At 37.2% G+C, this 57,671-nt stretch carries 64 protein-coding genes and 2 pseudogenes (1 of these 66 running past the window's edge); 17 read left to right on the forward strand and 49 right to left on the reverse strand.

What is annotated here, in order from left to right:
- The 9 genes and pseudogenes from H280_RS25770 to H280_RS0112970 form a co-directional block, all read right to left on the reverse strand.
- Positions 1–163 (reverse strand): annotated as a pseudogene (locus tag H280_RS25770) (IS5/IS1182 family transposase); the annotation flags it as partial.
- 135 nt (positions 164–298) lie between these two features.
- Positions 299–1,603, reverse strand: coding sequence for a dihydrolipoamide acetyltransferase family protein (locus H280_RS0112935; protein ID WP_020061552.1), 1,305 nt, complete (start codon positions 1,601–1,603; stop codon positions 299–301).
- A gap of 15 nt (positions 1,604–1,618) precedes the next feature.
- Positions 1,619–2,602 (reverse strand): 3-methyl-2-oxobutanoate dehydrogenase subunit beta, encoded by a 984-nt coding sequence (gene bfmBAB, locus H280_RS0112940; protein ID WP_020061553.1) that lies wholly within the window; start codon positions 2,600–2,602, stop codon positions 1,619–1,621.
- A 13-nt stretch (positions 2,603–2,615) separates the two neighbouring features.
- Positions 2,616–3,617, reverse strand: coding sequence for a 3-methyl-2-oxobutanoate dehydrogenase subunit alpha (gene bfmBAA / locus H280_RS0112945; protein ID WP_020061554.1), 1,002 nt, complete (start codon positions 3,615–3,617; stop codon positions 2,616–2,618).
- An 81-nt stretch (positions 3,618–3,698) separates the two neighbouring features.
- Positions 3,699–5,120 carry a dihydrolipoyl dehydrogenase gene (gene lpdA / locus H280_RS0112950; protein WP_020061555.1) on the reverse strand — a complete coding sequence of 474 codons (1,422 nt, stop codon included), beginning with the start codon at positions 5,118–5,120 and terminating at the stop codon, positions 3,699–3,701.
- 5 nt (positions 5,121–5,125) lie between these two features.
- Entirely contained in the window at positions 5,126–6,229 is a 1,104-nt protein-coding gene (buk, locus tag H280_RS0112955; protein WP_020061556.1) for a butyrate kinase, read from the reverse strand.
- 87 nt (positions 6,230–6,316) lie between these two features.
- Positions 6,317–7,417, reverse strand: a complete 1,101-nt coding sequence (locus tag H280_RS0112960) for a leucine dehydrogenase (RefSeq protein WP_020061557.1) — start codon at positions 7,415–7,417, stop codon at positions 6,317–6,319.
- Between the two features lie 104 nt (positions 7,418–7,521).
- Positions 7,522–8,421 carry a phosphate butyryltransferase gene (gene yqiS / locus H280_RS0112965; RefSeq protein WP_020061558.1) on the reverse strand — a complete coding sequence of 300 codons (900 nt, stop codon included), beginning with the start codon at positions 8,419–8,421 and terminating at the stop codon, positions 7,522–7,524.
- A 197-nt stretch (positions 8,422–8,618) separates the two neighbouring features.
- Positions 8,619–10,691 carry a sigma-54 interaction domain-containing protein gene (locus H280_RS0112970; RefSeq protein ID WP_020061559.1) on the reverse strand — a complete coding sequence of 691 codons (2,073 nt, stop codon included), beginning with the start codon at positions 10,689–10,691 and terminating at the stop codon, positions 8,619–8,621.
- Positions 10,692–10,828: 137 nt separating this feature from the next.
- Here H280_RS0112970 and H280_RS0112975 point away from each other — a divergent pair, with 137 nt between their 5' ends.
- A complete protein-coding gene (locus H280_RS0112975) occupies positions 10,829–11,062 on the forward strand; it encodes a DUF2627 domain-containing protein (RefSeq protein ID WP_020061560.1) in 234 nt (77 codons plus the stop codon).
- 229 nt (positions 11,063–11,291) lie between these two features.
- On the opposite strand, the gene H280_RS0112980 is transcribed toward H280_RS0112975, so the two are convergent.
- The gene (locus H280_RS0112980; RefSeq protein ID WP_028411219.1) at positions 11,292–12,020 is read right to left on the reverse strand and encodes a glycerophosphodiester phosphodiesterase; all 729 of its coding nucleotides are present in this window, start codon (positions 12,018–12,020) and stop codon (positions 11,292–11,294) included.
- A 148-nt stretch (positions 12,021–12,168) separates the two neighbouring features.
- On the opposite strand from H280_RS0112980, the gene H280_RS25090 reads away from it, so the two are divergent.
- Positions 12,169–12,315: a YycC family protein gene (locus tag H280_RS25090; RefSeq protein WP_020061562.1), complete on the forward strand. Its 147-nt coding sequence runs from the start codon at positions 12,169–12,171 to the stop codon at positions 12,313–12,315.
- A gap of 201 nt (positions 12,316–12,516) precedes the next feature.
- Here the strand turns inward: H280_RS25090 and spo0A are convergent, their stop codons facing one another.
- The 14 genes from spo0A to accB form a co-directional block, all read right to left on the reverse strand.
- Positions 12,517–13,311 (reverse strand): sporulation transcription factor Spo0A, encoded by a 795-nt coding sequence (gene spo0A, locus H280_RS0112990; RefSeq protein ID WP_020061563.1) that lies wholly within the window; start codon positions 13,309–13,311, stop codon positions 12,517–12,519.
- Between the two features lie 346 nt (positions 13,312–13,657).
- Positions 13,658–14,959: a SpoIVB peptidase gene (gene spoIVB / locus H280_RS0112995; protein ID WP_028411220.1), complete on the reverse strand. Its 1,302-nt coding sequence runs from the start codon at positions 14,957–14,959 to the stop codon at positions 13,658–13,660.
- A 119-nt stretch (positions 14,960–15,078) separates the two neighbouring features.
- Entirely contained in the window at positions 15,079–16,818 is a 1,740-nt protein-coding gene (gene recN / locus H280_RS0113000) for a DNA repair protein RecN (RefSeq protein WP_020061565.1), read from the reverse strand.
- 278 nt (positions 16,819–17,096) lie between these two features.
- Entirely contained in the window at positions 17,097–17,546 is a 450-nt protein-coding gene (gene argR / locus H280_RS0113005) for an arginine repressor ArgR (protein WP_028411221.1), read from the reverse strand.
- A gap of 157 nt (positions 17,547–17,703) precedes the next feature.
- The gene (locus tag H280_RS0113010; protein ID WP_020061567.1) at positions 17,704–18,543 is read right to left on the reverse strand and encodes a TlyA family RNA methyltransferase; all 840 of its coding nucleotides are present in this window, start codon (positions 18,541–18,543) and stop codon (positions 17,704–17,706) included.
- A 3-nt stretch (positions 18,544–18,546) separates the two neighbouring features.
- On the reverse strand, positions 18,547–20,439 hold the full coding sequence (gene dxs / locus H280_RS0113015) for a 1-deoxy-D-xylulose-5-phosphate synthase (protein ID WP_020061568.1): 1,893 nt from the start codon (positions 20,437–20,439) through the stop codon (positions 18,547–18,549).
- A 356-nt stretch (positions 20,440–20,795) separates the two neighbouring features.
- Complete coding sequence (locus tag H280_RS0113020; protein ID WP_020061569.1) at positions 20,796–21,689, reverse strand: polyprenyl synthetase family protein; 894 nt, start codon at positions 21,687–21,689, stop codon at positions 20,796–20,798.
- Positions 21,686–21,919, reverse strand: coding sequence for an exodeoxyribonuclease VII small subunit (locus H280_RS0113025; RefSeq protein WP_020061570.1), 234 nt, complete (start codon positions 21,917–21,919; stop codon positions 21,686–21,688). The genes H280_RS0113020 and H280_RS0113025 overlap by 4 nt, the downstream gene beginning before the upstream one ends.
- Positions 21,909–23,267, reverse strand: a complete 1,359-nt coding sequence (xseA, locus tag H280_RS0113030) for an exodeoxyribonuclease VII large subunit (RefSeq protein WP_028411222.1) — start codon at positions 23,265–23,267, stop codon at positions 21,909–21,911. Before xseA ends, H280_RS0113025 begins: the two co-directional genes overlap by 11 nt.
- Before the next feature lie 26 nt (positions 23,268–23,293).
- A complete protein-coding gene (gene folD / locus H280_RS0113035) occupies positions 23,294–24,154 on the reverse strand; it encodes a bifunctional methylenetetrahydrofolate dehydrogenase/methenyltetrahydrofolate cyclohydrolase FolD (protein WP_020061572.1) in 861 nt (286 codons plus the stop codon).
- 179 nt (positions 24,155–24,333) lie between these two features.
- Entirely contained in the window at positions 24,334–24,717 is a 384-nt protein-coding gene (gene nusB, locus H280_RS0113040) for a transcription antitermination factor NusB (protein WP_020061573.1), read from the reverse strand.
- A gap of 369 nt (positions 24,718–25,086) precedes the next feature.
- Positions 25,087–25,479, reverse strand: coding sequence for an Asp23/Gls24 family envelope stress response protein (locus H280_RS0113045; protein WP_020061574.1), 393 nt, complete (start codon positions 25,477–25,479; stop codon positions 25,087–25,089).
- A 23-nt stretch (positions 25,480–25,502) separates the two neighbouring features.
- On the reverse strand, positions 25,503–26,855 hold the full coding sequence (gene accC / locus H280_RS0113050; protein ID WP_020061575.1) for an acetyl-CoA carboxylase biotin carboxylase subunit: 1,353 nt from the start codon (positions 26,853–26,855) through the stop codon (positions 25,503–25,505).
- Positions 26,856–26,872: 17 nt separating this feature from the next.
- Entirely contained in the window at positions 26,873–27,355 is a 483-nt protein-coding gene (accB, locus tag H280_RS0113055; protein ID WP_020061576.1) for an acetyl-CoA carboxylase biotin carboxyl carrier protein, read from the reverse strand.
- 1,025 nt (positions 27,356–28,380) lie between these two features.
- On the opposite strand from accB, the gene H280_RS0113065 reads away from it, so the two are divergent.
- Positions 28,381–28,593 (forward strand): hypothetical protein, encoded by a 213-nt coding sequence (locus H280_RS0113065; protein ID WP_020061578.1) that lies wholly within the window; start codon positions 28,381–28,383, stop codon positions 28,591–28,593.
- 4 nt (positions 28,594–28,597) lie between these two features.
- Here the strand turns inward: H280_RS0113065 and H280_RS0113070 are convergent, their stop codons facing one another.
- From H280_RS0113070 to H280_RS0113110, 9 genes are read right to left on the reverse strand one after another with little or no spacing between them, the layout of a single operon-like run.
- The gene (locus H280_RS0113070; protein ID WP_020061579.1) at positions 28,598–29,152 is read right to left on the reverse strand and encodes a SpoIIIAH-like family protein; all 555 of its coding nucleotides are present in this window, start codon (positions 29,150–29,152) and stop codon (positions 28,598–28,600) included.
- Positions 29,153–29,164: 12 nt separating this feature from the next.
- A complete protein-coding gene (gene spoIIIAG / locus H280_RS0113075) occupies positions 29,165–29,803 on the reverse strand; it encodes a stage III sporulation protein AG (RefSeq protein ID WP_020061580.1) in 639 nt (212 codons plus the stop codon).
- The gene (gene spoIIIAF / locus H280_RS0113080) at positions 29,796–30,425 is read right to left on the reverse strand and encodes a stage III sporulation protein AF (protein WP_020061581.1); all 630 of its coding nucleotides are present in this window, start codon (positions 30,423–30,425) and stop codon (positions 29,796–29,798) included. Before spoIIIAF ends, spoIIIAG begins: the two co-directional genes overlap by 8 nt.
- Before the next feature lie 12 nt (positions 30,426–30,437).
- Positions 30,438–31,610, reverse strand: a complete 1,173-nt coding sequence (gene spoIIIAE, locus H280_RS0113085; protein WP_028411225.1) for a stage III sporulation protein AE — start codon at positions 31,608–31,610, stop codon at positions 30,438–30,440.
- A 10-nt stretch (positions 31,611–31,620) separates the two neighbouring features.
- Positions 31,621–32,007 carry a stage III sporulation protein AD gene (gene spoIIIAD / locus H280_RS0113090; RefSeq protein WP_081625659.1) on the reverse strand — a complete coding sequence of 129 codons (387 nt, stop codon included), beginning with the start codon at positions 32,005–32,007 and terminating at the stop codon, positions 31,621–31,623.
- A 20-nt stretch (positions 32,008–32,027) separates the two neighbouring features.
- Positions 32,028–32,231, reverse strand: a complete 204-nt coding sequence (gene spoIIIAC / locus H280_RS0113095) for a stage III sporulation protein AC (protein WP_020061584.1) — start codon at positions 32,229–32,231, stop codon at positions 32,028–32,030.
- A gap of 12 nt (positions 32,232–32,243) precedes the next feature.
- Positions 32,244–32,759 (reverse strand): stage III sporulation protein SpoIIIAB, encoded by a 516-nt coding sequence (gene spoIIIAB / locus H280_RS0113100; RefSeq protein WP_020061585.1) that lies wholly within the window; start codon positions 32,757–32,759, stop codon positions 32,244–32,246.
- Entirely contained in the window at positions 32,756–33,679 is a 924-nt protein-coding gene (gene spoIIIAA, locus H280_RS0113105; protein WP_020061586.1) for a stage III sporulation protein AA, read from the reverse strand. Before spoIIIAA ends, spoIIIAB begins: the two co-directional genes overlap by 4 nt.
- A gap of 21 nt (positions 33,680–33,700) precedes the next feature.
- Entirely contained in the window at positions 33,701–33,982 is a 282-nt protein-coding gene (locus H280_RS0113110) for a YqhV family protein (RefSeq protein ID WP_020061587.1), read from the reverse strand.
- A gap of 198 nt (positions 33,983–34,180) precedes the next feature.
- Between H280_RS0113110 and H280_RS0113115 the strand changes: the two genes are divergently transcribed.
- A complete protein-coding gene (locus tag H280_RS0113115; RefSeq protein ID WP_020061588.1) occupies positions 34,181–34,501 on the forward strand; it encodes a hypothetical protein in 321 nt (106 codons plus the stop codon).
- A 42-nt stretch (positions 34,502–34,543) separates the two neighbouring features.
- Here H280_RS0113115 and efp read toward each other — a convergent pair whose 3' ends face one another.
- The 4 genes from efp to H280_RS0113135 form a co-directional block, all read right to left on the reverse strand.
- The gene (gene efp, locus H280_RS0113120) at positions 34,544–35,101 is read right to left on the reverse strand and encodes an elongation factor P (protein WP_020061589.1); all 558 of its coding nucleotides are present in this window, start codon (positions 35,099–35,101) and stop codon (positions 34,544–34,546) included.
- A 20-nt stretch (positions 35,102–35,121) separates the two neighbouring features.
- Positions 35,122–36,183 carry a Xaa-Pro dipeptidase gene (gene pepQ / locus H280_RS0113125; protein ID WP_020061590.1) on the reverse strand — a complete coding sequence of 354 codons (1,062 nt, stop codon included), beginning with the start codon at positions 36,181–36,183 and terminating at the stop codon, positions 35,122–35,124.
- Between the two features lie 3 nt (positions 36,184–36,186).
- The gene (aroQ, locus tag H280_RS0113130) at positions 36,187–36,627 is read right to left on the reverse strand and encodes a type II 3-dehydroquinate dehydratase (protein ID WP_020061591.1); all 441 of its coding nucleotides are present in this window, start codon (positions 36,625–36,627) and stop codon (positions 36,187–36,189) included.
- 243 nt (positions 36,628–36,870) lie between these two features.
- The gene (locus H280_RS0113135) at positions 36,871–37,356 is read right to left on the reverse strand and encodes a YqhR family membrane protein (RefSeq protein ID WP_020061592.1); all 486 of its coding nucleotides are present in this window, start codon (positions 37,354–37,356) and stop codon (positions 36,871–36,873) included.
- Between the two features lie 240 nt (positions 37,357–37,596).
- Here H280_RS0113135 and H280_RS0113140 point away from each other — a divergent pair, with 240 nt between their 5' ends.
- The gene (locus H280_RS0113140) at positions 37,597–38,520 is read left to right on the forward strand and encodes a DUF1385 domain-containing protein (RefSeq protein WP_020061593.1); all 924 of its coding nucleotides are present in this window, start codon (positions 37,597–37,599) and stop codon (positions 38,518–38,520) included.
- A gap of 81 nt (positions 38,521–38,601) precedes the next feature.
- Positions 38,602–39,006: an SA1362 family protein gene (locus H280_RS0113145; protein WP_020061594.1), complete on the forward strand. Its 405-nt coding sequence runs from the start codon at positions 38,602–38,604 to the stop codon at positions 39,004–39,006.
- Positions 39,007–39,040: 34 nt separating this feature from the next.
- On the opposite strand, the gene mntR is transcribed toward H280_RS0113145, so the two are convergent.
- The gene (gene mntR, locus H280_RS0113150) at positions 39,041–39,469 is read right to left on the reverse strand and encodes a transcriptional regulator MntR (protein ID WP_020061595.1); all 429 of its coding nucleotides are present in this window, start codon (positions 39,467–39,469) and stop codon (positions 39,041–39,043) included.
- A gap of 653 nt (positions 39,470–40,122) precedes the next feature.
- Between mntR and H280_RS0113155 the strand changes: the two genes are divergently transcribed.
- From H280_RS0113155 to H280_RS0113165, 3 genes are all read left to right on the forward strand, one after another.
- Positions 40,123–40,440: a PadR family transcriptional regulator gene (locus H280_RS0113155; RefSeq protein WP_020061596.1), complete on the forward strand. Its 318-nt coding sequence runs from the start codon at positions 40,123–40,125 to the stop codon at positions 40,438–40,440.
- 5 nt (positions 40,441–40,445) lie between these two features.
- Positions 40,446–41,117 carry a hypothetical protein gene (locus H280_RS0113160; RefSeq protein ID WP_020061597.1) on the forward strand — a complete coding sequence of 224 codons (672 nt, stop codon included), beginning with the start codon at positions 40,446–40,448 and terminating at the stop codon, positions 41,115–41,117.
- A 201-nt stretch (positions 41,118–41,318) separates the two neighbouring features.
- A complete protein-coding gene (locus H280_RS0113165; RefSeq protein WP_020061598.1) occupies positions 41,319–42,167 on the forward strand; it encodes a hypothetical protein in 849 nt (282 codons plus the stop codon).
- 68 nt (positions 42,168–42,235) lie between these two features.
- Here the strand turns inward: H280_RS0113165 and H280_RS0113170 are convergent, their stop codons facing one another.
- Positions 42,236–43,072, reverse strand: coding sequence for a lipoate--protein ligase family protein (locus H280_RS0113170; RefSeq protein ID WP_020061599.1), 837 nt, complete (start codon positions 43,070–43,072; stop codon positions 42,236–42,238).
- Between the two features lie 167 nt (positions 43,073–43,239).
- Between H280_RS0113170 and H280_RS0113175 the strand changes: the two genes are divergently transcribed.
- Positions 43,240–43,629: a rhodanese-like domain-containing protein gene (locus H280_RS0113175; RefSeq protein ID WP_020061600.1), complete on the forward strand. Its 390-nt coding sequence runs from the start codon at positions 43,240–43,242 to the stop codon at positions 43,627–43,629.
- A 32-nt stretch (positions 43,630–43,661) separates the two neighbouring features.
- Here the strand turns inward: H280_RS0113175 and H280_RS0113180 are convergent, their stop codons facing one another.
- Positions 43,662–44,246 (reverse strand): hypothetical protein, encoded by a 585-nt coding sequence (locus H280_RS0113180; protein ID WP_020061601.1) that lies wholly within the window; start codon positions 44,244–44,246, stop codon positions 43,662–43,664.
- 248 nt (positions 44,247–44,494) lie between these two features.
- Here H280_RS0113180 and H280_RS0113185 point away from each other — a divergent pair, with 248 nt between their 5' ends.
- From H280_RS0113185 to H280_RS25100, 5 genes and pseudogenes are all read left to right on the forward strand, one after another.
- Positions 44,495–45,472: a LacI family DNA-binding transcriptional regulator gene (locus H280_RS0113185; protein ID WP_020061602.1), complete on the forward strand. Its 978-nt coding sequence runs from the start codon at positions 44,495–44,497 to the stop codon at positions 45,470–45,472.
- Positions 45,473–45,788: 316 nt separating this feature from the next.
- Positions 45,789–46,370: a TetR/AcrR family transcriptional regulator gene (locus H280_RS0113190; protein WP_028411228.1), complete on the forward strand. Its 582-nt coding sequence runs from the start codon at positions 45,789–45,791 to the stop codon at positions 46,368–46,370.
- A gap of 70 nt (positions 46,371–46,440) precedes the next feature.
- Positions 46,441–46,773: a DMT family transporter gene (locus H280_RS0113195; protein WP_020061604.1), complete on the forward strand. Its 333-nt coding sequence runs from the start codon at positions 46,441–46,443 to the stop codon at positions 46,771–46,773.
- Position 46,774: 1 nt separating this feature from the next.
- Positions 46,775–47,089 carry a DMT family transporter gene (locus tag H280_RS0113200; protein ID WP_020061605.1) on the forward strand — a complete coding sequence of 105 codons (315 nt, stop codon included), beginning with the start codon at positions 46,775–46,777 and terminating at the stop codon, positions 47,087–47,089.
- Positions 47,090–47,320: 231 nt separating this feature from the next.
- Positions 47,321–47,488: pseudogene (locus tag H280_RS25100) on the forward strand (DUF3975 family protein); the annotation flags it as partial.
- A 249-nt stretch (positions 47,489–47,737) separates the two neighbouring features.
- On the opposite strand, the gene H280_RS0113215 reads toward H280_RS25100, so the two are convergent.
- The 9 genes from H280_RS0113215 to gcvT all read right to left on the reverse strand — a co-directional run bounded on the left by H280_RS0113215 (position 47,738) and on the right by gcvT (position 55,218).
- A complete protein-coding gene (locus H280_RS0113215) occupies positions 47,738–48,364 on the reverse strand; it encodes an ABC-2 transporter permease (RefSeq protein WP_020061608.1) in 627 nt (208 codons plus the stop codon).
- A gap of 13 nt (positions 48,365–48,377) precedes the next feature.
- Positions 48,378–49,028, reverse strand: a complete 651-nt coding sequence (locus H280_RS0113220; RefSeq protein ID WP_020061609.1) for an ABC-2 transporter permease — start codon at positions 49,026–49,028, stop codon at positions 48,378–48,380.
- The gene (locus H280_RS0113225; RefSeq protein ID WP_020061610.1) at positions 49,009–49,881 is read right to left on the reverse strand and encodes an ABC transporter ATP-binding protein; all 873 of its coding nucleotides are present in this window, start codon (positions 49,879–49,881) and stop codon (positions 49,009–49,011) included. The genes H280_RS0113220 and H280_RS0113225 overlap by 20 nt, the downstream gene beginning before the upstream one ends.
- A 5-nt stretch (positions 49,882–49,886) precedes the next feature.
- Positions 49,887–50,261, reverse strand: a complete 375-nt coding sequence (locus H280_RS0113230; protein WP_020061611.1) for a GntR family transcriptional regulator — start codon at positions 50,259–50,261, stop codon at positions 49,887–49,889.
- 116 nt (positions 50,262–50,377) lie between these two features.
- Positions 50,378–50,569 carry a hypothetical protein gene (locus H280_RS0113235; protein WP_020061612.1) on the reverse strand — a complete coding sequence of 64 codons (192 nt, stop codon included), beginning with the start codon at positions 50,567–50,569 and terminating at the stop codon, positions 50,378–50,380.
- A 58-nt stretch (positions 50,570–50,627) separates the two neighbouring features.
- Positions 50,628–50,852, reverse strand: a complete 225-nt coding sequence (locus H280_RS0113240; protein WP_020061613.1) for a DUF3929 family protein — start codon at positions 50,850–50,852, stop codon at positions 50,628–50,630.
- 429 nt (positions 50,853–51,281) lie between these two features.
- Positions 51,282–52,757 (reverse strand): aminomethyl-transferring glycine dehydrogenase subunit 2, encoded by a 1,476-nt coding sequence (gene gcvPB, locus H280_RS0113245; protein WP_020061614.1) that lies wholly within the window; start codon positions 52,755–52,757, stop codon positions 51,282–51,284.
- Positions 52,754–54,097 (reverse strand): aminomethyl-transferring glycine dehydrogenase subunit 1, encoded by a 1,344-nt coding sequence (gene gcvPA, locus H280_RS0113250; RefSeq protein WP_020061615.1) that lies wholly within the window; start codon positions 54,095–54,097, stop codon positions 52,754–52,756. Before gcvPA ends, gcvPB begins: the two co-directional genes overlap by 4 nt.
- A gap of 20 nt (positions 54,098–54,117) precedes the next feature.
- A complete protein-coding gene (gene gcvT / locus H280_RS0113255; protein ID WP_020061616.1) occupies positions 54,118–55,218 on the reverse strand; it encodes a glycine cleavage system aminomethyltransferase GcvT in 1,101 nt (366 codons plus the stop codon).
- 260 nt (positions 55,219–55,478) lie between these two features.
- On the opposite strand from gcvT, the gene H280_RS0113260 reads away from it, so the two are divergent.
- Both H280_RS0113260 and H280_RS0113265 read left to right on the forward strand, forming a co-directional pair.
- Positions 55,479–57,161, forward strand: coding sequence for a DEAD/DEAH box helicase (locus tag H280_RS0113260; protein WP_020061617.1), 1,683 nt, complete (start codon positions 55,479–55,481; stop codon positions 57,159–57,161).
- Positions 57,148–57,671, forward strand: the 5' portion of a protein-coding gene (locus H280_RS0113265) for a YqhG family protein (RefSeq protein ID WP_020061618.1). Its footprint extends 271 nt past the window's final position; the window shows 524 of its 795 coding nt (coding positions 1–524); its start codon is at positions 57,148–57,150; its stop codon lies off the right edge, out of view. The genes H280_RS0113260 and H280_RS0113265 overlap by 14 nt, the downstream gene beginning before the upstream one ends.

Below are 57,671 nucleotides of genomic sequence, written 5' to 3' on the forward strand. Positions count from 1 at the left end.
CGTTGCGGCCATTATCGAGACAATATTTACTTTTCAGTTCCTCTAAAACAAAAGAAAAATCTACCATTTCATTAAATTGACGGAGCATATTATCTTTTGGTATGACGATATCGTAAATCGCCATGAATGGGCTAAGGTTAAGAGATTGTTGTTTTGAAATCATCCGAGACACCACCTAGAATTATTACAACTATTATACATGAAAAAAACGAAAGCTTCCTCGATTTCATCGAGGAAGCTTTCGTTTTTTCTATGAAGACTTTTTCAGTGGCCTCCCAATTAGCGAGCTTTCTTGTCATTAATATACAGAAGTATTATCTGCCGATGTATTTTCAAGAATTTCTTTTACGCGTCCTAAGAACTTACCGCAAATGAAACCATCTAATACGCGGTGGTCAAGAGATAGGCATAAGTTAACCATATCACGTGCGCCGAACATACCATTATTCATAATTACTGGACGTTTCACGATAGATTCCACTTGTAAAATCGCCGCTTGTGGATAGTTAATAATACCCATAGATTGAACAGAACCAAATGACCCTGTGTTATTAATCGTAAATGTTCCACCTTGCATTTCGTCAGCTTTTAATGATTTCGTACGTACTTTTGTTGCAAGTTCAGTAATTTCACGAGCGATACCTTTAATTGTTTTCTCATCAGCATGCTTAATAACTGGAACGAATAATTCATCGTCAGTTGCAACTGCGATAGAAAGGTTAATATCTTTCTTCTGAACAATTTTATCGCCAGCCCACATAGAATTAATTTGTGGGTATTCTTTTAAAGCTTGTGCAACAGCTTTTACGAAGAATGCAAAGAATGTTAAATTAAAGCCTTCACGCTTTTTAAATTCACCTTTAATTGAATTACGGTATGAAACAAGATCTGTTACATCCACTTCAATCATCATCCAAGCGTGTGGTGCTTCATGCTTACTGCGCAGCATGTTTGCAGCAATTGCTTTACGAACACCAGTCACTGGGATTTCAATATCTCCTGGCATTGTTGGTACAGATACCTGTTTTGCCGCTTCTGCTTTAGGAGCTGCTGGTGCTGCTGCCTTTGGTGCTTCTTGTGTAACCGGTGCAACTTCTTTCTTCGCACCTGCTTGTGGAATATTTCCTGATTCAACTAATGTTAAAATATCTTTACGCGTAATACGACCATTTGCTCCTGTACCTACTACTGCATCTAGGTCAATATTATGCTCACCTGCAAGCTTTAATACAGCTGGTGAAAAACGTGGTTTACCATCAGTTGGTTGCTTTGCTTTCGGTGCGGATAGCGGTGCAACTACATCTGCTTTTGGCGCCTCTTCTGTTTTCTCTGCTACAGCTGTTGCAGCTACTTCATTTGCACCTTCAACCTGAATCATACAAATCACTTCACCGACAGCTAGTGTCTCACCTTCACCAGCGATTAATTCTGTAACAACCCCGCTGAAAGAGGAAGGTACTTCTGCGTTCACTTTATCTGTCATTACTTCTGCAAGCGGATCATATTTATTTACGTGATCACCAACAGAAACAAGCCATTTACTAATTGTACCCTCTGTTACACTCTCCCCAAGCTGAGGCATTGTAATTTTTTCTACAGCCATGTATAGTCCCCCCGATTAAAATTCCGCAAGTTCGCGCATTGCTTTTTCCACTTTATCTGGATTCACCATAAAGAATTTCTCCATTGTTGGTGCATATGGCATTGCTGGAACGTCTGGACCTGCAAGACGAGCAATTGGTGCATCAAGATCAAACAAGCAATTTTCTGCGATAATTGCTGCTACTTCACTCATAATGCTTCCTTCTTTATTATCTTCCGTTACAAGAAGAACTTTACCTGTTTTTGAAGCTGCTTCAATAATTGCTTCCTTATCTAACGGATATACAGTACGTAAATCAAGAACGTGAGCAGAAATACCATCTTGTGCTAATTTTTCAGCAGCTTGAAGAGCAAAGTGAACACATAATCCGTATGTGATAACAGTAATGTCGTCACCTTCACGTTTTACGTCTGCTTTTCCAATTGGTAATACGTAATCATCTTCTGGCACTTCACCTTTAATTAAGCGATATGCACGTTTATGTTCAAAGAATAATACTGGATCTTCATCACGAATTGCAGCTTTTAATAAACCTTTTGCATCATATGGTGTAGAAGGAATTACAATTTTTAAACCAGGTTGGTTTGCAAAAAGCGCTTCTACAGATTGTGAATGATACAATGCACCATGAACACCGCCGCCAAATGGTGCGCGGATTGTTACCGGGCAAGTCCAATCATTGTTAGAACGGTAACGAATTTTTGCTGCTTCGGAAACAATTTGGTTCACCGCTGGCATAATGAAGTCAGCAAATTGCATTTCTGCAATTGGGCGCATTCCATACATTGCTGCACCGATTGCTACCCCAGCAATTGCAGATTCTGCAAGTGGTGTATCAAGCGCGCGCATTTCGCCAAATTGATCATACAATCCATTTGTCGCTTTAAAAACGCCGCCTTTTTTACCAACATCTTCTCCTAATACAAACACTTTCTTATCGCGTTCCATTTCCTCGCGCATTGCTAATGTAATCGCGTCAATATAAGACATTACAGCCATGAAACGTTCCCCCTTATTCCGCGTATACGTGCTTTAATGCAGACTCTGGATCTGCATACGGAGCATTTTCTGCATATTCTGTTGCTTCGTTTACGATATGCATGATATCATCTAGCATTTGTTTTTCAGATTCCTCTGTTAAAATGCCTACTTCTTTTAAGTAATTTGCAAATGTAAAGATTGGATCTTTTTTCTTTGCTTCTTCTACTTCTTCTCGGTCACGGTATACACGATCATCGTCATCACTAGAGTGTGCTGTTAAACGATAAGATACCGTTTCAATTAATGTTGGGCCTTCACCACGGCGTCCACGATCTGCTGCTTCTTTTACAGCTTTATATACTTCAAGCGGATCATTTCCATCCACTGTGTATCCTGGCATACCATAACCAATTGCACGATCAGATACATTTTTACATGCTAATTGTTTTTCAACAGGGATAGAGATTGCATATTTATTATTTTCACACATGAAAATAACAGGTAATTTGTGTACTCCTGCAAAGTTCGCACCCTCATGGAAATCACCTTGGTTAGAAGAACCTTCACCAAATGTAACAAAAGTTACTAAATCTTTTCCTTCCATTTGTCCTGCTAACGCAATACCTACTGCATGTGGTACTTGCGTTGTAACTGGTGAAGAACCTGTTACGATGCGATTTTTCTTTTGTCCAAAATGTCCCGGCATTTGACGTCCGCCAGAGTTTGGATCTTCTGCTTTAGCAAATCCAGATAACATAAGCTCTTTTGCTGTCATACCAAACGCTAATACAACACCCATATCACGGTAATACGGCAGTGCATAGTCTTTCTCACGATCAAGTGCAAATGCTGCTCCTACTTGTGCAGCTTCTTGTCCTTGACAAGAAATTACAAAAGGAATTTTCCCTGCACGGTTTAATAACCACATACGCTCGTCAATTTTACGTGCGAGTAACATCGTGCGATACATTTCTATTACTTGCTCATCGCTTAAACCAAGCTCTTCATGGCGTTTTGCTTTTACTTCAGCCATATTAACACCCTCCTAAATCCTTTTTACCCCGCTCTATTATAAAGCAAGAACGATACACTATCCATTCCTAATGGTTCACTTTTACCCGTGTAACGCTTTTCCATCCACTGCTAACGCAGCTTCACCAATTGCTTCTGATAATGATGGATGTGGATGAATTGTATGTGCAACTTCCCATGGCGTTGCGTCTAACACTCTTGCAAGACCTGCTTCTGAGATCATATCTGTTACATGTGGCCCAATCATATGAACACCAAGAATATCATTTGTTTCTTCATCAACAACAAGTTTTACAAAACCATCAGATTCTCCATATACAAGCGCCTTACCGATTGCACGGAACGAGAATTTACCTACTTTTAATTTGTAGCCTTTTTCTTTTGCTTCTTGCTCTGTTAATCCGACAGAAGCAACTTCTGGGCTGCTATATACACATTTAGATACCATAGAATAATCAATTGGCATCGGTTCTTTTCTAGCAATGTGTTCAACTGCTACAATTCCTTCATGAGAAGCAACATGTGCAAGCTGCAAGCCGCCAATTACATCGCCAATCGCATAAATGTGCGATTCTTTCGTTTGATAATATTCATTTGTTTGAATATAACCTTTTTCAACAATGATATCTGTATTTTCTAAGCCGATATTTTGTGTGTTTGCTTGTCTTCCGACAGATACAAGCATTTTTTCAGCTTTAAATTCTTTATTTTCACCATTCAGTTCAGCTTGAATCGTTACACCGTTATCTTTTACTAAAGTTTCTGGTAACACTTTTGCACCAGTTACAACTTTAATGCCTTTTTTCTTAAGTAAACGTTGCATTTCTTTAGAAACGTCTTGATCTTCAAGCGGTAGAACATATTTTGCGTATTCAAGTACAGTTACTTCCACGCCGAAATCAGCAAGCATAGATGCCCACTCAATACCAATTACACCGCCGCCAACAATAATGATAGATCCAGGAAGCGTTTCCATTTTTAGGGCATGATCCGATGACATTACATATTCACCATCAAGTTCAAGTCCTGGTAAGGAATTTGGGCGTGATCCTGTTGCAACGATTACATTTTTCGGAATAAGCATTTCATTCTCTTCTCCGCTCGCTAATTCAACAGAAATCGTTCCTGGCATCGGTGAGAAAATAGATGGGCCAAGAATACGACCAATTCCTTCATATACATCAATTTTCCCTTGCTTCATTAAGTGCTGAACACCTTTATGAAGTTGGCTTACGATTTTTTCTTTACGTTCTTGTACTTTTGCGAAGTTTAATTCTACATTGCTTGTGACAACGCCGAATTCTTCACCTTTTTTCGCAGTTGCAAAAACTTCAGCACTGCGAAGTAATGCCTTACTTGGAATACAACCTTTGTGTAAGCAAGTACCACCTAAATTTTCTTTTTCAACAAGCGCTGTTGTTAATCCTAATTGTGATGCACGAATAGCAGCCACATATCCGCCTGTACCACCGCCAACGATGACTAAATCGTATTCTTTTGCCATATTACTCAACCCCTAGCTACTGTTTCTTTTTCACGTACAGCATACTCTTTTGCAGTTTCTTCATCACGAAGCACACGAAGTGCACCTTCTGCTAATGCTTGCAATTCATCTTCACCCGGATGCACAATGACATCTGCAATCCAATGAACGCGTTCTTTAATTTCATCAACAAGAATTTTACTATATGCAAGCCCGCCCGTTAAAACAATAGCATCTACTTTACCATGAAGAACTGCACTTGCCGCGCCGATCTCTTTTGCAACTTGATATGCCATTGCTGTATAAACAAGCGTCGCTTCCGGATCGCCTTGTTCTACCATTTTCTCTACTTTAATTGCATCATTTGTACCAAGTAAGCTTACTAAACCACCTTGCCCAACGATTTTTTTCATCATTTCATCACGGTAATAGTCGCCAGAGAAGCACATTTCTACAAGCTGGCCTACCGGAACCGTTCCAGCACGCTCTGGGCTGAATGGTCCTTCTCCATTTAAACCGTTATTTACATCAATAACTTTTCCTTCCTTATGAGAACCAACCGAAATACCGCCGCCCATATGTGCAATGATTAAATTCAAATCTTCATATTTACGATCAAGTTCTTTTGCAACTTTACGAGCTACTGCTTTTTGGTTTAGCGCATGAAAAATACTTCTTCGCTCCATGCCAGCTATCCCGCTAATACGAGCAATATCTTCCATTTCATCTACAACTACTGGATCAACAATAAACGCTGGAATGTTAAGTCCAGAAGCAATTTCATATGCTAAAATCCCGCCTAGATTAGAAGCATGATGACCACTATAACCATTCTTCAAATCTTCTAGCATTGCTTCGTTTACCGTATACGTACCGCCTTCAATCGGACGAAGTAGTCCGCCGCGACCACATACAGCATTTAACTTAGAAATATTAATGCCATGAGAATGAAGCACCTCTAAAATAGTTTGTTTACGAAATTCATATTGATCAATAATACGCTTATATTTTCCAATCTGTTCTTCGTCATGACGAATTGTTTCTTCTAAAACGGGTCTTTCATTATCAAAAACACCAATCTTCGTAGATGTGCTACCAGGATTAATGACAAGAATTCGATTCACGGACAAGACTGCTCCCTCCACCATTTATTTAGAAAGACAGTAGCAACGGCTGAATGAAGTTGCTACTGCTTTCACATTTATTTTTTCTATGAATTAGCGACGGCTTAAAATGTTATGGCCGTTACTTAAAAATGTGCTGCGTGTATTTTTTAAGCTTGCGATGCGCTCTTCAGCAAGACGATCCGCTGCCACATATGTTGGCACACCATCACGTTTTGAAATTGAAATTACTTTTTCAATTGTGTCATAAATTGCTTCTACACGTTTTAATGCACGTTCTCTATTGTATCCGTATAACTCGTCCGCTACGTTAATTACGCCGCCCGCATTAATAACATAGTCTGGTGCATATACGATACCCATTTCATCAACGATATCACCGTGACGATCTTCTTTTAATTGGTTATTTGCAGAACCAGCAATTACTTTCGCTTTTAATTGTGGAATTGTTTCGTCGTTTACTGTTGCTCCTAGTGCACATGGTGCATAAATATCACATTCTACACCGTAAATTTCATTTGGCTCAACAGCAGTTGCACCAAACTCTTCTACAGCACGTTGTACAGCTTCTTTATTAATATCTGTAACGATTAATTTTGCACCTTCTGCATGTAGGTGTTTGCATAGGTGATAAGCTACATTACCTACACCTTGAACAGCAATTACTTTACCTTCTAAGCTATCTGTACCGAACGCTTCTTTTGCAGCTGCTTTCATACCAACGTATACGCCGTAAGCAGTTACTGGAGATGGGTTACCAGAAGAACCGAATGAAGGTGAAATACCTGTTACGAAATCTGTTTCTTCATGAATAATATCCATATCATCTACAGTTGTACCAACATCTTCAGCTGTGATGTAACGACCATTTAATCCTTGAATGTAACGTCCTAATGCACGGAACATTGCTTCGCTCTTATCTTTGCGTGGATCGCCGATAATAACTGTTTTTGCGCCGCCTAAGTTTAAACCAGCTGCTGCGTTTTTATATGTCATACCTTTTGCAAGACGCAATGCATCTTCAATTGCAGCTTCTTCAGAATCGTATGTCCACATTCTTGTTCCACCAAGAGCTGGTCCAAGAGTTGTGTCATGAATTGCAATAATTGCTTTTAATCCTGATTCTTTATCTTGACAGAACACCACTTGCTCGTAATCGTAAGTTTCTAAGTATTTGAAGATTTCTAATGTCATTGTAATTTCCCCCTTGATATGTTTACCATTTTCAATTTTAGTCCGTTATACCGGATTCATTCCCTTAATCATTAATGAAAATAAAACATGTATTGCAAGAAAGTTTATTTAGAAGCAGTCGCAACTGCCAATGCTAATGAATGCACTTTTGTTTCTGCTGAATCAGCGCGAGATGTTAACACAATCGGCGCTTTCGCTCCAGCGATAATCGCTCCTACTTTTGCATCAGCAAAATATACAAGCGATTTATATAATACATTTCCAGCTTCAATTGTTGGGACGAGTAAAATATCCGCTTTACCAGCTACATCGCTTTGAATTCCTTTATGATCCGCTGCAATTTGTGAAACAGCGATATCTAAAGCAAGTGGTCCGTCAATGATGCAATTTTTAATTTGCCCCCGGCGATTCATTTGCGTTAACATTGCTGCATCAATCGTTGCTTGCATTGCAGGATTTACAACTTCTACAGCAGCAATCGGAGCTACTTTCGGTACCTCTACTCCTATTGCCCGGGCAACTTCAACTGCATTTTGCACAATCGCTGCTTTTTGCTGTACATCTGGAGCGATATTCATCGCTGCATCCGTTACGATGATAAAGCGATCGTAATTCGGCACTTCAAAAGCTGCAACGTGTGATAACACACCGCCTTTACGAAGACCCCACTCTTTATTTAATACTGCTTTCAAAATATTAGCTGTTGGAATGTTGCCTTTCATAAGTACATCCGCTTCCCCACTCCTTACCGCTTTTACTGCTAATTCAGCAGCTTCTGCGTTAGATGTAGTAGAGATTACTTCAATATGTTCTGAAGGCGCCAATCCATGCTCTTGTAACATACTTATAATTGTTTCTTGATTTCCATATAGACGAAATTGAGCTAACTGTAATTGTACAGCCTTTGTAACGGCTTCAATTACTTCATGATCTTCAGCTACTGCAACGGCAACTGTTTTTTTCGGTTGCTTTGCCGCTTGATCAATTAAAGTTTGTAACTTCATATTTTGTAATCAACCCTTCCTCGTCGTCCCTCGCTTATATATTAAAGCAAATATCGTGCCAACTTTTTAATTCTGTTTAAATATTTTTGAAAACGCATTCAAAACGTAGAAAAATCAACATTTTGTAACTACGCAAAAAATTCTGTCTAATCTTGCCACATTGCGCACACCACGCAAAATATTGCGCAGTGTGCAATTTACTGCATGCTATTTTTTGCACACTCGTGCTTGTCTAGCTTATAATATAAATTCCGAACTGAAATTCCTAGTGCTTGTGCTGTTTTTGTTTTGTTCCCATTAAATCTAGACAAATACTCATGAATAATATTCCCCTCAAATTCAGCCACTAAATCCTCAAGAGGTCTTTCTTCTAATTCAGGCAGTAAATTACTCCCTATAAGTTCATGTTGGTCCTCATGATGTAACGGTGGTAAATGATGGACATCAATATACATTTCGTTATAATTCATAAAAATAATCGCTCGCCCTAAAATATTTTCAAGCTCACGAACATTCCCCGGCCAATCATATGATTGTAAATACTGCACCGCTGATTCCGTTAATCCCTCAACATTACGTCCATAATCTTGATTAATCTTTTGAATTAATCGCTCAGCAATTTCACCAATATCCTCTTTACGCTGACCAAGTGAGGGAATATGAATCGGAATTTTATTTAACCGATAATATAAATCTTCCCGAAAATCACCATCTAAAATTGCCTTTTCTAAATTCACATGCGTTGCAGCAATAACTCGAACATTAATTGGAATCGGCTTCGTACCTCCAACTCTCACAATTTCCTTCTCTTGCAACACACGAAGTAACTTCGCTTGTGTATTCGCAGACAATTCCCCTATTTCATCTAAGAAGATACTCCCATTGTTCGCTTCTTCAAAAAAACCACGTTTCCCCCCGCGGCGCGCACCAGAAAACGCACCTTCTTCATAACCAAACAGTTCACTCTCTAATAACGATTCAGAAATTGCTGCACAATTTACACGAACAAACTTATTGTACTTCCGATTGCTTCCATTATGAATGGCGTGCGCAAACAATTCCTTTCCAGTTCCTGACTCCCCTCGAAGCAGTACCGTCGCCGGTGTATTCGCCCCTAGTTTCGCTTGTTCAATCGCTGCCACAATTCCTTCTGACGTTCCAACAATATCGTCAAATGAATACTTCGCTTCTAACGTACGAATAATTTGTCTTGCCCGATTTAATTCATCTGTTAATTTTTGAATCTCGGATACATCGCGAATTACCCCGACACTTCCCTTTAAAATCCCATCAACAATAACCGGTGCTACATTTACAATAACATCTCTCTTTTTTTGCCCAATTTTCATATGAATACCACGCACTGCCCTACGCGTCCGCAACACTTTCATATGCATACTTTCTCCTTCTACAATATCTGTTGTCGCTGGCTTACCAATAATATCTTCTTCTGAAAGACCTGTTAATTTTGTATAAGCTGGGTTTATGACAAGTCCTCGCCCTTGTTCATCAACAACAGAAATCGCTTCTTCAGAAGAATGAATGATCGCTTCTAGCAATGTTTGAATTTCTTTTAAATCCGTTACTTCTTCGGCCAAATTTACAATTTCAGTAATATCTTTAAAAACCGCAAACGCCCCTTGTACCTCCCCAATTTCATTTAAAATCGGAATACGCGTTGAAATAATTTTCTTCCCATTATCTAATGTTAATTCTTGATTAATTTCAATTTGCTTCGTACGAATAATCCGAAGCAACTTACTTGTTGGAATCACTTCTAAAATATATTTATTAACAACTTCTTCTTTTTTATATCCCGTCATCCGTTCCGCACTTTTATTGAACAATAATACATGCCCTTCTTGATCAACAACAATCATACCATCATGCGTCGAATTTAAAATAAGATCCCTCTGCTGCGTTTGATCTCTTAATTTCCCAATCAATATTTCTTTTTCATGTGCAAGCTTTACAACGATATTTGCAACATCCCCTGGGACAAGCAGCACATCTTCTTGTTTCTTCACCAAAATTTGTTCATACACACTATAATTACCTGTCATATCAAAAATGACATCAATATCCTCACGTATAAACACTTCCCAATTACTTCCGGTAGAAATATAAAGACTCTTCGCAAGTTGAATTCCCTTTGCTTTTTCATTAATATCCACAATTGCAACTACTTCAAATATATTTGATTTTTGCAATAGACCTAGAATCGCACTTCCTCCAGCACCCGCTCCAATAATTAATGCCCTTTGTTTCATATGCTACCAATCCTCCCGCAGCATCTCTGCAAAATTTTTCACACCTCTATCTTACTTCTTCCAAAACCCCTTGACAAACGAACATAAATTATCGCATTATTTTGTATATACTAAATAATCGGAAAAGAGGATTCCTTATGCAACGTTATCTCGCTCTCCTATTAGCAGTTATCCCTATTTCACTAGCTGTAGTAGGCATTAAACTGATGAGAGATACTGTTTTCGGTATTCTCTTCTCTCCAATCCCTGCACTATGGTTACAATTTGTAATTGGAGTATTCTGTTTCGCAATCGGTTTTTATATCTTTGGCGGCTTCGTTTTATATCGCGACCGAAAACGAAATAAAGTACAAGCTCGATTTCGAAGATAAAGTGAAACTAACCATTCGAAGGTGCTTTTCCTTCGAATGGTTAGTTGAACCAATCATGCTTTTACGGACAGTTATTTTCCGCTTCTCTCTCCATCTTGAGGCGAGGTCTTACTGCCCACGAATAGCGGGATAAAGTGAAACTTCCATCAGCGGGTTTTTTCTCCCACTCCTCTTTAAGTCTCCGTATTGTTTCCCACAAAAAAAACGAGCCCCTTCATAAATAAAGGACTCATTTTACACCTTGCATTATCTTTTTCACCCGCTCTGGATAGTCTGTAATAATAGCTGTCACATTCATCTTTAAAAACTTCCTTATTGCCTCCTCCTCATTAATCGTATACGGACGCACAAATACACCTTTTTCCATCGTTAATTCTACAATTCCATCCGAAATATACCGGTAGTTTGGATGAATCGCACTCGCTCCCATCTTTCTCGCATAAGCCCATGGGCTATGCAATCCTTCCTTGTATAAAATTGCCGTCTCAATATCAGTGGCCATCATATGACACTTTTTCATACTATAATGATTAAAAGAAGATAGAATCGTTCTCTCCTCCATACTATATTTTCGAATAAGAGTAATTACCTCTTCTTCTAAACCAGGGTATGGCACTTTATTATTCTTAAATTCAATATTAAGAAAAAGGTTATTTGTTTTCAGCCACGCTAACACTTCTTCCAACAAAGGAACAGGCTGCGCACCGACCTTATCATAAAATGTATAACTCGCATCTAACTCACGTAAATCTGCATATACATAATTTCGAACAGCACCTTTTCCATTCGTCGTTCGATTTACAGTTTCATCATGAATGACAACAATTTTGTTATCTTTTGTGAACTGCACATCTAATTCAATCCCATCAGCCCCCAATTTCTCCGCCGCACGAAAAGAAACCATCGTATTTTCCGGATACGTCCCCGCAGCTCCGCGGTGTCCAAAAATAAGCATCATTTTCTCACCTCAAATTTCATTTCACTGTAAATCAAACTATGTATTTTCCAACTGGCACTTACATAACCTCATGAACCGTTACTATCGTTGTCCCTACACTCATGCTTATTTCACTTTATGCTATACTATACAAAAAGGAGGTACTTTTATGAAACCATTACAACTTTCACCAGAGACAGCTATTAAATTATCTAAAGCTCTCGGTGTACCACTTGAACAGCTTATGCATATGCCACAGCATATTTTAATTCAAAAACTCGTTGAATTAGAAAAACAAAATCAAGAGAAAGAGTAGGCAGTCCTGTTGTGTACAGGACTTTTCTTATAACGCTTTAATTTGCTAAAACAAAAAATGAACATTCCTTTCATGACAGTTATTTAAAACTCCCAAAAAGAATGTTCATCGGTTTGTATATCAATCATTTATTGATTAAGCAAGCGTTATGCTCACTTTTCTTTTATAAACAAAACTACTCATTAATTCCTACTGTTATTTTTAACTCGCCTTATGTTCAAGCCTTAACTTATCCGCCACCATCGCAATGAATTCTGAATTCGTTGGTTTTGCTTTTGACATGGATACTGTATAGCCGAATAAAGAAGAAATAGATTCGATATTCCCACGGCTCCACGCGACTTCAATCGCATGACGAATTGCACGTTCTACACGGCTTGCTGTTGTATTATATTTCTTTGCAATGTCTGGATATAGTACTTTTGTAATTGAGCCAAGCAGTTCAATGTCGTTATAGACCATAGAAATTGCTTCGCGCAAATACATATACCCTTTAATATGAGCTGGTACACCAATTTCATGAATGATACTCGTAATGCTTGCATCTAAATTTTTCGGTTTTCCATCAGACGTTGTTACTGAACGAAAAGCTGGTAGCGGTCGTTTAATAATAGAGCTTGATTTTCCGCTAACTTGACGAATATGACTCGTTAAATTTTCCATATCAAATGGTTTTAAGATAAAATATGACGCCCCAAAATCAACAGCTTTTTTCGTCACATCCTCTTGCCCAAATGCTGTTAACATAATAACATTCGGCTGTTTAAAACGATCCATATGACGCATTTTTTCTAGTACTGCGAGACCGTCTAAATGTGGCATAATAATATCGAGAACAAGTACATCGGGTTGTCTTTCTTTTAATAAATTTAAGCACTCTTGACCATTATACGCTACACCAATCACTTCCATATCATCCTGAGCAGCAACATAACTTTCTAACATAGATACAAGTTCTTTATTATCATCCACGAGACACACTTTAATTTTCTCCACAGCTTTTCCTCCCTACTAATGGTTTCTCCCGGCATAAAGTATTTCCTTCTAGACTACATGAATTGTTCGACAATTATGTGAAAATCCCCTTTAAAACTTTCTTAAATTCCGAAAAAATCACAAAAAAACATTTTTATCGTCTATTTCTTAGTGTTCTTTTACATATTCCATCATATGATTACAGCTGAATATGCACGCTCTACTTTTATTTTACACCAAAAAACACCAGTTGCGAAACTTTTGTAACATTTCAACGGCTTTACAAGAAAGATTTTTATCAATAAAGAGATTTCTTCTTCTCTCTGCCACAATTAAAAGTAACAAAAAAAGCAAGCTGAATTCAAGTTCAGCTTGCTTTTTTCTGATCTGTATAAATATTAATCCCTGCTTCATGTAGCATCCACTCAATATGAACACCGTATCCAGATGTTGGATCATTGACGAATACATGCGTTACAGCCCCTACTAATTTTCCATCTTGTACAATAGGACTACCACTCATACCTTGTACGATTCCACCTGTTTTTTCTAACAAGCGTTTATCTGTGATCTTTACAACCATTCCTTTTGTTGCAGGGAATTTTTGCGGAACTGTACTCACAATTTCTATATCGAACGCTTCCACTTTGTCTTGATCAATAACTGTCAAAATTTTTGCAGGCCCTTCTTTTACTTGATGAGAAAGGGCAATCGGAAGTGATTCATCCATAATCCCATTCTTCATTTCTGTATTTAACTTACCAAAAATACCAAAGGGACTATTCGTTGTAATATTACCAATAACTTCATGATCTGGTGAAAATCTTGCTAATTTTTCACCAGGATCTCCATCGCTACCACGTTCAATAGATGTTACTGTCGAACGAACAATTTGTCCATCTTCAACTTGAATTGGTTTTTTCGTATCATTGTCAGAAATTACATGACCAAGCGCACCGTATTTCATTGATTCTGGATGAATAAATGTCATTGTTCCAATACCTGCAGCCGAGTCGCGAATGTATAGTCCAATTCGATACGACTGTTCTCCACCATCTTTTTGTGGAGTTAATTTTGTTCGAATATATTTTCCATCTCTTAGCAAAACAAGATTAAGCGATTCTCCCGTCTTCCCGCTGTTATGAATAAATGGTGCAATATCACTCATTCGTTCAATTGTCTTGCCATTTATTTCAGTAATCATATCCCCTACTTGTACACCCGCAAGCTCTCCTGGAGATACTTTTCCTTTTTCTGTTTGAATTAAATGGTGTCCTACAACAAGTACCCCTTTTGCATTTAATTTCACACCAATTGATTGTCCGCCTGGAATTACTTTAAAATCTTTCAGCACTTTCACATTTACTTTTTTCACAGGTAATCCTGCAAGCTCATAAACCATATCAGCTTCGCCGTTTTGATGCGCATTTACTGAAATGGTTTTTTCACTAACACGCCCAGAGGCAATCGTAAATATCGTTTCATCAGTTGATTTTGCTTGAAATACAGGCAAAGAAGATACTTTTGAATCTTGATTTTGAAATATAACAAGTTGCTTTGGAAATGAAATAAACTCACGAAGGGGTTTATAACACCCGATAAAGACAAGTGAAACAAGGAGACAAATCCCTATGATTTTTCGAAATTTCTCTAATTTCAATCTTTTCACTCTCCTCGCTCCTAACCCACATTCAGCCAAGCGGCTTCATTCTTTAATGTCTCCTTGCTACCATTTCTTTATAACCGGAAGAATTAAGAAATCATTGCTGTTAACAAAAAAGCTATCCATTATTGGATAGCTTCTGCTGCTCGTTTAAAGCGATGCGCCTGTGAGAGCAACTCTCTTGCATGCTCCGTCGTTAAGTCAGTAATTTCCACACCAGAAATCATACGAGCAATTTCTGTTACTTTTTCATTTTGACTGAGTACAGTAACAGATGTAACTGTGCGTTCATTCGCAATTTGTTTACGAATAAATAAATGAGCATCTGCCATGGATGCGACTTGTGGTAAATGCGTAATACATAACACTTGTGAATTGACAGAAACGCGATAAATTTTTTCCGCAATCGCCTGCGCAACACGCCCACTTACCCCAGTGTCTACCTCATCGAAAATAACAGAGGCAACCCCTTGATGTTTAGAGAAAATGCTCTTTAACGCTAAAATAATACGGGATAATTCCCCCCCCGAAGCTACTTTAGAAAGTGGCTTTAACGGTTCGCCTGGATTCGTGGAAATATAAAATTCTACATTGTCATACCCAACTTGCGTCATTTTAACAGGAGCTCCCTCAACAAGAGGATCGTCAATTGTTCCTTCTTTTTTCTTTATCATCACTTCAAATTTTGTTTTTTCCATGTACAGCTCTTTTAATTCTTGATGAATAGCCGTTGTTAATCGAGTCGCAAGATTATGGCGCATATCACTTAGTAACATCGCCTCTTTCACTATAAGCTGTTCGATTTCTTTTAGTTTCTTTTTCGTCGTTTCAATATGTACATCTTTATTTTCAATCGTAAATATCTCTTTTTCAATTTCATCCGCATACGCTAAAATCTCTTCTACAGTATTTCCATATTTACGCTTTAACATACGAATTTCATTTAAACGTGTTTCAATTTCATCTAAACGATTGGGATCATATTCCATCATATCTAACTTTTCGCGGAGCTGATAAGCTACTTCTTCTAATAAATAATAACTATTTGCAATCGCATCGTAGTTCTCTTGATATGCAGTATCCAAATCCGTAATGCTCTCCATTTGATTCATTGCATTTCGAACATGATCTAAACCAGAACGTTCCTCCGTTAAAGAACGATACGAATCACCTAATGCCTTGTAAATCTTTTCAAAGTTTGAAATCTTCAATCGTTCTTCTAATAAATTTTGCTCTTCATCTATTTTCAAGTCCGCATTTCGAATCTCTTCATGTTGAAACTGAATTAAATCTAGACGATGTGCCATTTGTTGCTCATTCTCTGTTAAAGAACACAATTGTTTTTTTAATTGCTCATATTCCCTATACACAGTTTGATACTTTTCTAACTGAACTAAAATATGATCTCCCTCAAAATGATCAAGCATAAATAAATGACGGTCTTCATTCATCAAATCTTGCGTTTCATGCTGTCCATGAATATCAACAAGCGTTTTTCCAATTTCCTTTAACGTGCTTAATGTTACAAGCTTTCCATTGACACGGCATACACTTTTTCCATTTACAGAGATATCCCGTTTTAAAATAATCATGCCATCTTCAATTTCAATATCAAACTCTTCAGCTTTCATCACGCAAGGATGCTGTTCATCCTCAATATAAAATAAACCTTCAATTTCAGCTTTATCTGTCCCATAACGTACAAATTCCGCTGAGCCGCGTCCCCCAACAAGAAGACTAATCGCATCAATAATGATGGATTTTCCTGCGCCCGTTTCACCACTTAAAACCGTAAGCCCTTTTTGAAAAGAAATGTTTAATGATTCTATAATAGCAAAGTTTCTAATCGATAATTCCGATAACAATGCCTCATTCACCTCGTTATTTCATTCACACTCCACACGGGAGGCTTAAACTATTCACACATACACTCTTCCGTTACTTCTTTTTGATGAAGAGTATGCTATGTAACCTGCTTCATTGTACCAAACATTCGTTTTCACGGTCAATGTAACAATAATGATATTCCTATCTAGAAATTTACATCTTCACATGCTATTCTGAAATTTTTATGTCTCTGTAACAAAAATATCTTGTCTACTTTTTACCCTTTTGAGTAATAAAGCAAACAAGATTCTTTTTGTTACAGCATATTTAAAAAGCGATTCGATACAACCCCTGTATCTTCAGGTGTACGGCAAATAATTAAACACGTATCATCACCGCAAATTGTGCCAATAATTTCATCCCATTCTAAATGATCAATCAGCGCACCAAGAGCATGTGCATTACCTGGTAATGTTTTTAACACAAGCATATGCCCAGCTGTATCTAATTTAACAAACGAATCAACAAGATTGCGTTTTAATTTTTGAAGCGGGTTAAAACGTTGGTCAGCTGGTAAGCTATATTTATAGCGTCCATCATGAAGCGGTACCTTCACTAAATGTAATTCTTTAATATCTCGTGATACCGTCGCTTGTGTTACATTAAAACCTTCATTACGTAAAATATCCACTAGCTCGTCTTGTGTTTCAATTTCTTTATTTGCAATAATTTCTCGAATTTTAATATGGCGCTGCCCTTTATTCATATTTTTTTGCACCTCGCACTATCTCTTACCGTAGTTTTAGCATAGTTATACTTCACTTATTTATGTTAACGCATAATCGGCTACTTGTACATAATTGTTTTTACAATCGTTATACAATTCTAACTTTCTATACGAGCAAAAAGAGGAACAACAATTGTTATTCCTCTTTTCCTTTTTTCTTCAAGGCTTCGTGAGCTTCTGTCACAACTTCCTCTGCTCGAACAAGTGATTGATTTTCTCCTTGTTCACGCTCACCATACCATTTTAAATGTATTAAAAATTCAATGTTTCCATCTCCACCTGTAATTGGAGAAAATGTTAAGTTTTGAACATCGTAACCTTCTGCTTGCGCAAAATCGGCAATCATTTCTATAACCGCTTCATGTACTTTACGATCTCTAACAATTCCCTTTTTCCCGACTTGCTCTCGCCCAGCTTCAAATTGCGGCTTAATAAGCGCTGCAACCTCTCCGCCAGCTGTTAACATCGTTTTCAATACAGGTAAAATTAATTTCAAAGATATAAATGATACATCAATGCTTGCGAATTGTGGTAAGCCTTTCTGCAAATCAGCAGGTGTTACATAACGAAAATTCGTCCGTTCCATTACGACAACACGCTCGTCCTGTCTTAATTTCCATGCAAGTTGGTTATACCCTACATCTAAAGCGTATGATAGCTTTGCACCATTTTGCAAAGCACAATCCGTAAATCCACCCGTTGATGAACCAATATCGAGCATAATCTTATCTTGCAAATCTATATGAAACGTCTCTAACGCCTTTTCTAACTTATATCCACCACGGCTTACATAGCGCATTACTTGTCCTTTTAATGTAATTTCTGTATCTTGCGGTATTTTTTCACCAGGTTTATCTAAACGCATCTCATTTGCATATACAAGACCTGCCATAACGGCACGCTTTGCTTTTTCTCTTGTTTCAACAAGCCCTCGTTCTACTAATAGTACATCTACTCGTTCTTTTTTTCCGCTCATTTGTTACGCCCTTTTTTGTTTTAATGGAATCATTGTACAAATACGTTCAACAACAGCTTCTGTTGTTAAACCAATTTCTTCAAGAAGCTTAGAGACACTACCATGTTCAATGAAATGATCTGGAATACCCATACTCTCAATTAGCGCGTTATGATATCCATGTTCACTAGCAAACTCTAACACACCAGAACCAAATCCTCCAATTAAACACGCCTCTTCAATTGTTAAAATCGGCATATTCTTTCCTAATAGCTCATGCAAGTATGCTTCGTCCATTGGCTTAATAAAACGAGCATTTACAACCTTTACAGAAATCCCTTTCTTCTCAAGTGACTCTGCCGCTTCCATTGCCATCGGAATTGTCGTACCAAATGTTAGAATCACCGCTTGTGATCCTTCGCGAAGTGTTTCCCATGTACCGATTGGAATTTCTTTAAACTCTTCATCCATAGACACACCAAGTCCATTTCCACGTGCGTAACGAAGCGCAATTGGTCCATCTTCGTAGTTGATTGCTGTATATACCATATGTTGACCTTCATTTTCATCTTTCGGCATCATCAATACAATATTGGGAAGATGACGTAAAAATGCAATATCAAATATACCTTGATGCGTTTCTCCATCAGCTCCTACTAATCCGGCCCTGTCAATCCCGAAAAAGACATTTAAATTCTGGCGACATACGTCGTGAACAACTTGATCATAAGCGCGTTGTAAAAATGTAGAATAAATCGCTAAAAATGGCTTCATGCCTTGCGTTGCTAAACCAGCTGCCATTGTTACTGCATGCTGTTCAGCAATCCCTACATCAAACATACGATTCGGAAATTCTTTTGCAAATTTTTCAAGCTTTGATCCAACCGGCATTGCTGGTGTCACAGCTACGATACGTTGATCATTCTTCGCTAATTTACGAACTGCCTCACTAACAACTGAACTCCATGCCGGTGCAGCTTCTTTTGGCTTCACGAAATCACCAGACTCAATTTTGTACGGTCCTGTACCATGCCAAGTTCCAATTACATCACTTTCAGCTGGCTTATAGCCTTTTCCTTTTTTCGTAATGACATGAACAAGAACAGGGCCCTTCGTTTTCTTGGCATATTGAAGATTTTCAAATAAACCTTCATAATCATGCCCATCAACAGGTCCTAAATATGTGAAGCCTAACTCTTCAAAAAACACACCCGAAACGAGTAAATATTTCAAGCTATCTTTTACTTTTTCGGCAGTTGCAGCTACTTTACCACCGACAGCTGGAATTTTCTTCAATAAATATTCTAATTCATCTTTTACCCATTGATATTTCCCTGCTGTACGTAAACGTCCAAGCACGTTATGCAATGCACCAACGTTTGGTGCAATCGACATTTCATTATCATTTAAGATAACCGTCATATCTGTTTGTTCATGTCCAATATGATTAAGTGCTTCAAGCGCCATACCACCCGTTAATGCACCATCACCAATAATAGGAACAATGTATTCCTTCGTTTTCTTTAAATCACGAGCAAGCGCCATTCCCATGGCAGCAGATAAGGAAGTAGAGCTATGTCCCGTTTCCCATACATCATGTTCACTTTCACAACGCTTCGGAAAACCACATAAACCCTTATATTGTCTTAATGTTCCAAATTCCTTTGCACGCCCCGTTAAAATTTTATGTACATAGGATTGATGTCCTACATCCCATAAAAACTTATCTCTTGGACTATCGAATACTTTATGCAAAGCAATTGTGAGTTCTACTACACCTAGATTTGGAGCAATATGTCCACCTGTTTGAGAGAGCTCTTCAATTAAAAACTTTCGAATATCTTCGCTTAACGCTTCTAGCTCGCTTATAGACATACCCTTCAAAAAACTAGGATTTTGAATTTGCGTCAGATCCACCAGGATCACTCACTTTCGTTTCATAATCTGTCATCATATCAACTATTATACATCCGTAAAATATAGTTGCATTTAATTGTATTACAAAAATCAAGCATATTCTTTATTTTATCCCGCATTAACGGGCAGTAAGACCCCCACATCAAGATTGAGAGAGAAGCGAAGAAGATAAGTGGGGGATAAAGCCCCCCACTGATGGAAGTTTCACTTTATACGATGAAAAAAGAGCCGCTAACACAAAGTGATAACGGCAATGTAATCTACGTATATTTTTGCCAAAAAAAGAAAAGAAAAACCTTTGTTTACATTTATACCATAAAATCCTGAATGGCTCAACAAATGAAAACATTCTTATACTAGTGGTTGCGCTTTGCAATTAGATCACAAATTACTAACAAATATTCATCTTGTAATTGTAAAGAAGAAATAGCTTCTTTCGCTTTCGTAATGGTTTCTTCTAAAATTCGCTTCGCTTCCTCTACTGTAAATAACGTTGTATATGTACTTTTTTCATTTGTCATATCGCTTCCGACCGGTTTCCCAATCTCTTCTTCTATTCCTTCTACATCTAGAATATCATCACGAATTTGAAAAGCAAGTCCGACATACTTCGCAAAGGCAAGTAGTTTTTCTTGTTGCATAGCCGTAGCTCCTGATAATAACGCGCCAGCTAATACGGCAAATTCTAATAAACGTCCAGTTTTATTCTTATGAATATATTCTAACTCATGAAGGTTTAATCGCTTTCCTTCCGCTTCCATATCCGCAACTTGTCCACCAACCATTCCTTCTGGCCCTGCTGCTTTAGCGAGTTCTAGCGCGATGCGTAGTTTTGTTTCGGAAGTAATTTCTTTATTGTCTTGTTCTGTTACAACTTGGAATGCATATGTTAACAACCCGTCACCAGCTAGTACTGCCATTGCCTCACCAAACACTTTATGATTTGTTGGTTTCCCGCGGCGTAAGTCATCATCATCCATACAAGGTAAATCATCATGAATTAAAGAATATGTATGAATCATTTCTAATGCGCAAGCTGTACCTATCCCTAATTCTCTATCTTTTCCAAACGCTTGCAACGTCGCAAATAAAAGTAACGGACGGAGACGCTTTCCGCCCGCTTCTAATGAATACACCATCGCCTCGCGAAGTACCCTTGGACATTGCAGGGCGCTTGCATAACGCACAAGATTTTCTTCTACTAATGCTTTACTTTCTTTCATAAAAGCATCAAAAGTTAAATGCGTCATTCCACTTCCTCTCCTAAAGTAGAAAACGGACGAAGTTCACCATTTTCACCAAGTATGACAGCCATTTGTTCTTGTACATCTTTTAATTTTTCATCGCACAGTTTAGAAAGTTCCATACCTTCTTTGAAATACGAAATTGCTTCTTCAAGCGGAACATCACCTTGTTCGAGCTTGGAAACAATTTGTTCAAGCTTGGCAATCGCAGATTCAAAGCTCACTTTATTTTCCATCTCCTAGTTCACGCTCCTCTATTCCCCATACATTACAGTCTAGTACACCATCTTGAATATGCACTGTAATTTCATCTCCAAGCCCAATTTCTTTTATGCTTTTTAGCACCTGTTTCTCATTATTATAAACAAGACCGTAGCCTCGCATCATCACTCTAAGCGGACTTAACGTTTCTAATTTCTCTATCGCTCTTGTAAAAGCAAACTCTTTTCCTTGCAATAGAGACTGCATTTCACGTTGCAATTGCTTTTGCAATGTATCTAACGTAAGCTTCGTTTGTTCAATTTTTTGCGTGGGATGATGCTTCCCTAAATAAAATGACAATTGTTGAAGTTGATTCGTCTTCTTTTCTATGTATCGCTCTTTCATTTGTATCAACTTATCAATTGTACGATCCAATTGTTCTTCCTTTTGCTCATACAATTGCTTTGGATAGCGAAACGCATATGATTTTTGCAGTGCTTGCAAACGCTCCTGTTTAGAGTTCAACATCTCACGCATCACTCGCGTCAATCGAAGTGTACGCTGCCTCACTTTTTCTTCTAATTCAAGAATGTGAGGAACTGCCAATTCAGCTGCCGCTGTTGGCGTTGGAGCTCTTAAGTCCGCAACAAAATCTGCAATTGTAAAATCCGTTTCATGTCCTACAGCAGAAATAATTGGGATTTGACTCGCAAAAATTGCCCGGGCTACTGTTTCTTCATTAAACGCCCACAGTTCTTCTATTGAGCCTCCGCCGCGCCCAACAATTAACACATCGATAGCATGCATTTCATTCGCCTTTTCAATAGCTTGTACAATTGAGGGAGCTGCAAACTCTCCTTGTACTAAAACCGGAAATACAATTACTTTTCCGATTGGATAACGACGGGAAATTGTTGTCATAATATCCCGAATTGCTGCACCCGTTGGTGAGGTTATCACACCAATTGTTGTTGGATAAGTAGGAATTATTTGTTTGTATACTTGTGAAAACAACCCTTCTTCTTCTAAACGAGCCTTTAATTGCTCATACGCTAAATGCAGATTCCCTACTCCATCTGGCTGCATATCTTGAATATAGATTTGGTATGAACCACTTGCTTCATAAACAGAGATTTTCCCTTTTACAAGCACTTTCATCCCGTCTTCTGGTCTGAACTTTATATTACGATTATGACTCGCAAACATGACCGCAGCAATTCTTGCATTTTCATCTTTTAATGTGAAATACATATGACCACGGCTATGATATTTAAAATTTGAAATTTCTCCTTTTAACCAAACAGACTGCAAGTGAGGGTCATACTCTATTTTAGTTTTCATATAACGAGTTAACGCTGTAACGGTTAAATATTGCTTTTCCATCTCTCTCTCCTCATAGCCGCCATGCATTACTTACAAACAACACCTGTGCGCTGTGCAGATAATACTGTATTTTCTAATAGCATTGTAATCGTCATTGGGCCGACGCCTTTTGGTACTGGTGTAATGTGACTTGCAACGTTTAAAACATCGTCAAAATCAACATCACCGCACAGTTTCCCTGTTTCTAAACGGTTTACTCCGACATCAATTACAACTGCGCCTTCTTTTACGTAATCAGCTGTTACCATTTTCGCTCTTCCAACTGCAACAATTAAAATATCCGCTAATTTCGTTACTTCTTTTATATTCGCTGTTTTTGAATGACAATACGTTACTGTTGCATTCTCATTTAAAAACAGTTGTCCTACTGGTTTTCCAACAATATTACTTCGTCCAATAACAACAACGTGTTTCCCTGTAATATCAAGGTTTGTTTCTTTTACTAATTCTAAAATACCATGCGGTGTACATGGAAGGAACGTATCTTGTCCTGTCATCATACGACCAATACTGATTGGGTGGAAACCGTCCACATCTTTCTCTGGAGAAATTTTTTCAATGATAGCTTTCTCTTCAATATGGTTTGGCAACGGTAATTGCACTAAAATACCATGAATACGATCATCATTATTTAAACGGTCAATTTCCGCTAATAAACGATCTTGTGTAATGGAATCTGGAAATGTAATTAACTCAGAATAAATCCCAACTTGTTCGCAGCCTTTTTCTTTCCCCTTCACATACGAATGAGAAGCCGGATCGTCCCCGACTAAAATAACAGCTAACCCTGGTACAATTCCTTGTTTTTTTAGTTCTGCAACTTTTTCTTTTAACTGCGCTCTCTTTTTCTCTGCTACTTCATTTCCTTTGATGATTACTGCTACCATATCAAAATTCCCCCTTTAAAAATGACAAAGCTACTATTTCTCCCGCTCTAACGGGCAGTATAGCTTTCACATTCACATTCTAAAAATGAAAGGATAAAGATGAAAGATAACTGCCCGTAAAAGCTTGATCGGTAAGAACTTTCTTAAGCTAAGATGAAGCTTCCCCGATCAAGAAAGTCTTACTGTATGCTAGATAAAACGCCGTTAATAAAACGACGAGATTCCTCATCCCCATATGCTTTTGCAATTTCAATTGCTTCATTGATAGTTACGTTTTGCGGAATATCTTCCATGTATTTCATTTCATACACAGCAATTCGTAAAATACTGCGATCAACAATACTGATACGTTCTAATTTCCATTTTTTTAAATTTTGACGAATGAGCTCATCAATCGCTTCTTTATGCTCCACACATCCGCAGACAAGCGCTTCTAAAAATTCATTTGTATTTTCGCCTTCTTCAAGTGTGTTTTCTACTGCTACTTTCGGATTGTAGTCTCCGGTAATATCCATCTGATAGAGTGCTTGCATCGCTCTTTCTCTAGCCGTCCTACGTTTCATTGTAACTCTCCTTTGTGCTTCAAGTCTTTCTTATGTTTTGTTATATTATTATAATTTATAAGCCATCGAATTACTTATTCTTTATAATTTTTGTTCAGCTTTCAATCTTATAATACAATGATAATACCACAATTTATCGTTTCATACACGAGTTACCTAACGGAAAAATAATAAAAAGATTAACTTCAAGTTCCATATCATACCACAATGTACGTTTTTTTCAAAAACACAAGTTCACCTTTAAAAAAATTTATTTTTTAAATAATATAATTTCTTTGTGACTACTCAGTTACCTTTCTTTTTCCATTTAAATATAAAGAATGCAAATGATAAAAAAGGTGCCTGAATCACAAGGCACCTTTTTCAGTATTACACTGGTTCAATTTCTGTCTTTGGTGTCTCAAATGTTACACCAACGATATGAACGTTTATTTCTTTCGGTTCAAGACCTGTCATTGTAAACAACGCTTGACGAATATTATCTTGAATGTTTTGTGCAACAACTGGAATCGCTACACCAAAGTACATTAATACATATACATCAACGATAATATCATCATTTGCTAATTCTACTTTGACGCCTTTTCCATGATTTTTCTTCCCTAACTTCTCAACAACATCTGTTGCAAAGTTACCACGCATTGCTGCCACACCTTCTACTTCAGAAGCAGCAATACCTGCAATTACTTCAATTACTTCCGGTGCGATTTCTACTTTACCAAGAGTTGTATCTTGTCCCATGTCTAACATATGTTCAGCCATGAAAAAAACCTCCTTTAAATGTATCAGTGCGCCGTTAAATCATGCTGTTCTAAAAACTTCGTATTAAATTCACCTTGTACAAATTCAGGGTGGTCAAGAAGCTGTAAATGAAACGGAATCGTCGTATGTACACCCTCAATGACGAATTCACTTAACGCTCGTTTCATTTTCGCAATTGCTTCTTCACGTGTTTTCCCATAAACAATAAGCTTCGCAACCATCGAATCGTAATAAGGCGGAATCGTATACCCAGGATATACAGCTGAATCGACGCGAATACCGAATCCTCCTGGAGGTAAATACATTTCTACCTTTCCTGGAGATGGCATAAAGTTTTTGGCAGGGTTTTCCGCATTAATTCGGCACTCAATTGCCCAACCGTTAAATTGTACTTCTTCTTGCTGCAGTGATAACTGCTCTCCTGATGCAACACGAATTTGCTCTTTAATAAGGTCTACTCCCGTCACCATTTCAGTTACAGGATGTTCAACTTGAATTCGTGTATTCATTTCCATGAAATAGAAACTTTTCGTTTTATATTCGTAAATAAACTCAACTGTGCCAGCACCTGTATAATCTACTGCTGCTGCTGCTTTTACTGCTGCTTCTCCCATTTGTTGCCGGATAGTAGCATCTAAAGCCGGAGATGGTGACTCTTCTAACAGTTTTTGCAAACGACGCTGAATTGTACAATCACGCTCTCCCAAATGAATGACGTTACCATGATTATCTGCCATCACTTGAATTTCTACATGACGGAAATCTTCAATATACTTTTCTAAGTATACACCAGGGTTTCCAAAAGCGGTACTTGCCTCTTGCTGTGTAATTTGAATTCCTTTTACAAGCTCTTCTTCTGTACGTGCAACGCGAATTCCCTTTCCGCCGCCGCCCGCTGTTGCTTTAATAATGACAGGATATCCAATCTTCTCTGCAAGTGCTACTGCTTCTTCGATATTTTTAATAATGCCTTGTGAACCCGGTACAATTGGAACCCCTGCTTCCTTCATTGTATCACGTGCAACGTCTTTTGTGCCCATTTTTGAAATAGCTTCTGGGCTTGGACCGATAAAAATCAAATTACATTCACGGCAAAGCTCTGCAAAATCAGCATTTTCAGCTAAGAATCCATATCCAGGGTGAATTGCATCACAACCTGTTAATTTTGCAACGCTAATGATGTTTGTTAAGTTTAAATAACTTTCCTTTGATACAGTTGGACCAACGCAATATGCTTCATCCGCAATTTGTACATGAAGTGCTTCTTTATCTGCTTCAGAATAAATTGCAACTGTTTCAATATTCATTTCTTTGCAAGCACGAATAATTCGTACCGCAATTTCCCCACGATTCGCAATTAATACTTTTTTAATCATGATTCCAGACTCCCTTATTATGCTTTTACAAGAAATAGCGGTTGTCCATATTCAACAAGCTGACCGTTATTCACAAGAATTTCAACGATTTCTCCATTCACTTCCGCTTCAATTTCATTAAAGAGTTTCATTGCTTCTACGATACAAACAATTTTCCCTTCTGTTACGCGATCCCCTACATTTACATATGCCGAGGCATCTGGTGATGGCGATGCATAAAACGTTCCAACCATTGGGGATGTAATTTTAAGTAAGTTCTCATCTTGTAATACTTGTTTCTCTTCTTGCTTTGGATATTCTACTTGAGCTGGTGCAGCAACTACTTCTGGCGCTATAGCTTGTACAGGTTTCTGCACTGCCGTGGCAGGCTGGACAGCAATTACTTCATTGCCACGCTTTTTCATCTTAATTGTCGTACCATCTTTTTTGTATTCAAATTCATCAATATTAGAATCATCAATTAGCTTAATTAACTCACGAACTTCTTGTATTTTAAACATGTAAAATCCACTCCTATATACTTGTTTTTCCTGTTGTAACAACTCAAAACATCAGTAATAAATACCATGTACTGAATCCAGCTAGAACAGTCAATCTTAAATTCCTTCTCGCACTGTCAATGAAAAACTACTATGAAGTTTCATACTATATAAATACAAATTGAAAAACCTATATATCCAAGTTAAAAAACTGACATAAAAGCCCTTTTCTTTTTAAATGGGCGAGAGCGTCTGGCTATGCGTAGAAGCAATCAAGTCCTTTTTCTGCCACATGTGATGTTTAAACAAAGAGAGAAAGTAGCAGGGTACCTTTTGCTTGGCATGGCAGTGACTTGTATGTTGGAAAATCAAAATGTATTTATATGTATATACATCTTACGATAAATATTTTTAACATTCCAATTTTATTTCTTCTGTATGATGTATGAAAATCCCTGTCAAAGTAACAATATGCTATTTTATCCCGCTATTCGTGGGCAGTAATCCCCCCACTGAGTAAAGCTTCACTTTATCACCTAGTAATAATACCAAGTTTCACTCGAAATTGGCAAGACCACTTCCAAAAAAACACTCTCACCCACCTTATTACCTATAGAAAAATTTTTTCATTTTCCAGCATATAGATTGCTGTCATGTGGATAGAAATGGACCTACACCTTGCGACCTTTCTTTGTTTTAAAACTTTGCGCGTGGTAGGAAAAGCACTGACCGCTTCTATGCATAGCCAGTCCCTCAGGCCACTTAAAAAATGCTTTTCTGCCCTTTTTTCAACATATAGTTCATGGCTATGCAGAACAAAACATGACCTCATCTCGTTTACTCCCTTTGTTTTAAATCTTGCGCGTGGCAGGAAAAAGCACTGACCGCTTCTATACACAGCCAGGTGCACTCGCCCCTCGAAAAAGAAAAGGGTTTTTATTTATATTTTTTACTAAATACTTGAAGTTTATTTACATCCACTTCACATTCCCTTCATATTAAGATAGTATCGTAAAAATAGAATCATATACAGTGAGGTGAGGGACGTGAACATTTGGCTTATTCTCTTTCTACCAGCTGTTATTATTTGGAGCGTAGCACTCTTTATACAAATGAAATGCGGAAAAAGCAATCACTTTCGTCAAGAACCGATGATTTTTCATTCACAACAAATTTCTCCTATAAAAACCCCAGAAACAGAACTACAATTGCTAGATGAACTTCTAGCAGATAAAAAAAGCTATCGAATAAATCGATAGCTTTTTATTTTGCTATTTCATAGCGAACGTCTGCCATTAAGCCCGTCTCACTTTTTACAAGCTGTATAATTTTATTTGCTTCTTTTGCAGAAAGTTTTGTTGCTTTTACTGTCACTTTAATATCATTTCCATCTTTACGTACAAGTGTATCTTTATAACCGCCTTCTGATTTAATTAAAGTTTCTAATAACGTTTCTTTTGTCGCTAAATCCGTCAATGCATCAAATTCATTTTTTGCTTTATTTCTCTCTTCAGCAGAAGCGTTTGTTGAGTTCATTACATCTTGCAATTTTTCTTTCACTTCACTACGCTGATCCTCCATTTTTAAACGAAGTGCTGTGAAGCTATCATCACTAGCAGAATGACTGGTTACTTTCCCTTCTTTCTTACCTGTTTCTTTTTTACTCGTTTCCTTTTCAGAGCCTTGTTTCTCCTTCGCTCCCTCTCCTAACGATGTTGCCACTTCCCTTGTTTTATCTGGCGTCATTACATAGTAAACCGAAAGTACAATAACCAAGCTTAACATTGTTAATAACCAAACTGTTTGTTTTTTTAACACTTTATTTCCTCCCTAATTCTTTTTTGGTAAGACAGATACACGATGACTTGGAACCTCTAGCATACGCGTAACAGCTTCTATCACCATCTGTTTCACTTGTAAATTATCCACTCCTTTTGCAACAACAAGAACGCCGCGAACTTTCGGCTTATCTTCTCGAAGTACAATCGGAGCTTCTTTATCACCTTGGCGTACAATCACTGTTTTTTTATCCATCGATTCATCTTCAACTTTCCGCTTTCCGCCTTCTTTATCTGTTTCATCTGTCGTTTGCGATCGCTTTACTGAATTTTTATCTAGTATTTTTTCTTCTGATGAATCAAGATTAACTTCAATTGTTACATCTTTAACGCCTATAACACTTTCTAATGCTTCTTTTAATTGTTGTTCATATTCTTTTTCATATTTATCAATAGTAGATTTATTGTCACTATTCTTTTGTCCAAATGTTGGTACATCTTTCACTTGTTCTGTTTGCGATTTGAGAACAGGTACTTCTGGCTTTTTTGCTTGGAAAAGGTTACTAGAAAACATAAGGATGATCCCGAGTATGAGTAAAATGATTAAAAATTTTGCTGAAATTTTTTTCTCTTTCTCATCTTTTTCATTTCCTTTAAAAAGATTGCGAAGAAACTGTAATATATTATTCATTTACCTTCTCTATCCCCCCTTCCACCTGAATCTTAATTTTGTTCTCTTCTAATTGCCATTTGTTTGAGAAAAATTGTTTCATTTCAGTTGTATTTTGTTCTGACGTCTTTTGAGGTTCTTTCGCGTTAATTTCTATCTTTTGGATTGTTTCAATAGCTCCTGTTCGACTTCGCTCATTTGCCTGAAGCGATACAACAACAGACTGAATATCCTGCTGGGATTTCACTTCCTTTTTTCCTTCTGGTACTTTTATCTGTAAACTCGTAACGGCCATACCATATTGTTCTTCTAGTTCTTTTCCAACTTGTTTTTTCATTTGGACAGCCATCTGTTCTAAAATATATGCACGTTGTGAGGCTTGTATTTCTTTTTTCTTTTCACTAATTTTATTTTCTATTGATCCGTTTGCCATATACTTCTCCTGACTAGCATTTGCAATCACATCTTGAATATCTGTTTGAAACAATTTAAATAAGGGGGTTAAGATGAGAACGACTAGAAGCAAACTTACAACGAATTTTACATATTTTTGAAAATTCGAATTAGGAAGTAACATATGAAGCATCGTTGCTAATAAGAGAAACACAATAATATTTCGAATCCACTCCACAACAAATTGCAACCGTCTCAACTCCTAACGCATCATTAACGTAATGTTTCCAGCTGCGATAACAATTGTGATACTTAGAAAAAACATAAATGATACAATAGCCAAACAAGCAAACACGTATATAATACTTCTTCCGATAATATCCAGACATTGAATAATTGCTCCTCCACCGACTGGTTGCAGCACTGCTGCCGCAAATTTATAAATGAATGCAATGCAGAAAATTTGAATAGCAGGAAAGGCAACGATAAGTAATAAAATGACAACCCCAACAATCCCCACTGTATTTTTCAATAGAGCCGATGCACTAAGTACAGTGTCTGCTGCTTCAGTAAACATTCGGCCGACAACTGGGATAAAGTTTCCTGTTACAAACTTTGCTGTTTTCACCGCAATTCCATCCGCTACTGCCGTTGTCGTTCCTTGTACAGAGAGCACACCAAGAAAGATTGTTAAAAAAATCCCAATGATGCTAACGCTAACATTTTGCAGCAGCTTGGACAATTTTGTAACTTTATATTGATCGCTCATTGTACTGACAATACTTAAAATTGTAGCAAGGAGAAGAAGCGGTAAAACAATATAATTCATAAGCATCCCGCTCGTATTCATTAAAAAAACAATAATTGGATGGAAGAAGGAAACAGATACAACACCGCCACCTGTCGCAATGAGCGCTAATAAAATAGGGAGGAGTGCTAAAATGAAATCGATCATTGTTTGAATAGTGTCTCTTGTATACGTCATAACAACGTAGAAACTGTTTAAAGCAAAGACGATAAGTACCATATAGACAACAGCATCCGCTATTTTCCCCACGCTACTTTTCGCAAAAGCAGATTGAAGCGACTGCAAAAGTGCGCTAAAAATAGTAAGCATAATGAGTGTCCCAAGGAGCTTTCCGTTAGCTACTAATTCATGAAATAAATACTTTAGTAATCCAATCATCCACTCTTTAATTGAAAACTCTTTTTCCCCTTTAACAAACTCCATAAAACTTCCCTTTTGACTTTCTGGTAAATATCCACCGTACTTCGCAACAAGGTCATCCCAATATTTCTTTACATCCTCTATCCCAAGCTTTCCTAGTTGTTCATCTACAACATTATGTCCTGGGGGAGAAGCTTGTACGAGAATTGGAAAAGAAAAAAAGAGGAAAAAAGCAAACAAAAGCTTCATTCCAAACGGGCGCACAATTCATCCTCCTTTATCCGGTTGGTAAAAAACCAAGAATCGTTTCGATTACAACCGTTAATATTGGAATCGCCATTACTAAAATTAAAATTTTCCCTGCTAATTCAATTTTTGAAGCAATCGCACCTTGCCCAGCATCTTTTGTAATTTGTGCACCGAATTCTGCAATATAAGCAATTCCAATAATTTTCAGTAGCGTTTCCACGTACACATTGCTCACTTTCGCTTCATTTGCAATACGCTCAATCATTGTTAAAATAGAATGAATTTGATCAATTACAAGTAAAAACATAACGCTACTAACAAATACAATAAACAATGAAGTTACACTCGATTTATGCTGATTCAATACTGCAGCCAAAAAAGTCGCTACAAGTCCAAGCCCTACAATTTGTAATATTTCGATTCGAATCGCCCCCTTTACTGAAAAAGAAAGACGCTTTTAATCTTGTCAAACAAATTGTTAATTAAAAAGGCAACTTGGAATAAAATTACGACAAATCCAACGAGAATCACCCAGTTGGCAATATCTTCTCGCTTTAGTTCTTTCAGCACAGTATGAATGAAAGCTAATATAATACCAATTCCTGCAATTTGAAAGATTAATCCAACGTCAATCGACATCACCTTTCCCCCTTACAACAGTAAAATCACGATAAGTAATCCTGTTAATACTCCTAAACTTTTCATCATCTTTTCGTACTGAATTTGCATTTCCTTTGCTTCTCCTTCTTCTCTCTCTAAGTGAGTAATACATAAGCGAATATGCTTTTGCTGCGACTCACGATCATGTTGTCCTAGCGTTTCTCCAAATTGCTGTAGAATCTCATATTCTGTTTGCTTCAATGCTGTAAGTTTCCAGTTTTCTTGTAAACTATCCATCCATGCTTCCCGAACCGTTTGCTCTCCCCTTTCTAATCGTTCATGAAAACTATGAAATAACCAGTTCAAAGGCTTTGGCATTTGTTTTACAAGACGTGCAGCTGCCTCTGACAATGGGGTATGTCCATACATAATTTCCGCCTCAAGTGATTGAAGGGCTGCCTTTAACAACCGTAGTTGGCGAGGACGCTCACTATATTTTTTCGCATATGAAAAACCAAAAAATGTTGATACGGCCACAATAAGTGCAGCACCAAAAAATTTAATCATCCGCTCAGCACCTTCTCTCCGCGGCGAATCGGTTTTCCACTGCCATCCTTCACATTCATAATCGTTCCTGGTCCTTTTATTTTAGAAAGCTCAATAAAGCGTTCAAAAACGCCCAGTTCTATAATTTCCCTTAACGAAGGTCGTTTCAGTATATCTTCATGTTCTTTTCCATGCACACTAGTAAACAATTGAACACCAGCATGAACAGCTTCCATAATTGCTTCGCTATCTTCTGGCCGGCCGATTTCGTCAACAATTAATATATCGGGACTCATTGAACGAATCATCATCATCATACCTTCTGCTTTTGGACATGCATCTAGCACATCCATTCTTGTTCCAAACTCATATTGCGGTACACCTTTCACGCACCCCGCAATTTCTGACCTTTCATCTACAATACCAACTTTACAAGAGGGAATATGTTGCCTTGGAACACCTGCACTCATGAGGCGCGCTACATCACGCAGTAATGTTGTTTTACCTGTTTGCGGCGGGCCGATAATCATTGTATTGAGCCAATGCTTCTCATATAAATAGGGTATAAGCGGCTCAGCAATCCCTTTTTTTTGCCGAGCAATTCGAACATTAAATGACGCCACATCTCGAATCATTTTCACTGCGCTCTTTTCCATAATGACTTTGCCCGCTAAACCAACGCGATGCCCTCCGCGCAATGTAACATACCCTCGCTTTAATTCTTCTTCCATCGTATAAAGTGAATATTGACTCAGCTTATTCAGCAAATACGCTGCGTCCTCTCTCGTCACAATATAGTTATAAAAATGTGCTTCCCCGCGCGCAATACATTCAAGCGGTCTTCCAATCCGAATCCGAATTTCTTCCAATCCGTCACATTCTTTATAGTCACGTATAAAATGTGCAATTTGCTTTGGCAACATCTCTAATACTTCTTTCATAGCTCTCTCCCCATCACATCGCTATTTCAGTACCGCAATAAAAATACAGCCAATTCCAAGCGCCAAAAAAAATAATTTCAAATAAGAAATTTCACTCGTAACGCTCGCAATTCCAATTGACATCGTTACAATTAAAACAGTTGGGCCAACAAATGCTAGCATGCCATTTACAAACAACGCTTTTTTTGCATCATTGAAATACAACATAAGCAAAGCGGCAAAAATTTCTATGCTTCCCGAGAAGATCCTAAGAAGCGCCATTACAAGCACAGACGTTTCAAGTGCCGCTAGCCACTGTTTCATCCTCTCACCTTCTCTCGTTATCCTTACACCGTCCTAACAGCACACATATATCCCGTTCAAACAAGATAAAAGAGTACATTTGTACAACCATATGCACAGGTTGTCTATTTCAGAAGTTAAAAAGAATTTTTTAAATTATCAAATAAACATAAGTTACTATTCGCAAAATATGGTATATTGAAATAAAAGGAGGAATATATGAAAATTCTGAAAATAACAATTACAATCATTATAGAAGTAGCTATTATTTTCTTATTTGCCAAATTTGTTAATTGGACATTTATGGAAAGTTTCTTTTTAGGAAGTTTGGCCATTTTCGGACTCACATGGCTTTTTCTTTTAAATATGAACCGAAACGCGAATATAGATCGTACCATTACAAAAAATTTGTCGGGGGTTAACAGCGGAGAAATAACACCTTTTCAAATCCGAATGAATCCCTATATGACAGGGACTCTTCTGCTACTTACTATTAGCTTTATTATTACTGTCATTTATTACCTACCTTATTTTACATAAAAAAACACTCGTGGATTATCAATTCCATGAGTGTTCTTTTCATTACGCACGAGAAACGTATTTTGATTCTCCCGTGTTAATAATAAGCATTTCACCTTCATTAATGAAAATCGGTACTTGTACAACTAGACCAGTTTCTAATGTAGCTGGTTTTGTTACGTTAGAAGCTGTATCGCCTTTAATGCCTGGCTCAGTCTCAACAACTTTTAACTCAACAGTGTTTGGAAGTTCTACACCAAGTACTTCGCCTTGATATGTCATGATTGATACTTCCATGTTTTCTTTCAAGAATTTTAATTCATGTTCGATTTGCTTATCAGCAAGTTCGATTTGCTCGTATGTTCCGTTATCCATGAATACATGAGCATCACCGCTTGCATATAAATATTGCATACGACGGTTTTCGATATGCGCTTTTTCTACTTTTTCACCAGCACGGAATGTTTTTTCTTGAACAGAACCTGTGCGAAGGTTACGTAATTTAGAGCGAACAAACGCTGCACCTTTACCTGGTTTTACGTGTTGGAAATCGATAACCTGCCATAGGCTGTTGTCCACCGCAATTGTTAATCCTGTACGAAAATCATTTACTGAAATCATGCAAAAAATCCTCCTGTGTATTACAAAATAATAAGTTCTTTTGGAGATTTAGTTAACACTTCATTACCTTCAGCCGTTACTATAATATCATCTTCAATGCGAACTCCGCCTACATTTGGAATATAAATTCCCGGTTCTACAGTGACTGCCATTCCTGGCTCAAGTACCGTTTCAGAGCGGAATGCTAAGCCTGGTGCTTCATGGATTTCAAGACCAATTCCATGACCTGTAGAATGTCCGAAATATTCACCATATCCTTTTTCAGTTATGTAGTCACGTGTTAATGCATCTGCCACGCGACCAGTTAAACCAGCTTTAATACCGTTTACACCACGTAATTGTGCTTCTAGTACGATATTATAAATTTCCTTTAATTTATCAGACGGCTCACCTACTGCAATTGTACGAGTAATATCAGAACAATATCCTTTATAGTAAGCACCGAAGTCTAATGTAACAAAATCTCCCTTTTCTATCAACTTTTCAGATGCCACGCCGTGCGGCAATGCTGAACGCAGTCCTGAAGCAACGATAATATCAAACGAAGAAGAGGTTGCTCCTTGCTTTCTCATGAAAAATTCAAGTTCATTTGACACTTCAATCTCAGATACTCCCGGGCGAATAAATGATAGAATATGCTCAAAGGCAGCATCTGCAATCTGTGCAGCTTCCTTTAATATCTTAATCTCTGAATCAGTCTTAATCAAGCGTAACTTTTCTACAATACCAGAAGTTGCAACAAATTCTGCATCAACTTCTCCTCTATATGCCGTATAAGAGCTATATGTAAGAGTATCTTGCTCAAAGCCAAGCTTTTGGATTCCTAAGTCTTTTACTTGTTTGGCAACTTCTTCAAGAATCGTACCTGCATGCTGTACGATTTCATAACCAACCGTTTGTTTTTGCGCTTGTTCAACGTAACGGAAATCTGTAATAAATAAAGCGCGTTCGTTTGAAATTAATACAACGCCCGCTGTTCCTGTAAAGTTTGTCATATATCTACGGCTATGTTGATTCGTTAATAAAATACCATCAATACCCGCTTCTCCAAATGCATTTCTTAATTTCGTAAGTTTCTCCATGAATTACGCCTCCCGAATTTTCTCCGCTAATGCAAGTAACGCTAAATGATAGCCATACAAACCGAATCCTACAATTTGCCCCGCTGTGACCGGCGCTGTAACAGATACGTGGCGAAACGATTCGCGCTGGTGAATATTTGAAATATGTACCTCAATAACAGGAATCGAAACACTCGCAATTGCATCACGAATTGCATAGCTATAATGCGTAAATGCTCCTGGGTTTAGAATAATTCCTTTATATGTATCCTCGGCCTCATGAATGATATCAATAATGGCACCTTCATGATTAGATTGGAAACACTCTAGCTCCACTCCCAAATTTCCTGCTTGTTGCTTCATATCTGTTTCTAATGACGCTAACGTCCCCGTACCATATACATTAACCTCTCGCACACCGAGACGGTTTAAATTAGGACCGTTAACGAGGAGCAACTTCTCCATATATCTAACTCCTTAATAAAAATGTATATATAAATCCAAATTTTAAAATGACATAAAACCCTTTTCTTTTTAGATGGGCGAGAGCGTCTAGCCATGCATAGAAGCGGTTAGGGCCTTTTTCTGCCACATGCGTTGTTCAAACAAAAGAGAAAGCGAGTAGCTCGTTACTTTTTGTTTAGCATGGCGGCAACTTTTGTGCCCAAAGGTCAAATTGGACTTGTATATAACATTCTATCACACCCCTCACTTATTTGAATAGTTTGTCTTTTCCCCGCCCCTTGTACTAATATTGTTATTCACCTCGAATGAGACGGAGTACGCAATAAAAACCCCATATAAAATAAAAATACATGCCGTCGTTACAATCGTTTCCTTAGGCATTTCCATCATGCTTTTTATAACTGGCGCAACAGGTGGAATTGCAAAGAATAGTAATCCCCACCACAAAAGCCCATATATAATACCTGGAATTAAACCTTCAAACTTACCCAAAGCTGCTTTATATATAAACGCCAAAAGAATTGAAAGTATCCCCATACATATAATACCAGCTATATTTCCCCATGCCCCTTCTTTCCAATCTCCAAGCGCAAATGGGAGCAACAAATAATTAGGTCCCGCGGCAGTAAAAGAAAAAATATAAAGAAAGTACCAAACAGCTCCCCAAAATAAGCCTCCAAACACACCTATTTGGACAATTTTTTTCGTAACAGTTTGTTCTTGTTTCACATCCACACCTCCGCCTACTAGTATGTCCGAAACTTATTTAAAGCATGTTTAAATACTGCGAAATTTGTCTATAAAAAGAATAGAAAATGTCAGCCTAACCTGTTGATTTTCCTTGTCAGAAATGTACTTTTGTCGATAAAATAAAGGAAACTGTAGTGATGTCACCACAATATAATGACATTACCTAGAGTCGCTACCTCTTTTCTGAGAAGAGAGAAACAAATACAGGTTGGTGTTGACATGACAGAGAAGACAAAACAAATCTACGGCGGTCAAGCGGTAGTAGAAGGAGTTATGTTTGGCGGTAGAGAATATACTGTTACAGCAATTCGTCGTAAAGATAAGTCTATCGAATTTTATCGATTACCTCGCGTTCGTAATAAAGTATCATCTATGTTTAAAAAAATTCCATTTCTACGCGGAATTGCAGCAATTATTGATGCAAGTGCAAACGGAGCAAAGCATTTAAATTTTGCTTCAGAACGCTTTGATGTAGATCCTTCAGAGGATGCACAATTCGCACAGAAAAAAGAAGAACAGTCAAAGTTAACGATGATACTTAGCGTTGCAGCAGTCGGTGTTTTATCCTTTATCTTCGGAAAAGTGATTTTCACGGCAGCTCCTGCACTTTTAGCAGAACTAACAAGACCTGTTTTTCCATCTCATGCAGGGCAAATCATTGTTGAGAGTATTATTAAACTTATGTTGTTGCTTAGTTACATTTATTTTGTTTCATTGACTCCACTTATTAAACGTGTATTTCAATATCACGGAGCAGAACATAAAGTAATTAATGCCCATGAGAACAATCTTCCATTGACAGTAAAAAACGTGCAAAAACAAACTCGTCTCCATTATCGGTGCGGCAGCAGCTTTATTTTATTTACTGTTATTATCGGAATGTTTGTATATTTTCTCGTTCCAACCGATCCTCTTTGGATTCGCGTTTTAAATCGTATTTTGCTCATTCCTGTAGTGCTAGGTATTTCATTTGAAGTGTTGCAATTTACAAACAGCTTACGAGGTGTTCCAGTGCTCCGCGCATTAGGATATCCTGGCTTATGGCTTCAGCTGTTAACAACGAAAGAACCAACAGATGATCAAGTTGAAGTAGCCATTGCATCATTTGAAGAACTACTGCGTTTAGAAAGAAAACAGCAATAACTTTTTCGTAATGTTATTCAATTCCGTAACCTTTCGTTAATAAACTAATTAAAATATCTTTCATTTTAGGAGGTGTTCCTTATGAACGGTCGCTCTTTTATGTTCGCTCTATTTGTTGTAATTGTCGGATTGGCAATATTTAACCTTGTATCATTCACAATTGAAGACCCAATGGGAGTTGTAAAAAACATTATGATTATGCTCGTTGTTGTTGGAGTCTTTTATTTACTTTATAAAATGCTTACAAGTTCGAGCAGTTCAGCTAATAACTCACAATCTTCCTACAAACGTGCTGCGAAACAATCTAACCGAAAATATGGAAAACAAAATGTAACACCCCTAAGTAACAATCTGTTAAAGAAAAATGCTTCCGATACGAAAGGAAAGAAAGAAAATACTTCCTTCCTAAAACGAAAAAGAAAGCAATCTCATTTAACAGTCATTGAAGGTAAAAAAGGTAAAAAGAAAGACCGCGCTTCTTTTTAAGAAGTGTGGTCTTTCTTTTTTATTATATGTTCAATTACTGCGCTTGTTCTTCATTTGCCTTTTGCACACTACGAAGCTTCTCAATGCGTTGCTCATCTTGCTCAAAATACTGCACTAAATCGCCAATACGATCGATAGCTTCCCAGCTTAAATGATGCTCAATTCCTTCTACATCATTATAAATCTTACTTTCATCTACACCGATAATACGCATAAACTGTTCTAACAATTCATGACGATAAACAAGGCGCTTACCAATCTTTTTCCCTTTTGTTGTTAATACAAGCCCTCTATATTTTTCATAAATTAGATATTCATCTTTATCAAGCTTTTGTACCATTTTTGTTACAGAGGATGGATGTACACTAAGCGCTTCCGCAATATCAGACACACGGGCATATCCCTTTTCTTCAATTAGCAAATAAATTTGTTCGATATAATCTTCCATACTAGGAGTAGGCATCGTTTTCCTCCATCCAATTCAGTTTATAAATTCCGCACTAAGCAATCAATAAAATGATACAACAGAAAGGATATTGTGACAAGGGGATAAACAACCCCTTTTTCCGCAACACACAAAACAACCCACGTTATATATGTGAGTTGTTTTGTGTGAAATATTGGTAACTACTCAATCACTTTATGAAAAAAGGCAGAAAAGCATTTTTTTAATTGGGCGAGAAGGACTAGCCATGCATAGGAGGGGTCAAGGCCTTTTCCTGTCACGTGCAAGGTTTGAAAACAAAAGTAGCCAATACGTGCAGGCCCCTGCCCTGTTTGCATGACAGCAGTCTATATGCAAAAAAATGAATTTACAAGCAATAGAGAGACACATCTGCACTAGAATCATACCCTTTTCTAAATTCCTAAAAGGTATAGCTGAATAGTTACAAATATTAACAAATGTCATTTCTAATTGTTTCTCCTAATCTCATTTCCTCCTCTTTTGGATTAACATATTTTTCAATTCCGTATCGAGCTTTGTGTTTGGATAGCGCTGCTGGATTACTTTTTTTGCTTGGTACCCGCTTCAGTAACTTGCCTTGCAAGTTACTGAATGCTATAATCCAAATTACAACTATCTTGTACAGCAAGTTACCCGGAGGTGCTCACATAATGCACAGTCAAATGTTAAAAGGTGTGCTAGAAGGGTGTATTTTATATATCATTTCACACGAAGAAGTGTATGGATACGAACTCAGTACAAAATTACATCAACACGGCTTTACATTCGTAAGTGAAGGGAGTATCTATCCCCTATTGTTACGAATGCAAAAAGAAAAGCTCATTGAAGGGACATTGAAAGCCTCCAACCTTGGACCGAAGCGTAAATATTATCACGTTACAAAAAAAGGATTTGAACAGCTGGAGGAATTTAAAAAGAGCTGGGATATGGTATCAACCACAGTAAATGATTTATTAAAGGGAGAGTGAAACGGATGAAGGCGAAAGACATGGTTGAACTCAATAATAAAAAGCGTGATTTATTAACAGACAAAAATGAAGCAGCTTATGGGGATATGCTTGTCTATCTTCGATTAGCTGACGTTCCAGAGCGGCAAGTAGAAGAGCTATTATTAGAAATTTTAGATCATCTTCTTGAGGCACAAGAAGATGGAAAAAATGCTTACGATGTATTTGGAAATGACCTGCAAAGTTATTGTGATGAATTAGTTAGTGTATTACCTAGCCAAACAATGTTGGAAAAGTTTTCCTTTTACGGTTTCATGATTAGTTTACTGCTTGCTATCCAGTTTGGTATAGATACAGTAGCTGCACTTGGGTTTTCTTTTTCAAAAAAAGAAAATCACATTTCTAGTGTACCATTTAGTATTCCCGGAACTTTGTTATCAATCATTATGATTACTGGCGGCATTTTTGTTATTTTATATTTGTTAAAACGTGATTCATTTAACCAAGCAATGAATCTGAAGCAAAGAATTACATTTGGTTTAGCTTTTTCGATTCCATTTTGTTCATCTGTATTTTTTAATATTCATTTTAAAAAACAAAGCTATCTGTCCTACAACTTACCGATTTGGCAAGGTGCCCTATTAGCCCTTTTCTTTTACATTTCGTACAAATTTCTATATAAAACTTCAAGATTTTAACAGCCTATTTTACAGGCTGTTTTTCTTCTGTCTAATTTTACAAATTAAAAAATTTCATAAACAAAAAAAGAAAAATGCAAAATAATTAAAGTAAATTGTTGACGTGATGCTTTTATTATCGGTATCATATTTCTTCGTGAGCAATTATTTTTCGTTATACGATTTTTTTATTATTACTGAATTTTTGAGAGGGGAAATTTGATGTCACTTAAGAAGAAAACGCAAGTACGCACCGGCAAAATGGTACGTGAACTAATGTTAGCAGATGAAGATGTAAATGCTTCGCTAATTATGGTATATAGTGAAAACGGTGTAAACGCAGAAATTAAAATCGAGGGCTTAACGCCAAAATGTAACGAAGAATTATTTTTGAGCGGAAAAGTAGATTGGAACAAGAGCGTTATTTATAAAATTGTCGATTTTACTGGCAATGCTGAAGTTGGGAAAGTGACTTTAAGCGCCATGAATAAAAACAATGTTTCACTGCAAATTGAACGCGTGATGTGGAGTAAAGAAACAAAAGAAGAAATTGCAGAATTAGAAGACAATACATTATCCGTTGTCGAAACGCCAACTCCGAAGAAAGAAACAATTGTTGAAACTTCAAAAGAAGTGACGCCTGTAACAAAACCAGTTGACAATGTCGCACCTACACAAGCACCGATTCCAAAGCCAGTGCGTCCAGAACCTGTAGTTAAAACTACACCAAAACCTGTACAAAAAGAAGTAGTGGCACCAACTACAGTACAAAAAGAGGCTACTGTATCAACTCCAGCAAAGCCAACACCTTCAGTTAAACAACCTGTGACAAATCAACAAAATTCTGAATTACAGGAAAAATATGTTCGTCTTGTAAAACAAGCTATAGATGTATGTCAAGATTACGAACTTGGGATGGACGTTGATGATTCTATCGAGAACTTAAAAAATGAGTTACAAAAACAAGGTATATCAGTAGCATTCGATGCAGAAATTATGGATGTTGTAAACCGTTTGCGTTCATTAAAGCAAAAAGGCATTAAAGTAGAAAAAGTATTGAACCTATTATAAATTACAAAGCTTTCCCCTGCTAGGAAAGCTCTCACTCATATAAAAAAAGGAGATGGCTATCCATCTCCTTATTTCTTGTAATTCCATTCATCGCTTTCATACTTTTCTTTTGCTAATGTTTGCACTTCATGAAGTTGTTCTTCTGTTAATTCATACGGTACAAGTTCTGCATTTAATCCTTTTTCAAATCCAACATGGAATGCATCGATAAGTTGCTGAATAGTAAAAGTACGATCCGTTAATTCATTAATTGCAATTGCTTTTGAAGAGAACATTTTTTTCATACGTTCTTTCACACGTTCATTTGGAAACAGGAACAAATCATATAGCATATCTAAGTCGATTTCTAACGGAATGGAACCGTGCTGTAAAATAACGCCTTTTTGCCTAGTTTGTGCACTTCCAGCAATTTTGCGCCCTTCGACAACAATTTCATACCATGACGGAGCATCAAAACAAACTGCTGAACGTGGATTTTTCAAATTATCGCGCTCCTCAGCTGTTTTTGGTACTGCGAAATAAGCTTCTAAACCTAATGCTTTAAATCCATCTAGCAACCCTTGTGATATAACGCGATATGCTTCTGTCACTGTTTTTGGCATGTTTGGATGTTCTTCAGACACAATGACACTATACGTTAATTCTTTATCATGAAGAACGCCTCGTCCACCTGTTTGACGACGTACAAAACCAAAACCATTACTATGTACTGCATCCATATCAATTTCTTTTGAAACACGCTGAAAATAACCGACTGTTAACGTCGGAACTTCCCATTCATAAAAACGAATGGTTGGTGGCATTTTCTTTTCACTTTGCCAATTTAACAAACATTCATCTAACGCCATATTAAACGCCGGAGAGCATTTACCGGAATTTATATAACACCATTTTTCCTTTTCCATCCCACACCTCATATAACTAATTTTTTTCACATTCTCTAGTCTATCAAATTCGATAAAATTTGTGAAAGAATACGAAATTTCTTCTAATGTAAAATGAACTTGTTGCATAAATACATATGGGCATTATAATATGGAGAGTAGGATAAGAAAAAGGGAGCGATATAATCGTGTCAACAAATGTTATTATTTTACTAGCCATAACTGCAGGATTCATCGGCTATTCTGTATGGATGTATTTCTATCAGAAAAAATTAATTAAAACACTTTCAGAAGAAGAATTTCGCGCTGGTTACCGTAAGGCACAGCTTATCGATATTCGTGAAGCGGACGAATATAATGCTGGACACATTTTAGGAGCGCGCAATATTCCGATTTCACAAATACGTCTTCGTTACAAAGAACTTCGTACTGATCAACCGATTTATATGTACTGCCAAAACGGTTTCAGAACAGGCCGCGCAGCACAATTCTTAAAGAAACACGGCTATAAAGAATTTTATCAATTACAAGGCGGCTTTAAAACTTGGTCTGGTAAAGTAAAAAAGAAAAACTCATAATAATTAGCTAGCTTGTCCTACGCACAAGCTAGCTATTGCATTTTACTAGCAACATATACTAAATTTTGTTTGACATCTTCACTATTTTGATCACGAACATTTCGATAAAGCAACTGATACTCCACATTCTTTTCTTTCCATGTGAGCGTTGCCATATCTTCTCCGTCCATTTCTTCATTACTATTTTTAAAATAGGCTGTTATACCATTTGTAAGCTTTACTTTCTCCTGAAAACGATTTTGTTCTACGATAAAAGGAAAATTATACGAAAAGTTTGCAGCTGTTAATTCAATATAATCTCGCGTGCCTTTTTCTTGCCGTTCATATTTAATATCAAGAGCAATCCGCTTTTCTCCCATTTTTCGGACTACTGCTTTTGGATTATTTGTTGATTCATACGGTAAAAATGAAGGTGTGTAAAAAGAAAAAGGAAGAACGTTTTTTACAGACTGTACAGGCATTGGATCAGTCATCATATCTTCACTTGCCGCTAAATCTGCTGCAAACTTTTTTTCTTCGACCATAGTTTGCTGAAAAGAACATGCACTTAACACCATACTAGAAAATACGAAACATATCATTCGTTTTTTCAACTTGTATCCGCCCTTTCTCAACATTCTCTTTTCAGGCTTTCGTATGTTATGTTCATATTCTCCCTTTCCTACCGCTCTACCTTTGAAAACTTTCCTCGTTTATCTCACACAATTTGACAAAAACGCTTCCCTATTCTCACGCCGAATTTAATCGTTACGCGAATAGAAAAAGCGTTAGTAACAAGATAGATTATGAAACGCTTTTCATGTCAAGAGTTTCACCTCTATTTCTTTTCTTCTTTTCTTGTATAATAGAAATAGAGGTGATACATATGGTAAATATAAAACAAATCGCGAAAACGGCTGGAGTCTCCGTTACGACTGTTTCACGTGTCTTAAATGAACATCCATATGTCAGTGAAGAAAAACGAGAACGCGTGCTAGAAACTGTTGAAGAATTGAATTACGCCAAAAATGTAAATGCCGTTCATCTTCTAAAAGGAAAAACAAATACAATTGGTGTCATGCTTCCTTTTATTAATCTGCCATACTTTAGTACAATCATTGAAGGGATTGGAACGAAAGCACTTGAAGCTGGGTACCGCATTAATCTCTGTCAAACAAACTACGACAGCATTGAGGAAATGCGTGTCCTTGAAATGATGAAAATGAAACAATTTGATGGCATGATTATTTGTTCCCGAACGAGCTCATGGGAAGCCATTGAACCTTATGCAAAATTTGCTCCTATCATTTCGTGTGAAAAACTGCAGCATCCTCTTATATCGTCTGTCTATGTGAATCACTATGACGGCTTTCGGATTGGAACAGAATATTTATTACAAAACGGACACGAACGGATTGGATTTTGTTTAGCACGCAAAAAAAGCGTGAGTACAAAGCAGCGTGAGCAAGCGTTCTTTGATACTCTTCGTGCAGCAGGTAAACACTCACAAACTGACTGGCAGTTTTATCAATGCTACAATATTCAAGATGGCGCCAATGTCATTCACAGCATACTAACGATGAAAAATCGTCCTACCGCTCTTTTTGCTGCAAGCGATCAAGTTGCTTCGGGATTATTAACAGAAGCGAGAAAACAAGGACTGCGAGTACCAGAAGATTTAGCGATTTTAGGATTTGATAACCACCCTATTTCTGAAGCGTTAGAGATAACAACGATTGAAAACCCAGGATTAGCAATGGGAAATCGTGCTTTTTCACTATTTTATGAACAAGTACAACAAGAACAAATTACAGGGACTTCTGAAGAGTTACCGTTTCGTCTCATTGAACGAGGAACAGTGTAAAAGCTCCTATTACTGGAGCTTTTTTTGTATAAATCCAAAGTAACTACTCAGTTACTTTATGAAAAACCGATAGAAAAGAATTTTTTTAAATGGGCGAGAGGGACTGGCGATGCATAGGAGCGGTCAGGGCCTTTTCCTGCCACGTGCAAGGTTTGAAAACAAAAGTAGACAATAAGTGCAGGCTCCTTTTGTTTCTGCATAGTTGCAATCTATATGTCGAAAAATTAAAATGGATTTCCTATAGTTCATATCATTGCCCTTCTTGACTATATCCTTCTTCTATCCTATACTTTAACTAACGAACGGTAGGTAGGGGATGAGCATGACAGCAAACCGTATTAAATCTGTAGCACTTTCACACTTTGCACGCTATGGCTATGAAGGAACTTCACTCGCAAATATTGCCGGAGAGGTTGGTATTAAGAAGCCGTCAATATATGCACACTTTAAAGGAAAAGAAGAGCTCTATTTTATTTGCTTAGAAGAATCTTTACAAAAGGATCTTGCATTCTTTAAACAGTATGTGAAGAAGTCAGAAGAAACTCCCTTTGAAGACTTTTTATTTCATCTTCTTAAAAATTATGGCCATCGCTTTCAAGAAAGTATTGAAGCAATGTTTTGGTTACGCACTTCGTTTTTTCCACCATTTGCCTTCCGTGAGCAAATTATGGAAAAAGCAAATGCATACATCGAAAGCATCGGACAGCTTTTAGTACCTATTTTTGAACAGGCACAAGACAAGAAAGAATTTTGTAACATTGAAGTATCAGAAGCTGTTGCAGCTTATTTATGTTTAATGGACGGATTAATGGTTGAATTTTTATTTGCTGGAATACAACCATTTGAAAATCGATTATACGCATCTTGGAAAGTATTTTGGCGAGGATTATCAAGCTGACGGATTGCACATGCAATACGTCATTTTCTTGCCCTAAACCTAACGACTGATAGGAAGGAGAATGAATGAGATGGAATGGATTTATGTTGTTATCGCAGGACTCATTGAAATCGTTTGGGTAATTGGTTTAAAACATGCCACAATACCACTAGAATGGGTTGGTGTGGCACTTACAATTGCCATAAGCTTTTTCCTTTTATTCAAAGCTTACGCAAAGCTCCCTGTCGGAACTGTATATGCTGTGTTCACAGGAATTGGAGCTGGAGGTATTGTCCTAACAGAAATTTTTATTTTCGGCGAACCATTTTCAATGGTAAAAATCTTATTTATCGGATTAATTTTCGTAGGTGTTATTGGTTTAAAACGAGTAACAGGTGAACAAAAACAGAAGGAGGCCGCATAACATGGCCTGGGTATATTTAATTATTGCTGGTATTTGTGAAGTTACCGGTGTTATCTTTATGAAGATAGCCAATGAAAAAAAAGGCTGGACACCAAAACTGATGTTAATTGCCAACTTCGGTGTAAGTTTCTTCTTCTTATCTCTCGCAATGGATACATTGCCAATGGGAACGGCTTACGCAATTTGGACAGGAATCGGAACTGCCGGAAGTGCACTACTTGGCATTCTCATTTTCCGCGAATCCGCTGATTGGCGCCGTCTTGTCTTTTTAAGTTGTATCTTATGCGGTGCAGTTGGTTTAAAATTAATGAATTAACGAGGTGAATGCAAGGTAACTACTCAGTTACTTTATGAAAAACCGACAAAAAATCATTTTTTAAATGGGCGAGATGGACTGGCGATGCATAGGAGCGGTCAGGGCCTTTTCCTGCCACGTGCAAGGTTTGAAAACAAAAGTAGACAATACGTGTAGGCTCTTCTGCATAGCCGCAATCTAATATGTCGAAAAATGAAAATGGATTCATATATATTCCATATTGCAGAATAATTATTTCATAAAGCATTTGCACTTCTCATGTTTCTGCCTAACATGGCTCTTGAGGTCACTTCTGTTATGTGGTCCATTATCGCCTCTATTGGGATTATTATCATTTGGTTCACTACAAAACTTTGGAAAAAGCTCTTTTCAAAAGACAGTTCTTCAGACAAGAAGTAACTGTCTTTTTTTCATATCATTTCCTCCTTTGGGCATACTACAAAAAAGGAGCTGATTATATGCAAACTTCTGCACATAAGCAGATTTTACTGCTATTCTTCGTCTTTATTATGTTTGTTGTGTTTTTTAGTTTCTTACTACATACGTATAACGTGCCTGTTTACTCGCCGAGTATGGTGTCGGTTTATAAAATTGTTATGCATAGTTTGGTGCATTGAAGAAGGTGTCTCGTAATGAGACACCTTCTTTTTATAAATCACGCTTTTCATATAAATGTATGGTGAGAAATAATGATGCAACATTTAAAGCAATCGCTCCAACTAAAACAATTGCATTAGCTGTAAAATGGGTAGCCCATCCATTCATTGAATCTGTCCAAAAGGCGGAAATAACCGCGCCCTGTATCATAGTAAACATTATACCTATAAAAACTGCAACTTGTGTTCCTATTTTATTCCCAATACCCAAACTGACAGGTAATACAATACTAATAAATAAAATCCCTTCAACCATTCCGCCTACTATATCTCCCCATACTATTACAGTACTGACTTCTTTTTTTCCATATTGAATTTGTAATATCCCTATTATCAATGCCATAAGTATGCCTAGCACAATTAAACAATGTGAAAAAATATATTTAGACAAGACTACATTTTTTCGGCTAACAGGTAAACTGCTTACTACTTTGTTACTATTATTTTTTTCTTCTTGATTTATAGACACGATTGTTCCAAGCACTGGTACAATTATACATGCGATTGTCACAAAAGCTTTGTTATTGATATCTATAGTCGAAAGAAAAAGAGAATAGACAAAATAAAAAATGATCATTTTTCTTTGTAACATAAAATCTTTCCAAACTAATTGTTGCATAGCAACCTCCTCCTTATACATCTTGTTTTTCGTGTATTTTTATCGTAAACATTATGGATAAGATATAGATAGCAAATAAAATAAGAACGCTTATCAAAAATGATAATTCGAACGAATATTCCGAAAAATAAACTTGAAATACACCATCTTCTTTTCCTACTTCTCCATTTAGCCATGTACTAGCACGAAAAAATAGAAACATAACAACTCCATATAGCACTGAGCGCATCATTTTCACTTTAATGCCATAATAAATGGGTAAAGAAACGGCTACATATACAACGGAAACAATAAAAGCAATCAGCAATGAATGCCATGGAAAATAAGATGCATCCATTCTATCGATAGCAACTCCTTGAAAAAGCCATTGAAAAACAGTTCCCGGCATCAACACACCTATGCCAACAAGTAAAAGGAAAGACACATATTTCGCCATAATAATTTCTCTTCTGAGTAACGGCAAACTATTTAATAGCTTATCACTTTGATTCCGTTCTTCTATCATTGTTGATGTATTTAAAAATACCATTGTAATTAACAGACTACTAAAAATAGATGCATTTTGATCATATAAATATAATCCATACGACGCAAAATAAAAGAGAACGCACATCATCCACGTAAAGCGCTGCACATACAAGTCCTTAAACACAAGCAGCCGCATTTCTCTTTCTCTCCTTCGCCGTATACACGATAATATCATCAAGTGTCGGTTTCTCTAGCACAACTTCTTGACCAAACCAATCTGCAACCGCCCGTTTATCCTTCGCCAATCCTTCAAACCCATATTTATTTTTTCTTAAACCGACAAACAGTTCTTTTCCTTCTACGTCTAACAAGTCATTGCTTCCTTTTACGATTATGTAATTCTCCAGTAGTTCGTCTTTCTCTCCAGTAAAGACGATTTCACCTTCATTTATAAATGTAATATAATCAGCAATGCTTTCTAAATCCGTTGTAATGTGTGTAGAAAATAACACGGATATTTCCTCTTCCATTACTATCTCTTGCAATATATCAAGCAGCTCACTTCGAACAACCGGATCTAATCCTGCTGTTGGTTCATCCATAATGATTAGCTCAGCATGATGTGACAACGCCATAGCAATGGCATATTTCATTTTCATTCCTTTTGATAACTGTTTAATCTTTTTATGTTTCGGAACTTGTAATCGCTCCATGTATGATTGGTATTGTGCTTCATCCCACTTTTTATAAAAAGGCGCAATAATACGCTTCATTTGTTCACATGTTAAATCTTCATAATAATGATTTTCGTCATATACAAAGCCGATATTTTGTTTTACTTCTTTTTCATATTTTTGATTGTCCTTACCAAAAATATGAATTTCACCACTATTTCGTTTCACTAAATTCATTATCATTTTAATTGTCGTACTTTTTCCTGATCCATTTGGTCCAATAAACCCCATAATATATCCGCGTGGCAGTTTAAAATTTACATTTCGGACTGAAAAACCTTGATAATCTTTACAAACATTTTTAAATTCTAGCATGTGTCTTATTCCCCCTTATATAGAAACGCAATCATATGCTGCAACTCTTCAAGAGACAGCTGGAGAAGTTTACTTTCATTTACTACTTCTTCCGCTTTACTTTCCAACAATCGCAGCCTTTGTTCTCGTATGAGCTCATTATTTTGCACAGAAACATACGTCCCTTTTCCAGCGACTGTCTCTATATACCCTTCTTTTTCAAGCTCTTCATACGCCCTTTTCGTCGTAATGACACTAATTTGTAATTCCTTCGCTAAACTACGGATAGACGGTAATTGCTCTCCACCTTTTACATTCCCATTTAAAATTAGCTGCCGAAGCTGCTTACTAATCTGTTCATAAATCGGATCTGGTGAAGAGTTTGAAATAATAATATTCATATTCCCCTCCACAGTGTATATACTGTATACATCTAATATATACAGTATATACACACTTCTCTATTTTTGGCAATAAAAAAAGACCAACAATTTCCTGTTGGTCTTTCATATATGTATCACTTCTCAAAGCGATTTAACATCTCATCTCTCATACCAAAGCTTACAATTGCAATTCCAACATACATAAAAATAAGAAATGCTGGATGTACTGTGTTATACCAATGACTATCAATAATTAAATATACCGTTAATGCTGCAACAAGTAAAAATGCAACAATAAACATATAGAAATGTCTTTTACTACCCATAACGAACTCCTCTCTAATTACTCATTTATTGTAACGAATTATCCCCTATGACTCAAGACTAACTTTCCTGTAAATGATCTAACTCAACTTTCACAATATCATGACAAGCGATTGGAATTAGTGTTCCTTTACTATCAATTGCAGTTACACTCTTGTTATCTAATACGTGATGCTTCACTCTCTCCAACATTTTTTCTGTATCTTGGTAATAAAATTCTTTAATATCCTTAATCATATCACCATTTTCTAAATAGTACACCATCCTACAACGCTTATAGCCCATCTTTTCCATCCCCTTGTTCAATTCTTCACATATGTATAAAAAATTTACATTTCTGCTTCTCATTTACTTTAATTCCAATAAAATTCTAACAAAAATACACACTTTTATCAAAGGAACTTTTTCAACAAAAACGTTGAGAAAGTGTGATAATTCTCCAATCTTACATAAAACCTGCGATTTTATAACATCTTTTTTAAGTAATAACATTTTTGATCATAATATATAAATTTATTTTGATTTTTCAACATATAAGTCGCTGCTACGAAGAAAAAAGAAGTATTCACTTCGCATGTGGCAGAAAAAGGCCCTGACCGCTCCTATGCATGGCTAGTCCCTCTCGCCCATTTAAAAAAATACTTTTCTGTCGGTTTTTCAATTTGTATTTATATAAAAAGAACTCGCATATAGCGAGTTCTCTACAAATTATTATTAAACTTGAACCATAGATGGTTTTTGATAGCGTAAAATCGGCTTACGTGCTGCCATTGTTTCATCAAGGCGCTTAATTACTGTTGTATGCGGCGCTTCTTGAACCACTTCTGGATTTTCTTCTACCTCTTTTGCGATCTGAATCATCGTATCGATAAATCCATCTAATGTTTCTTTTGATTCTGTTTCTGTCGGCTCAATCATAATACATTCTTCCACATTTAATGGGAAGTAAATTGTTGGTGGATGGTAGCCGAAATCAAGCAGACGTTTTGCAATATCAAGCGTACGTACGCCAAGTTTCTTTTGGCGACGACCAGATAAAACAAATTCATGCTTACAATGTCTGTCAAATGGAAGATCGTAGAATGGAGCTAATCTTCTCATCATATAGTTCGCGTTTAATACTGCATATTCTGTTACCGCACGAAGTCCATCTGGACCCATAGAACGAATATACGTATACGCACGAACGTTAATACCAAAGTTACCATAGAACGGTTTCACGCGTCCGATTGCTTGTGGACGATCGTAATTAAAGTGATAGCCGCTTTCTGTTTTCTCTAAAACTGGCTTAGGTAAAAACGGAATTAAATCTGCTTTTACACCTACTGGACCAGAACCAGGGCCACCGCCGCCATGCGGACCTGTAAATGTTTTATGAAGATTTAAATGTACAACGTCAAATCCCATATCTCCTGGGCGCGCTTGACTTAATACTGCATTTAAGTTTGCACCGTCATAGTACAATTTACCGCCTGCATTATGAACGATTTCTGCCATTTCTAAAATGTTCTCTTCAAATAGACCAAGTGTATTTGGGTTTGTTAACATAAGCGCTGCTGTTTCTTCGTTCACAACACGCTTTAAGTCTTCTAAATCAACAAGACCATTTTCATTAGACTGGACTGTAATCGTCTCAAATCCTGCTACTGTTGCAGAAGCTGGGTTTGTTCCGTGAGCAGAGTCAGGAACGATTACTTTCGTACGGTTATAGTCACCGTTTGCTTCGTGATATGCACGAATTAACATTAATCCTGTCCATTCACCGTGCGCTCCTGCTGCTGGCTGAAGCGTTACATTATCCATACCTGTAATTTCTATTAAATGCTCTTGTAAGTCATACATTAATTCCATTGCACCTTGCACTGTTTTTTCATCTTGAAGCGGATGAATGTGTGCAAGACCAGGGAAACGCGCTACATTTTCATTGATTTTCGGGTTGTACTTCATCGTACAAGATCCTAGTGGATAAAACCCAGAATCAACACCGTGGTTACGATTTGAAAGCGCTGTGTAATGGCGCATAATATCAAGTTCTGATACTTCAGGAAGCTCTGCATCTTCCGTGCGAATATACTCGCTCTCAAACACATCTTCTAATTTTACTTCTTCTACATCTAATTGGGGTAAGCTATATCCTATGCGTCCTTCTCTACTCATTTCAAAAATAAGTGCTTGGTCTTGGTTCTTCATTGGATAGCCCCCATTTCGTTTACAAGTGTGTCAATTTCTTCTTTTGTGCGTAACTCTGTTACAGCTACAAGCATATGATTTGTAAGTTCTTTATAATCACGGCCAAGGTCGTAACCACCGATGATATTTTTGGATAATAATGCATCGTTTACTTCTTGTACTGGACGTTTGCAATCTACAACAAATTCATTGAAGAACGGTCCAGCAAATGTTACTGTAAAGCCTTTTGCTTCAAGTTGACGTTTTGCATATTGTGCTTTAGAAACGTTTTGACGTGCCATTTCCTTCACACCTTGTTTCCCAAGGGCTGTCATTGCAACAGAAGCTGCTAATGCGTTTAACGCTTGGTTTGAACAAATATTAGACGTCGCTTTATCACGACGAATATGTTGCTCACGTGCTTGCAGCGTTAATACGAAACCACGTTGTCCTTCAGAATCCACTGTTTGTCCAACAAGGCGTCCTGGAATTTTACGCATAAACGCTTTTGTTGTAGCAAAATAACCGCAGTGCGGGCCACCAAACTGCGTTGGAATACCAAATGGCTGTGCATCGCCTACAACAACATCAGCACCAAATTTACCAGGTGGTGTTAACGCTCCTAACGCTAATGGATTAGAAGAAACGATGAATAATGATTTTTGCTGATGAACGATTCTCTCAATATCAGCTAGTTTTTCCACTTGTCCAAAGAAGTTTGGATATTGAACGATTACGCAAGCTACTGTATCATCTACTTCGCTTTGTAATGCGTCTAAATCTGTTACACCATCTTTATAATCAACTTCAACAACCTCAAGGTGTTGACCTTTTGCATATGTTTCAAGAACTGCTCTTGATTCCGGATGAACTGCTTTAGAAACAAGAATTTTCTTTTTACGAGTATGACCTGCTGCTAGCATTGCCGCTTCTGCTAACGCTGTACCTCCGTCATACATAGAAGAGTTTGCTACATCCATACCTGTTAGTTCACAAATCATTGTTTGGAATTCAAAGATTGCTTGTAATTCCCCTTGTGAAATTTCTGGTTGGTACGGTGTATAAGCTGTATAAAATTCTGAACGAGACAGAACATGATCTACAATTACTGGTGCATAATGATCGTATACACCTGCTCCTAAGAAGGAAGCATAGTCTTTTAAGTTTGCATTTTTACTAGCAAGCTCAGACAGTTCTTTTAAAAGTTCTGGTTCTGATTTTGCCTGTTTAATATTTAAATCCCCTTGAAAACGAACGCTTTCTGGAATATCAGAAAATAACTCATCAATCGTTTGAACACCGATCGTTTGTAACATTTCTTTTTTGTCTTCTTCTGTCATTGGAAGATAACGATGCAACATGAAATCTACCCCTCTCCCCGTTACTTTGAACGTTTGTAAAATGGTGTTGGAACAACAACTGCTTTGACGCGTTTATTACGAATTTCAATTTCTACTTCTGTATCAACTGCTGCATATTTCACATCAATTAACGCTAAACCGATACTTTTCTTTAACGTTGGAGATTGTGTACCACTTGTAACTTCCCCGATTTTTTCTTCGCCTACATATACAGGGTAATGCGTGCGCGGGATACCACGTTCAATTACTTCGATGCCGACTAATTTACGAGGTGCACCGTTTTCTTTTTGTTCCTTTAACGTTTCTTTTCCAAAGAAATCCATTTCTTTATTTGGTTTTACCGCAAAGCCAATTCCAGCTTCAATTGGTGTAATATCTTTTGATAACTCTTGACCATAAAGAGGAAGTGTTGCTTCAAAACGAAGTGTATCACGCGCTCCTAAACCACATGGTTTTAAGCCATCTTCTTCGCCTACTTTAAGAAGTTTCTCCCAAAGTTTTGCAGCTTCTTCGCTCTTACAGTAAATTTCAAATCCATCTTCACCTGTATAACCAGTACGAGATACAAGCGCTTCTACACCATCCACAAGAACATTGTCTTTAAATTTAAAGAACTTAATTTCTTTCAAATCTTCTGATACAACTTTTTGTAAAATGCCCTCTGCTTTTGGTCCTTGAATTGCAAGTTGTGCAATTTCACTAGAAACGTTGACTACTTGCACATCGCCGCTTACATGAGATGCTAACCATTCGTAATCTTTATCAATATTTGATGCATTGATTACTAACAAATAGTCTTCTTCTCCGCGTTTGTAGATTAATAAGTCATCTACTGTACCACCATCTTCGTAACACATTGCCGTATATTGTGCTCCGCCTACCTTTAAGATAGAAACGTCGTTTGTAACTACACGTTGTAAAAATGCTAAACTATCTGCACCTTTTACTTCTACTTCTCCCATGTGAGAAACATCAAAAAGACCTGCTTTAGTACGAACAGCTTCATGTTCTTCTTTAATGCTTGAAAATTGAACTGGCAATTCCCAACCACCAAAATCAATTGTTTTCCCACCATACTTCGCGTATACATCAAATAGCGGTGTACGTTGTAACGTAATCATGTTCTCTCCCCCTTACGCTTTCTATGACAAATCAATAAAAGTTGGTTTCCCATTTCTAAACGTTTTCCATTCAGAAAAGATGGGATATACGGAATCTGATTCTATTTTTTTATGAAAGCGTAAATAAAAAAGTGCTTTCTTGGATAAAATACGAAAGATTCCACACATTTCACACCATTATCCTAACATTTTTCGAGTCGTTTCATCAATATTCTAGCTAAAAAAATAATTTAGAATTTATAGAAGGTGAGATATTATCCATGAATGTCAAAATTTCAATAGAGCGTTCTTGGCAAGAAAACTTCTTAAAACGAATAGAAGAAGATGGCCCGTGGACAAACTGGGAACTATTTCATCTCGCATATCAAACTGAACAGTCCCTTCTCATTCCCAAATTTGACGGGCTACAGGCACCTAAACATTTGCCACATTTCACGCCACTTCCACATCAGTTAGAAGTAGCGCAAACCGTCATTGAACAAATGAACGGAAAGGCAATCTTAGCAGATGAAGTTGGCCTTGGAAAGACAATTGAAGCTGGACTTATTTTAAAAGAATATATGGTGCGCGGACTTGTGAAAAAAGTACTTATTCTTGTACCTGCATCTCTCGTTTCACAATGGACATATGAACTAAATACAAAATTTTTCATTCCAGCCGCCATGCAGCGAAAAAGTTACTCCTGGGAGCAAGCTGACGTTATTGTATCGTCTATCGATACCGCAAAGCGCTCGCCGCACCGTGATATCGTTTTAAATTTAGAATATGATCTCATTATTATTGATGAAGCACATAAACTAAAAAACAACAAAACGAAAAACTATGAATTTGCCCAACTATTAAAGAAAAAATTTTGTTTATTACTTACCGCAACACCTGTTCAAAATCGCATTGATGAAATCTTTAATCTTGTCTCGCTATTAAAACCCGGACATCTCGGCAACCAATCTAATTTTGAAGAATATTACGCTTCGAAAAATCGCACGACTGAAACAGATGAACATTTAAAAGAACTCATTAATAAAGTAATGGTACGGAATCGACGACACGACACTGGCATCGAATGGCCAAAACGACATGTTCATACGCTCTTTGTCGACTTCAATGAACAAGAAAAAGCTTTATACGATGCAATTGAAGGATGGAAAAGACAAGATGTATCTACTTCTGCATTTTCTGCGTTAACATTGAAGCGTGAAGCGTGCAGCAGCCGCGAAGCTGTTTATTTCTCACTCAAAAAACATGTAGAAAAGCGGCAAAAAGAAGATACGCAATATACAGTAGATCCATACATAGATGTGTTAATGGAGAAAATTAATGGTATTTCCGCTAATTCAAAAGCAAATAAAGCATTAGAAATCATAAAAGAAATTAATGATAAAGTTGTCATTTTCACCGAATACCGTGCTTCTCAAATGTATTTACAATGGTTTTTAAAGCAGCACGGCATCTCGTCTGTACCTTTTCGGGGCGGATTTAAACGCGGTAAAAAAGATTGGATGAAAGAATTGTTTCAAAACCATGCCCAAGTATTAATTGCGACAGAAGCAGGCGGTGAAGGAATAAATCTACAATTTTGTAATTACATGATCAACTACGATCTTCCTTGGAATCCGATGCGTCTTGAACAAAGAATTGGACGGATTCATCGTCTCGGACAAAAGCATGACGTTCATATTTATAATTTGGCAACGAAACATACAATAGAAGAACATATTTTAAAACTGCTGTATGAAAAAATTGACTTATTTGAGCGCGTCATTGGTGATTTAGATGAAATTTTAACAAGAATCAATATGAAAAACATCGATGCGCACATTCACGATATTTTTACTCATTCCAAAAGTGAAGGAGAAATCCGCATTAAAATGGAAAATTTAACGTCGATTATTGAATTTGCCAAACGAAATGAAGCCGAGGTGCGTGGCTATGCAGCAACATGAAATTCATCATTATTTACATTGTTTTTTCGAGGCAAACGGCTGTGAAATTTTGCAGCGTTCCCCTCATTTATTAGACGTTCAATTAACAATCGAAATGGATAAACTACTGATGAACCGTCCATTTTATTGGCATTATCTTGAAAAAACAGGTGGGATACCAAATCCGATGCGTCTTACATTCATTACTGATGCAAAACCCGAGGAGAAAGAAGGCGAGTTCATTCACTACGGTTCTCCGCGCTTACATCAAATTTTTCAAGCAACAAAAGAATTAGGTGCTTACATTCGTTTATTTGAGGATGTACATTCAAATGGACAAACAAGCACTCCGCTTCACCCTTGGCTTGGCGTCAATATAAAGGTCTCTTATCAATGTGATCGAAAAAAGGATATGCTGTATTCCATCGGGATTCACCTTATTTCTGGTGCAATGATTACAAATTTTCATGAGGCATTAACAGCGCTTCGTCTTACACCAAAAATCCCTGATTTTTGTTTTACATTAACGCC

This window comes from Bacillus sp. 123MFChir2 (assembly GCF_000383235.1).
Classification (GTDB): Bacteria; Bacillota; Bacilli; order Bacillales; family Bacillaceae_G; genus Bacillus_A.

Excerpts from the sequence above, each read along its gene's own strand:
- pepQ (WP_020061590.1), bottom strand. The coding sequence starts at position 36,183 with ATGGAGAAACTTACGAAATTAAGAAATGCATTTGGAGAAGCGGGTATT.
- gcvT (WP_020061616.1), bottom strand. The coding sequence starts at position 55,218 with ATGATTACGTTACAACGTACACCGCTATTTGATGTATACGCGAAGTAT.
- H280_RS0113045 (WP_020061574.1), bottom strand. The coding sequence starts at position 25,479 with ATGGCTGAACATATGTTAGACATGGGACAAGATACAACTCTTGGTAAA.
- H280_RS0112960 (WP_020061557.1), bottom strand. The coding sequence starts at position 7,417 with ATGACATTAGAAATCTTCAAATACTTAGAAACTTACGATTACGAGCAA.
- argR (WP_028411221.1), bottom strand. The coding sequence starts at position 17,546 with ATGAATAAAGGGCAGCGCCATATTAAAATTCGAGAAATTATTGCAAAT.
- mntR (WP_020061595.1), bottom strand. The coding sequence starts at position 39,469 with ATGCCTACTCCTAGTATGGAAGATTATATCGAACAAATTTATTTGCTA.
- H280_RS0113010 (WP_020061567.1), bottom strand. The coding sequence starts at position 18,543 with ATGAGCGGAAAAAAAGAACGAGTAGATGTACTATTAGTAGAACGAGGG.
- H280_RS0112975 (WP_020061560.1), top strand. The coding sequence starts at position 10,829 with ATGCAACGTTATCTCGCTCTCCTATTAGCAGTTATCCCTATTTCACTA.
- accC (WP_020061575.1), bottom strand. The coding sequence starts at position 26,855 with ATGATTAAAAAAGTATTAATTGCGAATCGTGGGGAAATTGCGGTACGA.
- H280_RS0113260 (WP_020061617.1), top strand. The coding sequence starts at position 55,479 with ATGAATGTCAAAATTTCAATAGAGCGTTCTTGGCAAGAAAACTTCTTA.
- H280_RS0113240 (WP_020061613.1), bottom strand. The coding sequence starts at position 50,852 with ATGGGCTATAAGCGTTGTAGGATGGTGTACTATTTAGAAAATGGTGAT.
- spoIIIAC (WP_020061584.1), bottom strand. The coding sequence starts at position 32,231 with ATGTCGATTGACGTTGGATTAATCTTTCAAATTGCAGGAATTGGTATT.
- H280_RS0113160 (WP_020061597.1), top strand. The coding sequence starts at position 40,446 with ATGAAGGCGAAAGACATGGTTGAACTCAATAATAAAAAGCGTGATTTA.
- gcvPA (WP_020061615.1), bottom strand. The coding sequence starts at position 54,097 with ATGTTGCATCGTTATCTTCCAATGACAGAAGAAGACAAAAAAGAAATG.
- xseA (WP_028411222.1), bottom strand. The coding sequence starts at position 23,267 with ATGGAAAAGCAATATTTAACCGTTACAGCGTTAACTCGTTATATGAAA.
- H280_RS0112935 (WP_020061552.1), bottom strand. The coding sequence starts at position 1,603 with ATGGCTGTAGAAAAAATTACAATGCCTCAGCTTGGGGAGAGTGTAACA.
- H280_RS0113140 (WP_020061593.1), top strand. The coding sequence starts at position 37,597 with ATGACAGAGAAGACAAAACAAATCTACGGCGGTCAAGCGGTAGTAGAA.
- spoIIIAA (WP_020061586.1), bottom strand. The coding sequence starts at position 33,679 with ATGAAAGAAGTATTAGAGATGTTGCCAAAGCAAATTGCACATTTTATA.
- H280_RS0113110 (WP_020061587.1), bottom strand. The coding sequence starts at position 33,982 with ATGAAACAGTGGCTAGCGGCACTTGAAACGTCTGTGCTTGTAATGGCG.
- aroQ (WP_020061591.1), bottom strand. The coding sequence starts at position 36,627 with ATGGAGAAGTTGCTCCTCGTTAACGGTCCTAATTTAAACCGTCTCGGT.
- H280_RS0112970 (WP_020061559.1), bottom strand. The coding sequence starts at position 10,691 with ATGAAACAAAGGGCATTAATTATTGGAGCGGGTGCTGGAGGAAGTGCG.
- H280_RS0113170 (WP_020061599.1), bottom strand. The coding sequence starts at position 43,072 with ATGGAAAAGGAAAAATGGTGTTATATAAATTCCGGTAAATGCTCTCCG.
- H280_RS0113190 (WP_028411228.1), top strand. The coding sequence starts at position 45,789 with ATGAGCATGACAGCAAACCGTATTAAATCTGTAGCACTTTCACACTTT.
- H280_RS0113145 (WP_020061594.1), top strand. The coding sequence starts at position 38,602 with ATGAACGGTCGCTCTTTTATGTTCGCTCTATTTGTTGTAATTGTCGGA.
- yqiS (WP_020061558.1), bottom strand. The coding sequence starts at position 8,421 with ATGAAGTTACAAACTTTAATTGATCAAGCGGCAAAGCAACCGAAAAAA.
- nusB (WP_020061573.1), bottom strand. The coding sequence starts at position 24,717 with ATGAAACGTAGGACGGCTAGAGAAAGAGCGATGCAAGCACTCTATCAG.
- H280_RS0113195 (WP_020061604.1), top strand. The coding sequence starts at position 46,441 with ATGGAATGGATTTATGTTGTTATCGCAGGACTCATTGAAATCGTTTGG.
- H280_RS0112980 (WP_028411219.1), bottom strand. The coding sequence starts at position 12,020 with ATGATGCTTATTTTTGGACACCGCGGAGCTGCGGGGACGTATCCGGAA.
- accB (WP_020061576.1), bottom strand. The coding sequence starts at position 27,355 with ATGTTTAAAATACAAGAAGTTCGTGAGTTAATTAAGCTAATTGATGAT.
- H280_RS0113025 (WP_020061570.1), bottom strand. The coding sequence starts at position 21,919 with ATGGAAAATAAAGTGAGCTTTGAATCTGCGATTGCCAAGCTTGAACAA.
- gcvPB (WP_020061614.1), bottom strand. The coding sequence starts at position 52,757 with ATGAAGAACCAAGACCAAGCACTTATTTTTGAAATGAGTAGAGAAGGA.
- H280_RS0113155 (WP_020061596.1), top strand. The coding sequence starts at position 40,123 with ATGCACAGTCAAATGTTAAAAGGTGTGCTAGAAGGGTGTATTTTATAT.
- efp (WP_020061589.1), bottom strand. The coding sequence starts at position 35,101 with ATGATTTCAGTAAATGATTTTCGTACAGGATTAACAATTGCGGTGGAC.
- lpdA (WP_020061555.1), bottom strand. The coding sequence starts at position 5,120 with ATGGCAAAAGAATACGATTTAGTCATCGTTGGCGGTGGTACAGGCGGA.
- H280_RS0113115 (WP_020061588.1), top strand. The coding sequence starts at position 34,181 with ATGAAAATTCTGAAAATAACAATTACAATCATTATAGAAGTAGCTATT.
- spoIIIAB (WP_020061585.1), bottom strand. The coding sequence starts at position 32,759 with ATGATTAAATTTTTTGGTGCTGCACTTATTGTGGCCGTATCAACATTT.
- bfmBAA (WP_020061554.1), bottom strand. The coding sequence starts at position 3,617 with ATGGCTGAAGTAAAAGCAAAACGCCATGAAGAGCTTGGTTTAAGCGAT.
- H280_RS0113185 (WP_020061602.1), top strand. The coding sequence starts at position 44,495 with ATGGTAAATATAAAACAAATCGCGAAAACGGCTGGAGTCTCCGTTACG.
- H280_RS0113235 (WP_020061612.1), bottom strand. The coding sequence starts at position 50,569 with ATGGGTAGTAAAAGACATTTCTATATGTTTATTGTTGCATTTTTACTT.
- H280_RS0113180 (WP_020061601.1), bottom strand. The coding sequence starts at position 44,246 with ATGTTGAGAAAGGGCGGATACAAGTTGAAAAAACGAATGATATGTTTC.
- folD (WP_020061572.1), bottom strand. The coding sequence starts at position 24,154 with ATGGTAGCAGTAATCATCAAAGGAAATGAAGTAGCAGAGAAAAAGAGA.
- H280_RS0113200 (WP_020061605.1), top strand. The coding sequence starts at position 46,775 with ATGGCCTGGGTATATTTAATTATTGCTGGTATTTGTGAAGTTACCGGT.
- H280_RS0113225 (WP_020061610.1), bottom strand. The coding sequence starts at position 49,881 with ATGCTAGAATTTAAAAATGTTTGTAAAGATTATCAAGGTTTTTCAGTC.
- H280_RS0113165 (WP_020061598.1), top strand. The coding sequence starts at position 41,319 with ATGTCACTTAAGAAGAAAACGCAAGTACGCACCGGCAAAATGGTACGT.
- H280_RS0113215 (WP_020061608.1), bottom strand. The coding sequence starts at position 48,364 with ATGCAACAATTAGTTTGGAAAGATTTTATGTTACAAAGAAAAATGATC.
- H280_RS0113020 (WP_020061569.1), bottom strand. The coding sequence starts at position 21,689 with ATGACGCATTTAACTTTTGATGCTTTTATGAAAGAAAGTAAAGCATTA.
- H280_RS25090 (WP_020061562.1), top strand. The coding sequence starts at position 12,169 with ATGAAACCATTACAACTTTCACCAGAGACAGCTATTAAATTATCTAAA.
- spoIIIAG (WP_020061580.1), bottom strand. The coding sequence starts at position 29,803 with ATGAATAATATATTACAGTTTCTTCGCAATCTTTTTAAAGGAAATGAA.
- bfmBAB (WP_020061553.1), bottom strand. The coding sequence starts at position 2,602 with ATGGCTGTAATGTCTTATATTGACGCGATTACATTAGCAATGCGCGAG.
- H280_RS0113230 (WP_020061611.1), bottom strand. The coding sequence starts at position 50,261 with ATGAATATTATTATTTCAAACTCTTCACCAGATCCGATTTATGAACAG.
- H280_RS0113220 (WP_020061609.1), bottom strand. The coding sequence starts at position 49,028 with ATGCGGCTGCTTGTGTTTAAGGACTTGTATGTGCAGCGCTTTACGTGG.